The organism is Streptomyces sp. NPDC052701 (assembly GCF_040678355.1).
Classification (GTDB): domain Bacteria; phylum Actinomycetota; class Actinomycetes; order Streptomycetales; family Streptomycetaceae; genus Streptomyces.
In genome coordinates, this window is record NZ_JBFATO010000001.1 from 1 (window position 1) to 56,204 (window position 56,204).

Sequence of the window (56,204 nt, forward strand, 5' to 3'; positions counted from 1 at the left end):
TCAAACACCTCGTGAAGATCATCGAGCACGACGAGCGGGGCGGACGGCAGACTCTGCACCGCCGGACCGGGGCGGCCGTCCGGCGGGCCGGGGTGACTGTCCGCCGGACCGAGGTGGCCGTCCGGCGGGCCGCACCGCCCCGGCCGCCCGGCGCTCCTCGCGGCGGGACGGCCGCGGCACGGTGGCGCGGCCGTGCGCGGGGCGAGCCCGCGCCCCGGCCGGCGGCGTGTGAACCGCGCGGCGCCCTCGAGGGCTGCCGTGTCCGGCGGGACGCCGTCCCGCTTCCGCGAACGGCCCCCGGCCCAGGGGCGCTGGGCCGAACGGGCTACGCAAAACGGTCGTCAGGTGACGAACAGTCGTCTGTCCCGACGGGCGAACCACGGAGTGACACACGATCGTTACGCCTTGTTTTCGACCCCATCGAGCGGACCCCCGCTCATTTGGTTAGTCTGGAGCGGACGGACGGCACACGGGGTCCCACCCACACCCACGGTCCGTCATGGGACGAGCCGGTTCACAGCGGCCTGATCTCACGTGAGTTGCCGGCGCCACCGCGTCCGAACCGTCTTTTGACCCAGACTCGAGCGGACGTCAGGCGCCCGGCCGGACAACCGGGCCTCCGTCCCTAGGGTGACCGACACATAAGGAGTGCGCGGTGACACCGGAGAAGACCAATCGCGATCAGCGCCCCAAGGAAGGCACGGAGCGCGTGGGCCGAAGGCCCGGGGAACTCGGCAGCCTCGACGTGTGGGCCAGGTCGGCGCCCATCCGTCTGGCGGGCTACGAGGAGGACCTCGCCGAGCCCCACATCCTGCCCAGCGTGGACTGACGCCCTCCCGCACCCGGTCCACCGCGATCGCCGACGGCGTGGGCGTGCCAGACTCGCACCCATGCTGATCAGGGAAGCAACGGCGGACGACTGGCCGCGTATCTGGCCCATCTGGCACCGCGTCGTCGCCGCGGGCGAGACCTACACCTGGGACCCGGGCACCTCCGAGGAGGACGCCCGGGCCCTGTGGATGCATCCGGCCAAGCGCGTGTACGTCGTCGAGGACGAGGGCGGAGCCGTCGTCGCCTCCGCCTACCTCACCCCCAACTACGGCGGTCCCGCCGCGAAGATCGCCAACGCGGGCTTCATGGTCCACCCCGGCCACGCCGGCCGCGGCATCGGCCGCGCCCTCGGCGAGCACGTCCTGGACGAGGCCCGGGCCGCCGGATACCGGGGGATGGTCTTCAACGCCGTCGTGGAGACCAACCCGGCCGTGAAGCTGTGGACCTCCCTCGGCTTCACGATCCTCGGCACCGTTCCGGACGCGTACGAGCACCCCCGGCACGGGCGGGTGGGGCTGCACGTCATGTACCGGGCGCTGTGACCGGACCGTGCGGCGACGCGGGGCCGGACCGGATCAGGGTCGGGCGTAGGGCCGGGTCATGATCTCCATGTTGTGGCCGTCCGGGTCGTCGAAGTAGGCGCCGCGACCGCCGAAGAGACGGTTGATCCGGCCGGGTTCGGTGTGGTGGGGGTCGGCGTAGTAGGTGACCCCCACCGCGTCCAGGCGGGCGATCATCGTGTCGAACTGCTCGTCGGGCACCAGGAACGCGTAGTGCTGCGGCTGGATCGGCTCGTCCCGCATCTCGTAGAAGTCGAGCGTCACGCCGTTGCCCAGGTCGACGGGGAGGAAGGGGCCGAACGGCGCGCCGGGCACCAGGCCCAGGATCGTGGCGAGGAAATCGGCCGACAGCTGGCGGTCGGTGGCGTGGACGACGGTGTGGTTCAGCTGGACGGCGGTGGACTGCTGTGTCCGGGGCATGGGGAATTCGTCTCCGGGTCTGGTCAAGCGTCGGAAAGCTCCGAACGGGGGCGCTCGGAGGGGAGGACGGCGAAGGACACGGAGGACGGCGGCGGGCCCCTGGCCCGCCTCGAGGTCACGCCGAGGCCGGGCGCCTCACTCGTGCATGGCCCACGGCCGACCCGGCAGTCATGTGTTCGACTCTAGTCCGTCGGTGCCGTCCGCCGCCACGGGCTGCGCTGCTCCAACCGACCCGCCGGATACAGCAGTTCCGCCTCCGTCCCCGGCCGGCCCGCGAGCCGTACGGGGCAGGGCCCGCCGGAGGGCAGGCCGCCGCGCGGCTCCTCGGCCGCGGTGGGCGCACCGGCGGATCCGCAGGAGGACCGTGCCCGGCGGAACGGCCCCGCGTCGAGATCCCCGACCGCGCGGCGGCCGTGGCCGGGGATCTCGACGCGGGCCCCGGCGTGGGTACCGGTCGGAGAAGGCCGCCGCGGCGTCCCTCGAGGCCGGCCGCCGCGGGCCGGACGTGCGGCCCTCGCCGCCGGCGCAGCAGGTCGCGGCGACCGGCAGCAGCCCGGCGGCGGCACCGGCGACGCCCCGAAGCCGCGTACGGTCCCTCGTCCCTCCAGCCGGGTCCCGGGGAGGCACGGGACGGCACGCACGCTTGTCCGCCGTTGCGGTCCGGCATTACCGTGCCGCGGTGGATCTCTTCTCACACTCGTGGACAGCGCTGCGCGCGACGGTCGCCGGCCTCCGGGACGAGGACTTCGAGCGGCCGTCCGGCTGTACCGGCTGGCTCGTGCGGGACCTGGTGTGCCACCTGGTCCTCGACGCCCAGGACGTCCTGATCACCCTGGCCACGCCCGCCGACGCCGAGCCGACCGTGGACGCGGTCACCTACTGGCACCTCGTCGCACCCCCGACCGGCCAGGACCCGCTCGACGCGCTGATCCCCCGGCTGGCCGCCGCGTACGGCGAGCCGTGGCTGCTCAAGTTCCACCTGGACGACGTCGGTTCCGCCGCGGGCCGCGCCGCCGGACTCGCCGATCCCGCCGCCCGGGTCGGCACCCGCGACGAGGTGCTGACCGCCGGCGACTACCTGCGCGCGTACGTGCTCGAATGGACCCTGCACCACCTCGACCTGGTCGCGCACCTGCCGTCGGCCCCCCGGCCGCCCGCCGAGACCCTGGCCGCGGCCCGCGCGGCGCTGGAGAAGATCGCCGGGACCGCGTTCCCCGCCGCGTTCTCCGACACGGACGCACTGCTGACCGGCACCGGACGCCGTACCCCGACCGACGCGCAGAAGGCCGTGCTGGGCGATGTCGCCGCGAAGCTGCCGTTCGTCCTCGGCTGAGCGGTCCGGCGCGGACGGTCCCGGCGGGCGACGCGGGCCGGGTGACCCCGCCCGCACCACCTCCCCGGGCCGGCTCGGCCACGACGACGAGCTCGCCCGGCTCGCCTCCCGGGCGGTGGCCCAGGGCCCGCGGACGCGTCCGGCGGTGGCCCGGTGAACCGGCTCGGCCGCAGCGGCGTCGAGGTCAGCGCCCTGGCCTTCGGCGCGGCCGGGATCGGCAACCTGTACAGCGAGGTCGGCGAGGAACAGGCGTACGCGGCCGTCGACGCCGCCTGGCAGCGGGGCGTGCGCACCTTCGACACCGCCCCGCACTACGGCCTCGGCCTGTCCGAGCGCCGCCTGGGCGCGGCCCTGCGCGAGCGCCCCCGCGCCGCGTACACGATCTCCACCAAGGTGGGCCGGCGGCTGGAACCGCGGGACGGCGCGGGCGACGACCTCGCCCACGGCTTCGCGGTGCCCGCCACGCACCGCCGCGTGTGGGACTTCAGCGCCGACGGCGTACGCCGCAGCCTGGAGGCCAGCCTGGAACGGCTCGGGCTCGACCGGGCCGACGTCGTCTACCTCCACGACCCCGACGACCACGCCGAACAGGCCTTCCGGGAGGGCTACCCGGCCCTGGAGAGGCTGCGCTCCGAGGGGGTGGTCGGTGCGATCGGAGCCGGCATGAACCAGGCGGAGATGCTCACCCGCTTCGTCCGCGACACCGACGTCGACGTGGTGCTGTGCGCCGGCCGCTACACGCTGCTCGACCAGAGCGCGCTCGCCGAACTGCTGCCCGCCGCCCACGAACGCGGCACCTCGGTCGTCGTCGGCGGCGTCTTCAACTCCGGCCTGCTGGCCGACCCGAGGCCCGGAGCGACGTACGACTACGCCACCGCCCCCGCCGCGCTGCTCGAGCGGGCCCTGCGTCTGAAGGAGAGCGCCGAGCGCCACGGCACCACCCTGCGCGCCGCCGCCCTGGCCTTCGGCGCCGCCCACCCGGCCGTCGCGAGCGTCCTCGTCGGCGCCCGATCGGCCCGCGAAGTGCACGACTGCGCCGACCAGTTCGAGGCACGCGTGCCCGCCGCCCTCTGGCGGGAGCTGCGGGAGACCGGCCTGCTGCCCGCCGACGCCCCCGTGCCCGGGGAAGGGGCCGCGTGACCGTCGCCGCCCCGCACCACCACGTGCGGGACCCGGCCGCACCGTCCTCGCCCAGACCGTCACCGTGCCCGGGGAGCCCCCGGAACCGCCGGCCCTGGCCGCCCCGCGTCTACGACCTGTGAGCCGCGCCCGCCAGCCGGGTCGGCGGCAGGTACTCCCGTACATACGTGCGCTCCCAGCACGCGCCGGTCTCCCGCCACTCGCGCCAGGTCGTGTAGCGGTAGCGGAACAGGCGGGCGCGGACGTGGCGCGGGGGCTCGTCCGGCGGGAACGGCGAGCGGCGCAGCAGCTTCAGCGTGTCGCGGTCGTTCTCCAGCAGCCGCTCCACCAGCGCGCCGAACCACGGATCGGCGTACGCGGGGGAGAGGGCCGCGAACCACATCAGCCAGTCCAGCCGCAGGTGGTAGGGGGCGTACTGGCGCGGCCAGCGGCGGGGGTCGCCGGGCTTGCCCTTGAACTCGTACTCCCGCCACTCCGAGTCCTCGCGCGGCACCTCGTCCGCGGTGCCCTCGACGACCACCTCGTACCGGACCCGGCTGACGCTGCCGAACGCGCCGTAGGTGTTGACCAGGTGGAGCGGGTCGAAGGAGCGGTTCATCACCTGGCGGCGGGAGAGCATGTTGCGGACGGGCCGGTGGCTCAGGCCCACGAGCAGCGCGGCGACCGCGAGGACCACCACCACGTACCACAGCGGCGCGCCGGGAGCGTCCGGAGGATCGGCCGGGAACCGCACCGCCGGGACGGCCAGCACGATGGTGATCCAGTTCAGCCAGGAGAAGTTGCCCGACAGCACCAGCCACAGCTGGGTGACGATCATCAGCGAGGCGGCGGCCGTGGCGACGGGCTGCGGGGCGAACAGCAGGAACGGCACCACGAGTTGGGTGACGTGGTTGGCGGCCGCCTCGACGCGGTGCAGGGGTTTGGGCAGATGGTGGAAGAACCAGCTCAGCGGGCCCGGCATCGGCTGGGTCTCGTGGTGGTGGTCCAGGCACGTCAGCTTCCGCCAGCACTCGTCGCCGCGCATCTTGATCAGCCCCGCGCCGAACTCGACGCGGAACAGGATCCACCGCAGCAGGAACAGCACGACCAGGGGCGGGGCCACCTCGTCGTTGCCGAGGAGGACGGCGAGGAAGCCGGCCTCCAGCAGCAGGGACTCCCAGCCGAACGAGTACCAGGTCTGCCCGACGTTGACGATCGACAGGTACAGCACCCACGGCACCAGCCACAGCAGCATGCCGCCCCACAGGGGCAGCAGCGAGTCCGCCCCCGCCGCCAGCGCCGCCGACACCGCGCACCCCGTCCAGGCGCAGGCCGCGAAGAAACGGTCGGAGTAGTGCAGCTGGAACAGGCTCGGCGCCCGCTTGAACGGCACCCGCTCGACGAACCGGGGCACCGGCAGCATGCCGCGCTCCCCGATCAGCGCCCGGAACTGCAGCGCCGCCGTCAGGAACGCGACCAGGTACAGCACGGCCAGGCCCCGCTGGAAGACCAGCCGGGTCAGCCAGTAGTCGGGCGCGGCGAACCAGTCCACGGTCTGGCGCTCCTCCCTCCTGCGTCGTGCCGGACCCCGCCGTCGCGCCCCGCCGGTCGCCACCGCGGTTGCGCGACCCGGGCGGGCGAAGCGGACGGGGGCGGCGGATCGCCCGGGGCGAGGCGGGAGGACGGGGTGCGGACACCCGCCGCACCGCCGTCGCGCTCCCGGTGCCGGCGGCGCGGACTTCGCAGGAGGACTCCCTCCAGCCGGTCGCGCCCCGGGGGCCGGACCCCTTCACGGACTCCACGGCCACCTCCCCGGCTACCCCGTCCCCCGTCTCCCGAACGTCGCCGTCCCCCGCGCGGACCGCGCCGCCGGTGCCAGGGCCCGCCCCCTCGCCCGGCACCACCGGTGAGGCCGGCCCCGAGCGCGTGCCGGGCGGCTCCGGCGCGTCCGGCGGCGGACGGACTTCCGGTGCCCCGGCCACCGAGCGCATCTTCGGCGGCCCCATCGGCGTCCTCCACGGGTGAGGGGCGGCTCACACCGCCGCCCAGCAGTCGAAGAATCAAACGAATCCTGGCAAGGTGGGCGCATGGCTGATCGGGGAGCGAGAGCCCCGTCTCTCCCGGACGACTGGCCCGCCCACCCGGATCCGGTCCTGGCGCTCAACCGCATGGGCCGCTTCGACTGGGACCTGGACTCCGGCCTGATGCGGATGGACGCCCAGGCCCACGAGGTCTTCGAGCTGCGGCCCGACGAGTACGACGGCCACCCCGAGACCCTGGCCGGACGCGTCCCGCCGGGCGAGGCCCGGCGGCTGGACGCCGTGGTCGCCCGGGCACTGAAGGACGGCAGCGAGAACTACGGCGCCTACTTCCGCATGCGCCGCCGCGAGGGCACCCTGCGCTGGACCCACACCCAGGGCTACATCAGCCGCGACGAGACCGGCCGGCCCCGCCGCATCATCGGCATCGTCCGGGACGCCACCCAGGAGCTCGGCGAGAGCGCGGTCCGCCACGAGCAGGCCGTACGGGACGAGCTCCGCCGGCAGCAGACCGACGTCGTCGAGCTGGCCACGGCCGCCCTGGCCCACGCCCGCACGGTCGACGACGTCATCGACGTCCTCAAGGACATCCACGGCTTCACCCTCCTGGGCGCCACCAGCCTCGTGATGGGACTGGTCGAGGCCGGCCGCATCCGGCTGGTCGCCGAGGGCCCCAGCGGCAGCTTCGTCCCCGGCACCCGCGTCACCGGGATCGACGAGCCCTACCCGATGAGCGAGGTCGTACGGACCCTCCGGCCGCGCTTCATCGAGTCCCCGCAGGAGTTCGCGGAGCGCTACCCGCTCCTGTGGCCGCACATCACCGGCCTGAACATCGGCTCCGCCGCCTACATGCCGCTGATCGCCCAGGCCAGGCCCATCGGCGCGCTCGGGCTGCTCTACAGCGACCGGCGCGGTTTCTCGCCGGAGGACCGCAACGTCCTGCTCGCCCTCGGCAGCAGCATCGCGCAGAGCCTGCAACGGGCCGTGCTCTACGAACAGGAGAGCGACCTGGCGCAGAGCCTGCAGCAGGCCATGCTGCCGCGCACCATCCCCAGCGTGCCCGGTGCCGACGTCGCCGTCCGCTACCGCTCCGCCACCATGGGCGGCTCCCCCGGCCGGGACATCGGCGGCGACTGGTACGACCTGATCCCGCTGCCCGGCGGCCGGGTCGGCGCCGTCATCGGCGACGTCCAGGGCCACGACACGCACGCCGCCGCCGTCATGGGCCAGCTGCGCATCGTGCTGCGCGCCTACGCCGCCGAGGGCCACTCCCCGGCCACCGTGATGGCCCGTGCCTCCGTCTTCCTCCACGAACTCGACACCGACCGCTTCGCGACCTGCCTGTACGCCGAGGCCGACCTGTCCACCGGAGTGGTCCAGGTGGTCCGGGCCGGGCACATCGACCCGCTGCTGCGGCGGACCGACGGCTCCTGCCGCCGCATCCCCGCCGAGGGCGGGCTGCCGCTCGGCCTGTCCGCCGAGTTCGGGCGCCTCGACTACCCGGTCGGCACCGTCGAGCTCGACCCCGGCACCACCCTGCTGCTGTGCACCGACGGCCTGGTCGAGCAGCCCGGCGCCGACCTCGACGACGGCATGCGGGCCCTCGCCGCGCTGGTCGCGACGGGCCCCGACGACGTCCGGGACCTCGCCGACCGGCTCATCGAGGTGGCCGAGGAGCGCGGCGGCGACGACGACGCGGCCCTGCTCCTGCTGCACCGCCGCATGCCGGACACCCCGCAGTCCGGCGGCCGGCTCCGGCAGTACGTGGCGCCCGGTGACCCCGAGGCCCTCGCCGGGGCCCGGCACATGATCCGCGCCGCGGTCGCCGCCTGGGGCGCCCCGGACCGCGCCGACGACGTCGAACTGGTCGCCGGCGAGCTGATCACCAACGCCCTGATGCACACCGAGGGCTCCGCGGTCGTCACGCTCCGGGTGCCGGCCGGGGCCGAGCGCCGGCTGCGCGTGGAGGTGGAGGACTCATCCAGCGCCCTGCCGCGCCGCCGCGAGGCGGGCGAGTCGGGCGTCTCGGGGCGGGGTCTGCTCCTGGTCGAGCTGCTCGCGGACGTGTGGGGCGTGGAGGCCCGGGGCGGCGGCAAGTGCGTGTGGTCCGAGTTCGCGGTGGCGGAGCCGGGCTGAGTCGAGCCGGGTCGAGCCCGGCTGAGCCGAGCCGGGCGCTCCGACCCCGAGCGGCACTCCCGGGCGTACGCCTGAACCCCGGGACCGAGGCGCTCAGGGCCTTCCCCGCCGAGCGCCTCGCCGGCCACCGGACCGCCCGGGTGGCGCGACACCGCGGAGATCCGTGGAAGGGCCCTAACGCGGCCGGAGCGTCACCAGGTGTTCCCCGTCCTCCGAGCGGACCTCGTAGCGGACGATCTCGTGGAGGTGCAGGGCGGAGCCGCCCATCATGGTGTTGGGGCGGGCGTCGTGGCGGGGCGCGCTCCAGCTCGTCACCGTCTCCTCGGAGCCGTCCCGGCCGACGGCGACCAGATGGCAGGAGCGGGGACCCGCGCCGTCCTTGACCTCCAGCCTCACCTGGCTGCCGTAGGCCTCGTCCTCGGTCGTGACCTGCGCCCACACGCCCGACCGCGCGTCGGTCGCCGCGATCCGCACGGGCCGGGGGCCGCCGTCGCCCGCCATCACCGCGACCCCGGGAGCGGCCACCGCGAACACCACCGAGGCGGCCACGGCGAACAGCAGCCGCCGCCGTCCGGCCCGGCGCCGGGCCGCCACCTCGGACAGCAGCCGGTCCAGCATCCGCGGACCGGGCTTCGCCACCGGGTGCACGAAGCGCGGCGTGGCCCGCCGGTAGAGCATCAACTGGCGTGCGGTGACGCCGAGTTCGGTCACCTCTGCCGCGCACCGCGGGCACTCCATGAGGTGGTCCTCGAAGCGGAAGGCCTCCACCTCGTCCAGCACGCCGAGCGCGTAGGCGCCGACGTCACGATGCCTCTCCAGGGACCTCATGCCGAATCCTCGTGCCGTTGGGTGCGGGTGGGGTGACTCCTTGCTCCCATCGGTACGTACCAGTGGGCCGAATCACTCAAGGCACGCGCAGAATCGCAACCGAAGCATTCGGAGCGCTCGGGCCCGCGGATTGGTCCGGATCCGAAAAAAATTCCGGGCTAGAAGAGATGGATGGCGAGATGCCCGAGCGGCAGCCCGAGCTGCCAGGCCGGCGTCCACACCTTCGGTCCCTCGTCCTCGCCGGTCACCGGGCCGCCGCCCGGCACCGCGTTCAGGTCCGGCGCGAGCAGCTCGGTGTCCTGGAGCCACCGCCACGCCGCCTCGGCCAGCGCCAGGTCCGGCGCGGGCCGGCCGGAGGCCGCCGCGTCCGCGGCGAGCTCCGCCAGCCGCTCGCCCACCCACTCCTGCCACGGCTGGTCGTACGCCGTCAGCGACAGCCAGGTCTCCAGCTGGGTGACGACCCGGATGCCGGAGAGTTCCCCGTCCGTGTCGGAGAGGAAGATCGTCAGCGCCAGGGCATCCCGTCCGGCGCGGAACTCGAAGGACGTGGGCGGCATCAGGTCGCCGCTCCGCAGCAGCTCGTCGGCGATGTACTCGGCGTACAACCACGCCATGGGAACGATCAGTCCACCACCGGTTCCGTCCGTGCCCTCGTGACCTCTGTGCAGCATTCCTTCCCGCCTTCCTCCGGTACCTGCGCGTCACCCGACCCCGGGCCCGGCCCCCTCGTCCGGAACACGGATGAGGACAGCCGATTACTCAACCGGGGTCCGCGGCAAGGCGCTTTACGGAGGCTTGACCCGACCGTCGGTTTCACCCCAGGTCGCAGGCGTATCCCGGCAGGACCCGGCGCAGGGCGCGCAGCGCGTAGTACGCGCGGGACTTCACGGTACCGGGCGGGATCCCGAGGGTTGCCGCAGCTTCCGCCACACTCGCCCCCTGGAAATACACGAGCACCAGGACTTCACGGTGTTCCGGAGTGAGTGTCTTCACAGCCTCGCGGACGTCCAGCGCCGCCGCGGCCCGCTCGGCGTGGTCGGAGATCACCCGCGCGTTCTCCAGCACCGCGTCCCCGACCTCGGCCGGACGTGCCTGCCGGGCCCGCCGCGCGTCGATCGCCAGCCGCCGCCCGACGGTCATCAGCCACGGTCGCACGGAGTCGAAGTCGTCGGCGCGCAGGGCCTCGGGGTGCTGCCAGGCGCGCACCAGGGTCTCCTGGACCAGGTCCTCCGCGCGCTGCCGGTCGCCGTCGCAGAGCCGGAGCAGCAGCGCGAAGAGGGGCCGGCCGTGCTCGCGCTGCAGTGCGGCGAGCTCGTGCTCGGCGGTCGTCCCGTTCATGAGAGTGGTTCCGGCCGTCATGGCCGTATGGCACCGCAGGGCGCGGCTGCGGCACAGGGCGCGCGCACGGGTCTGCGACGGACGGTCGATCGCGTCGGCGAACGGTTCGACGAACGGTCGGCGCGGCCCGTCCGCGGTCATCGGACGGGCTAATGGGCGTGTCGGAACCGCGTGTGACCGAGCAAGGCTTCTTACCTGTTTGTGTGTAAATACGACTACAACGGGGTGAACGGATGATCGCACGCAGTCGACAGGTGGCCCTGGCCCTGACCGTCGTCCTCGCCGCGGGCGCGGCCTGCCAGGCCCGCAACCACCAGCCCTCCGCCCCCGGGCGCCCCGCGCCCTCGGCCCCGGGCACCGGAGGCTTCACCCTGGTCGCCGCCGGCGACGTCCTGCCGCACGCTTCGGTCGTCGACCGGGCGCTCTTCGACGGGGGCGGCGTCGCCCACGACTTCCGTCCGATGCTCTCCGGCGTCCGCTCCGTCGTCTCGGCCGCCGACCTGGCCCTGTGCCACACGGGGACCGTGTACGGCGAGAACGGGGACCACACCGACCACCCCGTCCTCACGTCCCCGCCCGAGATCGCCCCGGCCCTGGCCGAGACCGGCTACGACAGCTGCGCCACCGCCTCCGAGCACACCCTGGACGACGGCGCCGACGGCATCCACCGCACCCTGGACGCCCTCGACCGCGCGGGCGTGCGGCACGCGGGCTCGGCGCGCACCGAGCAGGAGGCGCGCACCGCCACGATCCTGCACGCCGGCCCCGCCGAGGTCGCCCACCTCTCCTACACCCACGCCCCCGACGGCTTCCCGCTCCCGCCCGGCCGGCCCTGGGCCGTCGGCCTCATCGACGAGGCGGCGATCCTCGCGGACGCCAGGGCCGCCCGGCGGGCGGGCGCGGACGTGGTCGTCGTCTCCGTGCACTGGGGCACCGAGTGGCAGGACGCGCCCGACGACCGGCAACTGGCCCTGGCCGCCCGGCTGACCGCCGCCCGCACCGGGGGCCGCCCCGACATCGACCTGATCCTCGGCACCCACGCCCACGTCCCGCAGGCGTACGAGAAGGTCAACGGGACCTGGGTGGTGTACGGCATGGGCAACCAGGCCGCCGGCGTGACGGAGAACCACCAGGGCGTCCAGGACCCCCGCGGCAACCAGTCGACGCTCGGCCGCTTCACCTTCGCCCCGCCCGCCCGGCCGGGCGGGCGCTGGGAGGTGACGAGGGCCGAGTTCGTCCCGCAGTGGTTCGACGTCGACGCCGGCCGGGTGGTGAACCTCAACCAGGCGCTCGCGCAGGGCGCCGACCTGCACGCCGTGCGCGACCGCGTCCGGGACGTGGTGCTCAGCCGCGGTGCGGGCAAGGACGGGCTGGTGATGGGGCAGTAGCGGCGCACGCGGGACGGGGGAGACGTCCGCCCCCCCGGCATCGCGGGGCAGGCGGGAGTGCGACGACAGGCCCTAGCGGCGCGCCAGGACCGACTTCCGGTACGAGTACCCGAAGTAGATCACGAGCCCGAGCGCGAACCACGCGGCGAACCGCAGCCAGGTCTGCCACTGCAGGAACGTGATCAGCCAGATCGAGAAGAGGACGCCCACCGCCGGCACGAACGGCATCCACGGTGTGCGGAAGGTGCGCGGCAGCTCCGGCTGCCGGTACCGCAGCACGATCACCGCCGTGCACACCACCACGAACGCCAGCAGGATGCCGATGTTGGTCAGTTCGGCCGCCTCGCCGATCGGCAGGAACCCGGCGATGGCGGCCGAGGCGAATCCGACGATCCAGGTGACACGCGTGGGGACGTGCCGCGTCGGGTGCGTCTTGGCGAACCAGGTGGGCAGCAGCCCGTCGCGCGACATGGCGAACCAGACCCGGGTGACGCCCAGCATGAAGGTGAACATCACGGTCAGGATGCCGATGATGGCGCCCACCGCGATCACGTTGGCGAGCCCGCCCAGCCCCACCGACTGGAACGCCGTCGAGAAGCCGCTCTCCCTGTCGATGTCCTTGTAGTTCTGCATGCCCGTGAGCACCAGGCACGCCGCCACGTACAGCACCATCGAGATCGCCAGCGAGTACAGGATCGCCTTCGGCATGTGCCGCTGCGCGTCCTTGGACTCCTCGGCCGCCGTCGACATGGCGTCGTAGCCGAACACCGCGAAGAACACCGTCGCCGCGCCGGTGAACGCCCCGCTGACCCCGTAGGGGAAGAACGGGTTGTAGTTCGCCGTGTCGATGTGGAAGACGCCGACCGCGATCACCAGCAGCACCACCAGGACCTTCAGCACCACCACCGCGGTCTCGAAGCGGGCCGCGTTCCTGATGCCGAGGGTCAGCAGGTACGCGATGAGCAGGCACAGCAGCGCGGCGAACAGGTCGACGCGGTGCCCCTCGCCGGTGCCGGGCGCGCCCAGCATCCAGGCCGGCAGGTCCGCGCCCATCTCGTTGACCAGGAAGCCGAAGTACCCGGAGATGCCGATGGCCACCACCGCCACGATCGCCGTGTACTCCAGCAGCAGGTCCCAGCCGATGAACCAGCCCGCGAGCTCGCCGAGCACCGCGTACCCGTACGTGTAGGCCGAGCCCGCCTTCGGGATGAGCCCCGCGAACTCGGCGTACGACAGCGCCGCCGCGGCGCTCGCGACACCCGCGACGAGGAAGGAGACCAGCACCGCGGGCCCCGCCGTGCCGTTGGCCACCGCCCCGGCGAGGGTGAAGATGCCGGCGCCGATGATGCCGCCCACGCCGATCGCGGTGAGCTGCCACAGGCCGAGCGACCGTTCCAGCCGCGTGCCCTCGCCGACTTCCGTCTCCTCGATGTGCTCGATGGGTTTGCGACGGAGAATCCCCTCGCCCATGCGGAGCCCGGCCATGCGCCTCACCTCTTCGCGATCGGCAAACGGACGATGGCGGATCATGCTGACGCAACCACGGTACCGGCGGAAGCCGGAGCGCACACGCGCGGAGTTTCCGGGCGGCCCGCGACCCCGGGCGGCGGCACCCGGGCGCGTTCCCGCGAACCCCGTCCGGCGGGCCCCGCCGGGGCCCGTGCGATCCCGGTGCGCGCGGTGCCGCCGCCGGCTACGGCACCACCGTCACCGGCCACCGGCCCGCCTTCACCAGGCGGATCGCGACGGACCCGACGATCCGGTGGCCCGCCTGCTCGGACGCGCCCACCACCACCGCGTCCGCCTTGAGTTCGTCGGCCGCCCTGACCAGGCCGGTGTAGGGGTCGCCGCGGAACGTGTGGAACTCCCAGCGCACGTCGAATATCCCCTTGACCCGTTCGGCCGCGTCCCGGATCTGGGCGATGAGGTCCTCGGCGATCTCGTCGGTCGTCTCGGCGACCGGTGCCCCGAAGGCGGCCCCGGCCGCCAGCACCGGCTGCACGTACACGACGGCGAGCAGCGCCCGCTGGCGCCGGGCCAGACCGCCGGCGTAGGCCGCCGCCCGGAGGGAGGAGTCGGAGCCGTCCACCCCGACCAGGATGACCTTCGGCCCGTCCGTGCCCCGTTCGAACTGGTGGGAGTGGTGTTCCGTCACGCCCGTGAGGCTATCGGAACGCGCCGTACCGCCCGCCGGGCCGGTCGCCCACCCGGCCGCGGGCCGTCCGGTGGCGCCGCGCGGGGAGAGGGGCGGCCTCGGCCCCGTCCCCTCCGGCGAGGCCGAGCGCCGCCAGCGAGGGCAGACCCGCGGCGGCCGCGGGACACTGCCCGCCGTCCGGGTGCCCCGTTCGCCGGGCCTGGTGCACCGACGGCACGAAGACCTCCCGGGCGTGAGTTCCCCCCGGCGCACCGCCGTTGACCCGGACGACTGGGCCGCGCGGGTGGAATCATGCCGCCGGACCGGTGCAGCCCAGGTGCGTCGGCCTTCCGCCGGGCGACTGATGAGTCATGCACAAGGATCAGTTGCTCACACGGCGCCGCGCGTTGCTCGCCGGTGCCGTCGCTGCGGGTACGGCCGGTACGGCCGGTGTGCTGACGAGGGGCGCGGGGGAGCGGCCGGCACGGCCGGCCGGCCCCGTGGCGGGCGCTCCGGCACGCCCCGCGCTCGCGCCCTCCGCCTACCGCCTCCAGCCCTTGACCGGTTACGGCCCACCACGTGCCGCACCAGGCCGGACCCCGGTCCGGCGCACCCCCCTGCTCCGGGTGTCCGGCCGCGGCCGGACCATGGTGCTGACCTTCGACGACGGGCCCGACCCCCGCTACACCCCCGACATCCTGGACACACTGGCGCGGTACGAGGTGCGCGCCATGTTCTTCGTGTGCGGGGGGATGGCCGCCGAGAACAAGGACCTGCTGGCCCGGATGGCCGACGAGGGCCACGTCGTCGGCAACCACACCTGGTCCCACCCCCTCCTGACCGACCTCACGCGCGGCCGGATCCGCACCGAGATGGAACGCACCTGCGACGTCATCGAGGACGCGTACGGCGAACGCCCCGAGTGGTTCCGCGCGCCCTACGGGGCCTGGAACCGCGCCGCCTTCCAACTCGGCGCCGAACTCGGCATGGAACCGCTGGCCTGGACGGTCGACACGCTCGACTGGACCACCCCCGGCACCCGCACCATCGTCGACCGGGTCGAGGAGGGCGCCGCCCCCGGCGTCGTGGTGCTCTCGCACGACGCCGGGGGCGACCGCTCCCAGAGCGTCCAGGCCCTGCGCAGCTACCTGCCGCAGCTGCTGGACTCCGGCTACCACGTCACGGTCCCCAGACGGCAGTACGTGTGACGGCCCGTGCCCGCCCGGCCGGGGACGCTCAGCGGACCTCGACCAGGCGGGCGAAGGCGACGACGTTCCCCTGGTAGCCGTTCTGCTGGGAGAAACTGCCCCCGCAGGTGATGACCCGCAGTTCCGGCGCGCCCTTGGAGCCGTACACCCGGTCGCCGGGGAAGTCGTTCTTGTCGAAGACCTCGATGCCGTAGACCTCGAACACGGCCGTCTTCCCGTCCGCGCGCGAGACCTCGACGCGGTTGCCCTTCTTCAGGGCCCCGAGACCGTAGAACACGGCGGGGCCCTGTGTGTTGTCGACATGGCCGACGAGGACCGCGGTGCCCTTCTCGCCGGGGGTGACGGCGCCGGTGAACCAGCCCGCCAGGTTCGGGTCCTCCGCGGGCGGCGCGCTGACCCAGCCGTCGGGGTCCAGACCCACCGGGACGACCGGCGCGTCCACCCGGATCACCGGGATCCTCACCCGGTCCGGAACGGCGTACGGCAGCGGCTGCGCGACCCCGGCGAACGTGGCCTCGGGCACCCGGCTGTCCGCCGCGGCCGTCGCGGGCTGCGGCGGACCCACGTCGAACTCCCCCGAACCGTTGCGGATGAGCGCGAGGCCGCTCAGCAGAACAAGCGCTACCACGCCCCACGGGGCGCGCTTCCTCGGCCGCGCCTCCTCTTCGGCCAGGGCCAGCTCGGACGCAGACATTCGCCATCCCCTCTCGACGCGACCGTCGCCGCGTCAATCGCGCATATCAGAACGCTAAGCGCGGCGCGCGCGACCGGCGACGGGGCGAGGGCGAACGGGTGGCACCGGCCTTTTCCGGTGCGCCATCCGAGTTGCCGCCACCAGGAATTTTCTGACGGTCCGTGACCTGCGGTGATATCCGATTGTGCGGTTTTCGCGGGGCGTGTTCTCTCACCAGGACGGACCATTCCCGAAATGCGGCTTCGTGCACGGCAACTGAGGGTCTATCTGGGAGGCGCTTTCTCGCCGATCGACCGGGGACGGGACCCGGGGCGTCTTCCGCGGAGGATCTCATGCGTAACTCTCGTGCCCTGGCGGCCGCCGGCGTCGCGGTCGCCGTCCTCGGTCTCGCCGCTCCCACGGCCGTCTCCTGGGACGGTGTCCCCGGCGCAACCTCGGGCAACGACGGCCCCGGTTTCGCCCCGAACGACAACGGCGGCTTCGGCGGTTTCGGCGGTTTCGGCGGTGGCAACGGCGGCGGTTTCGGCGGAAACGGCAACAACAACGGTGGCGGGTTCGGCGGCAACGGCGGTCACGGCGGTCACGGCGGTCACGGCGGTGGCTTCGGCGGCAACGGGAACGACAACGACGGCAACGGCGGAAACGGCGGCAATGGGGGCAATGGGGGCAACGGGGGTGAGGGCGGAAACGGCAACAACAACGGTGGGGGCAACGGCGGTAACAACAACGCGGGCGGCAACGGCAACCACGGAGGCGGAAACGGCAACAACAACGGCAACAACGGTGAGGGCAACGGCGGCCGCGGCAACAACAACGTCGGCGGTGACAACGGCGGCCGCGGCAACAACAACGCGGGCGGCAACGGCGGCAACAACAATGCGGGCGGCAACGGCGGCCACGGGAACAACAACATCGGCGGCGGCAACGGTGGCAACAACAACGCGGGCGGCAACGGCGGCCGGGGAGACGGCGCCGGGGGCAACGGCGGCCACGGGAACCACGCCGGTCCCAGCAACATCGTCGCCCTGCCCAACGTCATCGCCCGCGGCGGCCGGCTGACCATCACGGTCGACGGCTGCCGGCAGGGCGGCACCGCGTCGTCCAACGCGTTCCGGACGACGACTCTGACGCCGGTCCGCGGCGCCAACGACACGGCCAAGGGCACCGCCAGCGTCAACGCCGACGCCCGTCCGGGGACGTACGACATCACCGTCCACTGCGCCGGCAGGACACTGACCCGCCCGTCCGCCTTCACCGTCCTCGGTGGCGTCCGCGGCGGCCTGGGCGGCAGCACCTCCACCGGGGCGACGCCGACCGACGTGGCCATCGGCGGCGGCCTGGTGACCGCGGCGGTCGTCGGCGGCGGTGTGTTCTGGATGCGGCGCCGGGCCGAGAAGCGCATCTGAACGCCGGGGACGACCGACGCGCCGTCGGCCGTCCCCGGTCGTCCGTCACCCCCCGACGTGCGGGAACAGATGCAGGAACGGGTCCGCCGTCGCGGCGATGCCCCGGCTGTAGGGCGCGTCGAAGTCCCAGATCAGGAAGAGCAGGAAGGCGATCAGCGCGGAGAAGATCCCCGCGAGGACCAGCTCGCGCGCCGTGCGCCGGATCTGCAGCGCGAAGAGCATGCCGACGGTGACGACGGCTCCGGTGATCAGCCCGAACCACACCACGCCCGGCATGGTCGGGGCGGTCGACTCCGCCCGGGCGCTGCGCGCCTGGTCCGCCGCGGTCACCTGGTCGACGAGCGGCTGGTAGGCCTGGGCCTCGAAGTCCGTCTTCGGCCGGTAGTCGGTGACGTCCTGGCGGACGCGGTCGAGCAGCTCGGCACCGCGCCCGGTGACACGGCCCTCGTCGGCCATGGTCCGCCACTCGGTGGTGACGACGTGCGCGACGTAGGCGTCGACGTCCTCGCGGATGCGGTCACGTACCTCGGCCGGGTAGACCCGCACCCGCTCCGAGACCTCGTGCAGGGCGGCGGCCTCCGCCCGTACGTGCTCCTGGGCCGCGCTGCGCGCCTCCCAGACACCGGCGATGGCCAGCCCCAGGACGATGGCGTACAGCACGCCGATCCACATGGTGATGTACTCGATGACGTCCGGGGTCTCGCTGGGATCCTCGTCCTCGGCCGCCGTGCGGTCCCGTACGAGGGTGATGACGACCACCACGACACAGGCGGCCAGCATCGCGAAGGTGAGAACAAGCCATTCCGGCAAGAGGTGCCTCCAAGACTTCGGTGGGTCAGCGCGGGCGCAACGCGGCGGCGGCGACCACCGCGGGCGTGGTGATCAGCAGGACGAAGACGAGCGGTGACGGCGCGCTGCCCGACGGCCGGTGGTGCCGTGCGGCGCGGTACGGCGGATAGCGCACGGGCTTCGCTGCCGGCGCCGGCGCCGGTTCGGCCGACGGCTCGGGCCTCGGCCTCGGCTTCGGAGACGGGGCCGGTGCCGGGGCGGGAGGGGGAGCGGGCACCGGCCGGGGCGGGGGTGCCGCCGGTCGCGGCGCGGGCGGAGGCGGTGCGGGCGGTGGCTCGGGTCTCGGCGTGGGCTCCGGTTCCGGGGGCGGCGGCGAGGGCGGGGGCGGCGGCGGTGTGGGGGGCGGTGGCGGTACGGGGGGCGGCTCGGGCGGCGGGGGCGGCGGCGGAGTCGGGCTCGGCGGCGGTGTGGGGGTCGGCGTGGGCTTCTGGCACGGCGGGGGCGTGGGCCAGGTGAGGGAGCCGGCGACCGCCACCGCCCGGATGCCGTCCGGCCCGGTCGAGGCGTACGCGCAGGCGTCGGCCACCGCCGCGTCGGCCGGTGCGCCCACCAGCGCCCAGGCCAGTGCCGTCACGGCCAACGCCCTTGTGAAACGGCCGGATTGGGTCGGTAGGGGTCCTTGCACGACGAAGATCATGTGCCCTGGTGCGCGGGGGCGCGCCGGAGTCGCGGGGGATACCCCCGAAGGAGGTACGGCCGCCGGTCGCAGGTCGCCCGCCTGCTCCTCGGGCGGACGCGTGTGCGGTCGGGAGGGGGTGCCGTCCGGGGCCGGAGAGAAAAAAATCGCCGGACCGTTGAACACACCCCGGGTCCCCGTGCGTACCCAGTGTCGTGCGGCGGCGCAGCAGGGCGCTGCAACACCCTTGGGATCATGGGGAGTTGACGATGAAGACCTCCTGGCGGAGCGCCTCACTCGTGGCGAGCGCTGCTGCGGTACTGGCGCTGACGACGGCGTGCGGTCAGGACGGGACCCCATCGGCGAGCAGCCAGAACGTGGGGGCCACGGCCGTGCCCGGGGACTACGGGAACATCGGCACGGGGGCCGACGGAGCCGGCGCGGGCGGTCAGCAGAGTTCCGCGAGTCCGTCCGGTTCGGCCGCCCCTGCCGGAAAGCTGGCCGTGTCCACCAACGCCAAGATCGGCAAGGTGGTCACCGACAACCTGGGCCTGACCCTGTACCGCTTCGATCAGGACACCGCCGAACCGCCCAGGTCCAGCTGTGACGGCGACTGCGCCAAGACCTGGCCCCCGGTGCCCGCGGACGACGCCACGGCCGGCGAGGGCATCGACAAGGCGCTGCTCGGCTCGGTCACCCGCGCCGACGGCACCAAGCAGCTGACCGTCGGCGGCTGGCCGGCGTACCGCTACGTCAAGGACGTCAACGCCGGGGACGTCAAGGGCCAGGGCGTGGGCGGCAAGTGGTACGCGCTGGCACCCGACGGCAAGAAGGCGCAGGGGGCGGCCGAGGAACGGCCCGGGCTGTCGACCCGCAACGACCCCGAACTCGGTGAGATCGTCGTCGACGGGAAGGGCATGACGGTCTACCGGTTCATGAAGGACGAGGCCTGGCCGAAGCCGGTCTCCGCCTGCACCGGCGCCTGCCTGGAGAAGTGGCCGGTCGTGTCCCCCGTCGACTTCGAGGACACCAAGGGCATCCAGAAGAAGGGCTACATGACCTTCACCCGGCCCGACGGCGCCGAGCAGCAGACCATCAACTGCTGGCCGATCTACACCTTCGCCGGTGACAAGGCCCCCGGCGACACCAACGGTCAGGGCGTGGGCGGCACGTGGTACGCCGTGCGGCCCGACGGAAAGCCGGTCGGCGCGTCGGAGAAGTAGAGAGACCTCCCCAGGGTCGGTCAGTTCGTCCGTCCGGCGCGTCGGCCACGGTCCGCCCCTCCGCTTCCCGGCGGAGGGGCGGACCGGTTTGCCGTGATGCGTCCGGACCTGTCGTGTCGCGGCACTTTTCCCCTCGTGCCGGTTCTCGCCGTATCCAGCCGAATGTCCTCCCGTGTCGTCGATTCTCGGCGGATTGCGGGGGATCTCGGCAGAACCTACAGAACCCACCGGAAATCACCGGAACCCGCCGGAATTCGACGGGCCTCGGCGGGTCCCGCTGGAGTGCAGTACGTGCTTCCGCGGCCCGCGCGAGGGGTATCAAATCGGCACGTGCCGCAGGCAGTGACCGGGAACGGATGGTCAATTTCCGTTTCGGGTCGCTCCGTTGGCGAGCGATCAGTAGCCTCTGCTCGAACACCGGATCGCCTACGCCTGGAGAGATAGATGGAGCGTCCCGCCTGGGCCCCACGGAGCATCGACATCACGGTGCCGAGCGTTTCCCGGATGTACGACTACTACCTGGGCGGTTCGCACAACTTCGAGGTGGACCGGGAAGCGGCCCGCAAGGCGCTGGAGTTCATGCCGGGACTCCCCAAGGTCATGCAGGCGAACAGGGCGTTCATGCGCCGGGCGGTGCGCTTCGCGGTCGGGGAGGGCGTCACCCAGTTCCTGGACATCGGCTCCGGCATACCGACCTTCGGCAACGTGCACGAGGTCGCCCGGGCGGCCGGTTCCGGCGCACGCGTCGTCTACGTCGACCACGACCCGGTGGCCGTGGCGCACAGCCAGGCCGTCCTCGCGGACGACGAGGACGCCGACATCGCGGCCGCCGACCTCCGCAAGCCGCAGGAGATTCTCGGCAGCCCTCAGGTGGAGCGGCTGATCGACCTGAATCGGCCAGTGGCGCTGCTGCTCGTTGCCATACTGCACTTCGTGGAAGACGCGGACGACCCGTACGGGGCGGTGGCCGAGCTGCGCGACGCGCTCGCGCCCGGCAGCATGCTCGTCCTCACCCATGCCTCGTACGAGGGAATTCCGCTGCCGCAGGAGCGGGCCGAGGGCGCGGTGGACGTGTACAAGGACATCCGCAGCCCGCTGATCATGCGCTCGCGCGAGGAGATCGCGCGGTTCTTCGAGGGGTACGACATGGTGGAACCCGGACTGGTGCCGATGCCGCACTGGCGGCCCGACACCGCACCGGAGGACGAGGATCCGTGGGCCTTCTCCGGTTTCGCGGGCGTGGGGCGTACGGCGTGACCGCGGAACCGGACGGGCCGGAGGACAGACTGCGCCGGTTCGCGACGATCTGGAGCCGGGCGGTGTTCCCGGTCACCTCGACCTCGTCGACCCGGCCGGAGTTCGAGGAGCAACTGCTGCCGCTGGCGCGGAGGCTGAGCCGGGCGCTGCGGGCGAGGATCTTCGACGCCGACGAGGGCAAGGCGGTGGGCGCCGCCCTGGTGGCCGCGCACTGCACCGACCCGGAGGCGCTGAGCCGGACGCTGGACTGCGTCGACGCCTACCTGGTGCTGTACTGCGGCGAGGACGGCGACCGCGAGGACCTGCGGGCGCGCAGCGCACGGCTGCAGCACGCCATGGCCGCCGGCTACGCGCAGGCGCTGCGGGAGCGGACGCTGGCCGAGCAGGAGTCCATCGCACAGGCCGCCCTGCTCGCGCAGGGCGTGGTGGCCCAGGCGCTGCACGCCAGCGAGGCCCGTTTCCGCGCGGTCTTCGAAGGCGCGGCCATAGGGATCGGCATCGCCGACCTGGACGGCAACATCCTGCAGGTCAACGGCGCGCTGCTACGCATGTTCGGCCTGTCCGAACACCACCTGCGCGGCCGCAACGTCCGGGACTGGACCCACCCCGACGACGCCCCGCAGACCTGGCGGCTCTACGACGAACTGGTCCAGGGCGAACGCGAGCACTACCACCTGGAGAAGGCCTTCTACCGCCCTGACGGAACGGTCCTGTGGACCAACCTGACGGTCTCCCTGCTGCGCGACGCCCAGGGCGACCCGCAGTACCAGCTCGCCCTCATGGAGGACACCACCGAGCGGCGGCTGCTCAACCTGCGGCTGCGCTACGAGGCCACGCACGACGCGCTGACCGGCCTGCCCAACCGCACGTTCTTCTTCGAACGCCTGGAGAAGGCCCTGAGCGCCGGCGAGGGCCAGCGCTTCGGCCTGTGCTACCTCGATCTCGACGGCTTCAAGACCGTCAACGACAGCCTCGGGCACGCGGCCGGCGACCGGCTGCTCGTCGAGGTCGCCGACCGCCTGCAGTCGTGCGCGACGGCGCCCGGCGAGATGGTCGCCCGGCTCGGCGGCGACGAGTTCGTCGCGCTGACCACCGGCCCCGACACCCAGCGGGGCGTCGACGAGCTGGCCGCCCGCATCATGAACGCCCTGCTCGCGCCGATCAGCATCGACGGCCGGGAGCTGACCGTGCGCGGCAGCATCGGGATCGTCGAGGGCCCGGCCGGGGAGCGCAGCCCCGCGGAGGTGCTGCGCAGCGCCGACATCACCATGTACCGGGCCAAGTCGGCGGGCGGGAACCGCTTCGAGCTGGCCGATCCGGAGGCCGACGCCCGCGTCATCACCCGGCACGGGCTGACCACCGCGCTGCCCACCGCGCTGGAGCGCGGCGAGTTCTTCATCGAGTACCAGCCGCTGATCCACCTCGGCGACGGCAGTGTCCGCGGCGCCGAGGCCCTGGTGCGCTGGCTGCACCCGCAGCACGGCGTGCTCGGCCCGGACCGGTTCATCCCGCTCGCCGAGCACACGGGGCTCATCGTGCCGCTGGGCCGCTGGGTCCTGGAGGAGTCGGTGCGGCAGGCCCGCGAGTGGCGGGCGCTGCACGGGGGCCCGGGCGCGTTCGGCCCGCTGCGCATCAACGTCAACCTCTCGCCCTGCCAGCTCACCCATCCCGGCCTGGTCCAGGACACCGTCGACATCCTGGAGCGCGCGGGCGTCGCACCCGACGCACTGTGCCTGGAGGTGACCGAGTCCGCGCTGATCGGCGCCGACGACGACCTGCTCAAGCCGCTGCGCCGGCTGGCGGAGATGGGCGTCGAGATCGCCCTGGACGACTTCGGCACCGGCTACTCCAACCTCGCCAACCTGCGCCGGCTGCCGGTGAGCATCCTCAAGCTGGACCGCTCCTTCACCCAGAGCATGCAGCAGTTCCCGGCCGACCCCGTCGACCTGAAGATCGTCGAGGGGATCGTCTCCCTGGCCCACAGCCTGGACCTCGCGGTGACGGTCGAGGGCGTGGAGACGGGCGCACAGGCCGAACAGCTCCGCATACTGGGCTGCGACACCGCCCAGGGCTGGTACTACGCCCGTCCCGGCCCGCCGGAGCGGCTGCACGAGCTGGCGCTGGTGGACGCGACGGGCTGAGTGCCGGGACGGCGCCCCGCCCAGGGGCCCCCGGTCCGGCGCCCCGGCCAAGGGTCCCCCGGCCGCCGCGCCGTCCCCCGGGCCGGTCCGCGGCACAGGCCCGGCCGCCGCCGGCACCCCCGCGCCGCCCCGGCCCCCGCCCGCCGCGCACTGTGCGGGGGCGCGTGCCGGGCGTTCCCGGCCCCGGCGGACGTCCCGCGCCGCGCGGACGGCTCACCGCTCCAGCAGCATCCGCTGCAGCTCCCTGGCGGCGCGCGGCGGAGCCACGTCGCTGCGGTGGGCCAGGGCGATGGTCCGGTGCAGCCCCGGCCGGGCCAGCGGGGTGACCCGCAGGCCGCGCCCGGACCGCGCGGCCACCATCCGGGGGACGACCGCGACGCCCAGCCCGGCCCGCACGAACCCGAGTACGGCGTCCATTTCCCCGCCCTCCACCGCGAAGTCCGGCTCGAACCCCTCGGCACGGCACGCGGCCACGGTCAGTTCGCGCAGGTCGTAGCCGTGCCGGAACATCACCAGGCGCTCGCCCTCCAGATCGGCGATCCGCACGGTGCGCCGGCCTCCGCCGGGGCGCGGGGCGTCCGGGGAGGAGACCACGACCAGGTCCTCGCGCAGCAGCTCGACCGTCGTCAGCGCCGGGGACGGCGTCGGCAGCGGGAGGACGACGAGAGCCAGGTCCAGGGCGCCGCGGGCCAGTTCCCGGACCAGGTCGTGGGAGCCGCCCTCCTCGATCAGCAGCCGGATGCCGGGGTAGCGGTCGTGGAAGGCACGCAGGACGTCCGGCAGCAGGCCCGTGCACAAGCTCGGGGTCGCCCCCAGCCGGACCCGGCCGCCGCGCAGCTGCACCAGCTCCTGCACCTCGTGCCGGGCTGTGTCCGCGTCGGCCAGGATGCGCCGGGCCAGCGGGAGCAGGGCCTCGCCCGCGTCGGTCAGCGTGATGTTGCCGCGCGCCCGCAGGAACAGGTCGGCGCCGAGCTCCCGCTCCAGCGCCTTGATCTGCTGCGACAGCGACGGCTGGGCGACGTGGACCCGATCGGCGGCCCGGGTGAAGTGCCGGGTTTCGGCGACCGCCACGAAGTACTGGAGCTGGTGGAACTGCACCCTCCCACGATAGCCGCAACCTATGGAAACGAGCCGGACCATGTCTTGGACCGATGGGGTGGACACCGCCTAGCGTTCTGTCACATGGCTCTGGCAACGCGGACGGACCGACGGCCCTCCCTGGCGCGCACCGTGTGGGGCTCGACCGTCGGCAAGAAGGCAGTGATGGCGGTCAGCGGCCTGATCATGCTGCTGTACCTGGTCGTCCACATGATCGGCAACCTGAAGATCTTCTTCGGGGCCGGCGAGTTCAACCACTACGCGCACTGGCTGCGCACCGTCGGCGAGCCCTTCATGCACTACGAGTGGACGCTGTGGGCGGTCCGCGTCGTGCTGGTCCTCGCCGTCGTCGCCCACGCCGTCTCCGCCTACCAGCTCAGCCGCCGCGACATCAAGGCGCGCCCGGACAAGTACGTCCACAAGAAGCCGCGGGCCTCCTACGCGACGCGCACCATGCGCTGGGGCGGGATCATCCTCGGCCTGTTCATCGTCTGGCACGTCCTGGACCTGACCACCGGGACCGTGCACTCCGGCGGCTTCCAGGAGGGCCGCCCGTACCAGAACGTCGTGGACACCTTCTCCACCTGGTACGGCAACGTCGTCTACATCGTCGCGATGCTCGCGGTCGGCCTGCACGTCCGGCACGGCTTCTGGAGCGCCGCCCAGACCCTCGGCGTCGGCAGCCGCACCCGCGACCGGGCCCTGAAGACCGCTGCCGACGTCCTCGCACTGCTGCTCACAGCCGGTTTCATCGCCGTGCCCGTGGGCGTCATGACCGGAGTGGTGAGCTGACATGACCGACTACGCGAACTACACGACGGGCGAGCCGCTCGCCGACACCAAGGCCCCGTCCGGCCCGATCCACGAGCGCTGGGACAAGCGCCGCTTCGAGGCGAAGCTGGTCAACCCGGCCAACCGGCGCAAGCACACGGTCATCGTCGTCGGCACCGGCCTGGCCGGCGGCTCCGCCGGCGCCACCCTCGCCGAACAGGGCTACAAGGTCATCCAGTTCTGCTACCAGGACTCCCCGCGCCGCGCCCACTCCATCGCCGCGCAAGGCGGCATCAACGCCGCGAAGAACTACCGCAACGACGGCGATTCCATCCACCGGCTGTTCTACGACACCGTCAAGGGCGGCGACTTCCGGGCCCGCGAGTCCAACGTGCACCGGCTCGCGCAGATCTCCGTCGAGATCATCGACCAGTGCGTGGCGCAGGGCGTGCCCTTCGCCCGCGAGTACGGCGGCCTGCTCGACACCCGCTCCTTCGGCGGCGTGCAGGTGTCCCGTACCTTCTACGCCCGCGGCCAGACGGGCCAGCAGCTCCTGCTCGGCGCCTACCAGGCGCTGTCGCGGCAGATCGCGGCCGGGAACGTCGAGATGCACCCGCGCACCGAGATGCTCGACCTGATCGTCGTCGACGGGCGGGCGCGCGGCATCGTCGCCCGGGACCTGGTCACCGGGAGGATCTCCCCGTACTTCGCGGACGCGGTGGTACTGGCCTCCGGCGGCTACGGCAACGTCTTCTACCTGTCGACGAACGCCATGAACTCCAACGCGACCGCCGTCTGGCGGGCGCACCGGCGCGGCGCCTACTTCGCCAACCCCTGCTTCACCCAGATCCACCCGACCTGCATCCCGCGCACCGGCGACCACCAGTCGAAGCTGACGCTGATGAGCGAGTCGCTGCGCAACGACGGCCGGATCTGGGTGCCCAGGGCCAGGAACGACACCCGGCCGCCGCACGAGATCCCCGAGGACGAGCGCGACTACTACCTGGAGCGCATCTACCCGTCCTTCGGCAACCTCGTGCCCCGCGACATCGCCTCCCGCGCCGCTAAGAACGTCTGCGACGAGGGCCGGGGAGTCGGTCCCGGCGGACAGGGCGTGTACCTCGACTTCGCGGACGCGATCCGGCGGATGGGCCGCAGGAAGGTCGAGGAGAAGTACGGCAACCTCTTCGAGATGTACGAGCGGATCACCGCGGAGAACCCGTACGAGGTCCCCATGCGGATCTACCCCGCCGTGCACTACACCATGGGCGGCCTGTGGGTCGACTACGACCTGCAGACCACCGTCCCCGGCCTGTTCGCCATCGGCGAGGCCAACTTCTCCGACCACGGCGCCAACCGCCTCGGCGCCTCCGCGCTGATGCAGGGCCTGGCCGACGGCTACTTCGTCCTCCCGGCCACCATCGGCGACTACCTGGCCCGCAACCCCCACAAGGACGAGATCACCCCCGGCCACCCGGTGGTGCGGGAGGTGCTGGCCGGGACCGAGGACCGCGTCGGCCTCCTGCTGTCCGTCGACGGCGACCGCACCCCCGACTCCTTCCACCGCGAACTGGGCGAACTGATGTGGGAGTTCTGCGGCATGGCCCGCAGCGACTCCGGCCTGCGCAAGGCCCTGGAGCGCATCCCGCAGATCCGCGAGGAGTTCTGGCGGCGCATCAAGGTCCCCGGCACCGGCGAGGAGTTCAACCAGTCGCTGGAGAAGGCCAACCGCATCGTCGACTACCTGGAGCTCGCCGAGCTGATGTGCCTCGACGCGCTGCACCGCACCGAGTCCTGCGGCGGGCACTTCCGCGAGGAGTCCCAGACCCCGGACGGTGAGGCGGCCCGCAAGGACGACGAGTTCTCCTACGCCGCCGCCTGGGAGTTCACCGGTACCGGCGAAGCGCCCGTCCTGCACAGGGAAGACCTGGTCTTCGAGTACGTCCACCCCACCCAGCGGAGCTACGCATGAAGCTCACCCTGCGCGTCTGGCGGCAGAAGAACGCCGACACCGACGGCACGATGTCCACGTACGAGGTGGACGGCATCTCACCCGACATGTCGTTCCTGGAGATGCTCGACACCCTCAACGAGGAGCTCATCCTCAAGGGCGAGGACCCGGTCGCCTTCGACCACGACTGCCGCGAGGGCATCTGCGGCGCGTGCAGCCTGGTCATCAACGGCGAGGCGCACGGACCCGAGCGCACCACCGCCTGCCAGCTGCACATGCGGTCCTTCGAGGACGGCGACACCATCGACATCGAGCCGTGGCGGGCCTCGGCGTTCCCGGTGATCAAGGACCTGGTCGTGGACCGCTCGGCCCTCGACCGGATCATCCAGGCCGGCGGCTACATCACCGTCCCGACCGGCTCCGCGCCCGAGGCCCACGCCACCCCCGTGCCCAAGCCGGACGCCGACTTCGCCTTCGAGCACGCCGAGTGCATCGGGTGCGGGGCGTGCGTGGCGGCGTGTCCCAACGGGGCGGCGATGCTGTTCACCTCCGCCAAGGTCAACCATCTGAACGTGCTGCCGCAGGGGGCGCCCGAGCGGGAGACGCGGGTGCTGGACATGGTGGCGCAGATGGACGAGGAGGGCTTCGGCGGCTGCACGCTGGCCGGCGAGTGCGCCACCGCCTGCCCGAAGGGCATCCCGCTGACGTCCATCACCAGCATGAACAAGGAGTGGCTGCGGGCCACCCGCAAGGCCGCCAAGCGGTAGGCGTCCCACGAACGTTCGCCGGAAGGGTGCGGACGGGCGGGGCCGGGTGTGGTGCTCATCTCCCGGCCCCGCCAGGCACCCCGGCCCCGCCGGGCACCCCGCCGCGGGCGGACCGCCCGGCCGTCGTGGGGTGCGCGCCGCGGAAGGGCGGCATCGGCGGCACCTTCCGGCCGCACACCCCGCTCGCCGGCGCCCCCGTCGGCGGCGTCCGGCCGCTGGTCCCCGGTCCGCCGCCCCGAGAGCGCGGCCGGCCCGCGGGCCGGTTCCTCCCCGGCACGGCGGCCGGCCCGCTACCGGAAGGCGCCCTCGGCCCCCAGGGGAGCCGACGCCGGTCCGCCCGGTGCGCACCGCCGGAGTGAACGGCTGCCCCCGGCGCGGGCCGGCGCCCGGCCCGCGCCGTTCAGCAACCCCACATCCACGCTCCCGGCACTGGTCACGCGCCGGTCAGCCGGCGTCGGAAGAACTGGGGCGGCGGACCGCACCACCGCGGTCCGCCGCGCCCCGCCGACCCGGCCCGCGACCAGGAGAAGCCATGACCGGCGTACTGACCGTCGACCGTCCCCCGCAGCCCCCGGCACCCACCCGCTACACCGTCGGTCTCGCCCGTGACGAGGAGGACGTGCGCGCCGCGCAGCGGCTGCGGCACGACGTCTTCGCCGAAGAGATGGGCGCCCTGCTGACCACCCCGCAGCCGGGGTACGACATCGACGCCTTCGACGCGTACTGCGACCACCTGCTGGTGCGCGAGGAGGTGTCCGGCCAGGTCGTCGGCACCTACCGGCTGCTGCCGCCGGACCGTGCCGCGGTCGCCGGCCGCCTGTACTCGCAGGGCGAGTTCGACCTGAGCCCCCTCGACGCGATCCGGCCGGACCTGGTCGAGGTCGGCCGCTCCTGCGTGCACCCCGATCACCGCGACGGCGCCGTCATCGGGCTGATCTGGGCCGGCATCGCGCGCTACATGACCGACCGCGGCCACGAGTGGCTCGCCGGCTGCTGCTCCCTCCCGCTCGCCGACGGCGGCGCCCTGGCGTCGGCGGCCTGGGACCGGGTGCGGACCAGGCACCTGGCGCCCGAGGAGTACCGCGTACGGCCCCTGCTGCCCTGGGTCCCCGGCAGCGCGGCCCCCGCCGGCCCCGGCGGCCTGCCCGCCCTCCTGCGCGGCTACCTGCGCCTGGGCGCCTGGGTGTGCGGGGAGCCCGCGCACGACCCGGACTTCGGGGTCGCCGACCTGTACGTGCTGCTGTCGATGCGCCGGGTCGACCCGCGCTACCTGCGGCACTTCCTGTCCCTGGTGCCGGCCTGATGAGCACCGCCGGCACCGCGGCGTTCCGCCCCGCCGCCGGCGGCGTGCCGTCCGCGCGTCCGGCGGCACGGGAGAGCGCCTGGCTGCCCACCGCGCCCTGCACCCCGCTCGCCTGCGTGGAGCCGGCCGGCCCGGCCGTCACCGCGGCACCGCGCGCGCTGCTGCGGCTCACGGCGGTCGCCGTCCTCGTCCTCACCGGGATCGCCCTGTCCCCGCTCGGCGGGCGGATCCCCGCCGGGCTGATCGCGCGGTGGTGCCGGTGGATCGTGCGGGCCGCCGGGCTCCGGGTCCGCGTCACCGGCGCCGCCCCGCCCGCCGGCGGACTCCTGCTGGTCGCCCCGCACGTCTCCTGGCTGGACATCCCCCTGCTGGCCGCCGTACGGCCGGCCCGGATGCTCGCCAAGACCGAGGTCCGCCGGTGGCCGGTGGCCGGCCCGCTGGCCGCCCTGGGCGGCACCCTGTTCATCGACCGCGACCTGCTGCGGACCCTGCCGGACACGGTGGCCCGCATCGCCGGGGCCCTGCGCGAGGGGCAGGCCGTCGCGGTGTTCCCGGAGGGCAGCACCTGGTGCGGCCGGGCCCGGGGCCCGTTCCGCCGGGCCGTCTTCCAGGCCGCCCTCGACGCGGGCGTGCCCGTCCAGCCCGTCCGCATCCGCTACCGCCGTACCGACGGGTCCGCCAGCACCGTTCCCGCGTTCGTCGGGGACGACACCCTGGTCGCCTCCCTGTGGCGGGTGGCCTCCTCCCGCCACCTGGTGGCCGAGGTCGAGGTGCCCGGCCCGATCCCCCCGGGCCGCCACCCGGACCGCCGCCGCCTGGCCCGGGCCGCCGAACGGGCCGCACTGCCGCAGCCGCACGGGCTCCAGGTCCGCGCCCCGGACCTGAGGCACCGCCCCGTGCCCGGCCCGGCGGACCACCGCCGCCACCCGGGCGGGGAGCCCGCGCCGCCCGGACACGTCACCGCCCGCCGTGCCGCGGTCCACGGCCCGCGGGAGGGCGCCGGTGTCCCGGCCCGGCAGCGGGTGGCGGACCGGTTCCCGGCGTGGGCACCCGGTGCCGGGCGGGACGGGCCGGGGACAGGCCCCGCGAGCCCGGCATGATCCGAACGAGAGGCCCTATGACGTGAAGATCCGCGCCAGCCGCCGGTAGGAGTCCAGCAGGGCGTCACGGTCGTAGGTGCTGGTGGTGACCAGCACCTCCTGCGCCCCCGTCTCCTTCAGCACCGTCTCCAGTTCGTGCGCCACCTGCTCCTCGGTGCCGGCGACGTGCCCCGTGAGCCCGGCCTCGTACAGGCCCCGCTCCTTCTGCGTCATCGGCCTCGCCTCGACCCGCTCGGCCGGCTCCAGCGGCGGGAAGGTGCCGTGCGTGCGGGAGTACGCCATCGACCAGGCCTCCGGGACCAGCAGCCGCCGGGCCTCCTGCGGCGTGGCGGCCACCGCCACCGTCCCGGAGATCACGACGTAGGGCTCGCTCGCCCAGGGGGACGGCCGGAAGCGGGCGCGGTAGTGGTCGATGCCGCGCTGCATCCGCTCCCGGTTCCGGAGGTCGCCGATGACCATGGGCAGGCCCGCCCGGGCCGCGATGTCCGCGCCCTCGCCCATGGCCAGCACGAACGGCGGCACGGTCAGGCCCTCGGCGGGCCGGGCGTGCACCCCGGTGGGGGAGGTGCCGCGGAACCAGCCGAGCAGTTCCCGCAGCTGCTCGGCGAAGTCCTCGGCGTCGCCCTTGTCCCGGCCCAGTGCCCTGCGCACCCCGTCGGTGAAGCCGACCGACCGGCCCAGCCCCATGTCGATCCGTCCCGGGAAGAGCGACTCCAGCACCCCGAACTGCTCGGCGACCACCAGCGGCCGGTGGTTGGGCAGCATCACCCCGCCGGTGCCGACCCGGATGGTGCGCGTCGCGGCGGCCACGGCGGCGGCCAGCACGGTCGGCGCGGATCCCGCGACGCCGGGCACGCCGTGGTGCTCCGAGACCCAGAACCGGTGGTAGCCGAGCGGCTCCAGCTCCTGCGCCAGCCGCACGGTGTCGCGCAGCGCCTCGCCGGGCGGCCGGCCCGCGCGGGTGCGGGAGCGGTCGAGGACGGAGAAACGGGTCGAGGCGGTCACGGAGCTCATACGGGGTTCAACACCGCCGGGCGCGCAGGATTCCGCACGGCGTGACGCACCGGTCCGGCCGGCCCGGGCCGGTGCGCCCCTCGACGTGGGCCGGCGGCGGGCCGGCCCGGCGGGCCGGGATCAGGGGACGGGTTCCGGCGGCGCGGCGGCGTGCTCGTGCGCGCAGGCGTCGTCGACGCCGTACGCGTCCCAGGCGGGGAACGGGTCGGCCGCCGGGACGTCCTCGCCGGGCCGCGTCAGGCAGCCGGACAGGGCGGTGCGCAGGGCGTCCCCGTCGAGCCGCGTTCCGATGAACACCAGCTCCTGGGCCCAGGGCGCCGTGTGGTCCCGGACGGCGGACGGCTCGAACCGGGCCACCGAACCGGCCTGCGACCACAGTCCCGTCACCCGCGGCCGGCTGGCCAGGGTGAAGAACCCCTTGGAGCGCAGGACCCGCCCGTAGGCGCCGCCGTCGAGCCCTTCGGTCACGAAGCTCCACAGCCGGTCCGGGTGGAAGAGCCGTGCGGAGCGGAAGACGGTCGAGGAGATGCCGTACTCCTCCGTCTCCGGGACGTGGTCGCCGTTCAGCTCGCGGACCCAGCCCGGCGCCTGCTGCGCGCGGTCCAGGTCGAACAGGCGGGTGCCGAGGACCTGGTGGAGGGGGACCCGGCCGTGCACGGCCGGGACGATCCGGGCGGCCGGGTTGAGGCGGGCCAGCGTCGCCCGCAGCCGTGCCGCCGACCCCTCGTCGACGAGGTCCAGCTTGTTCAGCACGAGCACGTCGGCGAACTCGACCTGATCGATCAGCAGGTCGCTCACCGTGCGCTCGTCGTCCTCGTACGGCGCGAGGCCGCGCTCGGCCAGGTCGTCGCCGCGGTCCAGCTCGGTCAGGAAGTTCGCGGCGTCCACGACCGTGACCATGGTGTCCAGCAGGGCCACGTCCCCGAGGGTGGCGCCGTCGTCGCGGGCGAAGGCGAAGGTGGCGGCCACCGGCATGGGCTCGGAGATGCCGGAGCTCTCGATGAGCAGGTGGTCGAAGCGCCCCTCCCGGGCCAGCCGGTCGACCTCCTGGAGCAGGTCGTCGCGCAGGGTGCAGCAGATGCAGCCGTTGGTCATCTCGACCAGGCGTTCCTCGGTCCGCGACAGGGCGGCCTCGCCGCCGCGCACCAGCGCGGCGTCGATGTTGACCTCGCTCATGTCGTTGACGATGACCGCGACCCGCAGGCCCTCGCGGTTGCTCAGGACGTGGTTGAGCAGCGTGGTCTTGCCCGCCCCGAGGAATCCGGAGAGGACGGTGACGGGCAGTCGCTCGTTCGCCATCCGGCTCAGCCCTCGGGGCGCAGCAGCCCGCGCTCGTACGCCTTGACCAGGTGCTGCGGCACCAGGTGCCGGACACCGTCGATCGTGACCGGCACCAGCGCCGGGGTGGCCGCCTTCCACTGGGCGCGGCGGTGGCGGGTGTTGCTGCGGGACATCTTCCGCTTGGGTACGGCCATGGTGGTTCCTCCTCGGTCGGACGGCACCGAGGACGCTATATGAAAATGGTTCCCATGAGCAATTCGTGGGTCCGGTCCGCCGGCTCAGCGGCGGGCGCGGGTCCGCCCGCCGCGCGGCGGCCGGATGAACTGCAACTCCAGCGCCGGGGGCGGCCCGGCGACGCCCGGGCCGCCCCCGGCCGCCCAGCGCACGAGGTCGTCCGTGCAGTCCTCGTCCATGGCGAAACCGACCCAGGCGGCCCGTCCGCCGGCCCGGCGCCCGGCGGACGAGGGGGTGACGACGACCACGTTGGCCTGGTCGCAGGGGCCGAGGCAGTCGGTCGTACGGACCCGGAAGCCGTGCTCGGCCGCGGCGGCCCGCAGCCGCGCCACCTGCTCCGCGTGGTCCGTGCCGGGGTGCTTGCGCGGGTTGCCGCAACAGCAGCCCCGGCAGACGACGAGGGTGCAGGGAAGGTCCCGGGCGGTCCCGGGCGTGAACGTGCGAGGAGACATGACAGAAGCATGCGGGGTGCGGGACCGCCGCGGACGGGCGGGTACGGTGAGCGGTGGCCCGCTCCTCGGCGCCCGTTCCCCGGACTCCTCCAACTCCTTCGCGGTGAGCTCCTCCTGACGCCGGCTCGGCACCCCCCGGGCCGGCCGAGGAGGAAGCCGGCCGGACGGGGGCGGTGCCGGGGTTCCGCCGGCGGAACGGGGGTGTGCCACCGGCTCGTACGCGCTCCCGGTGATCCGCGGGCCGCGCGGTGCCGCGCGGCCCGCGGGAAGGGATCCGCCGGTGAGGAGCACGGGTCTTCCTTCCGGGTGCCGGCCCTCGTACCGGATGTACCCGGAGCTGCGCCCGGTGCGGCGAGAGTGCGTGCAGGGCGTCGCGGGGCAGGCGGGAGTTCGACGACAGACCCTAGGCTGGACGCCGTGACCGACAGCAGCAGGCCGCCCCTCGCCGTCTTCGACCTGGACAACACCCTCGCCGGCACTGCGCACCGGCAGCGGTTCCTGGAGCGCAGGCCGCGGGACTGGGACGCGTTCTTCGCGGCGGCCCCGCAGGACCCGCCGCTCCCGGAGGGCGTCGCGCTGGTGCGGGAGAGCGCGCGGGAGTGCGAGGTCGTCTACCTGACCGGGCGGCCCGAGCGCTGCCGGCGCGACACGCTCGACTGGCTCGCCGCCCATCGGCTGCCCGAGGGACGCGTGTACATGCGGCGGGACACCGACCGCAGGCCCGCCCGCCTCACCAAGCTGCAGGTCCTGCGCCGCCTCGCCCGCACGCGGGAGATCCGCGTCCTGGTGGACGACGACGAGCTGGTGTGCGCGGACGCCGAACGGGCGGGCTTCACCGTGGTGCGGGCGCGCTGGGCGCCGCCCTCCGCCGCCCTGGAGGCGGCGCAGGAGCGGGAGGGGCGCACCTGAGGGGAGGCGGTCGCCCTACCGGAGGGTCATTCCGGCTCCTCGAGCCGGAAGCCGACCTTCAGGCCCACCTGCCAGTGCGCGATCCGTCCCTCGTCGAGCTGGCCCCGCACCTGGGTGACCTCGAACCAGTCGAGGTTGCGGAGCGTCTGCGAGGCCCGCTCGATCCCGTTGCGGATGGCCTGGTCGACGCCGTCGGGCGAGGTGCCGTAGATCTCCGTGACCCGGTAGGTGTGGTTCGACATGCGAGTGCTCCTCTGCGTGCCGGGTGTGACGCCCGCCCGTGACGGGTGTGTCACGCGTCACTCCACCGTGCCGCAAGCTGCGGCGGAGCGCGAGACGTCCGGCCGGAGCGTCCGGCGCCCTTGACCGCCGCATTGGTCCATACCAAAATCCGGCACACCCGTACGAGCCCAGCGCTCACCCCCCACGTCGGGCTTCCGTCCCCTGTCCGCGGACGGAATCAGACAGCTCAGACAGCCCAGACAGCTTCCGACAGAAACGGGGCCCTTCGTGAGACGTCGTCGTCTGCTCGCCCTCGTGTGCGTGTCCGCAGCCCTGCTCGGCGGCTGCGGCCTGGTGCCCCACAGCGGCGGGAGCGAGCGGCGCACGGTCACCGTGTGGCTGATGAAGGGCAGCGCCTCACGGGACTACCTGGACCGCTTCACCGCGGACTTCGAACGCGCCCACCCGGACCTCGCCCTCGACATCCGCATCCAGCAGTGGACCGGCATCGGCCCGAAGGTGGAGGCCGCGCTGGAGGCGGACGGCCACGACGGGCCCGACGTCATCGAGGTCGGCAACACCCAGGTCTCCCAGTACGCGGAGGGCGACGGGCTGCTCCAGCTGACCCTGGAGTCGATGCGGGACTGGGGCATGCGCGACTGGCTGCCCGGCCTCGCCGAACCGGGGCAGTGGATGTCCCACCAGTACGGCATCCCCTGGTACGCGGCCAACCGCGTCGTCATCTACCGCAAGGACCTCTTCGCCCGCGCCGGCGTCACCGGGCCGCCGAAGACCCGCGAGGAGTGGATCACCGCGACCGAGCGACTCGACTCCGGCGGCGACCAGGGCATCTACCTCGCCGGACAGGACTGGTACACCCTGGCCGGCTTCGTCTGGGACGAGGGCGGCGAGCTGGCGGTGGAACGCGACGGCGTGTGGCGGGGCGCGCTCGACACCCCGGCCGCCCTGCGCGGCATGGACTTCTACCGGCGGCTGCAGGCACTCGGCGACGGCCCGGCCGACGCCGACGAGGAGCACCCGCCGCAGGCCGAGGTGTTCGCCCGGGGACGGGTCGCGCAGATCGTGGCGGTGCCGGGACTCGCGCGGGCCGTGCTGGAGCGGAACCCCGGCCTCGAGGGCAAGCTGGGCTTCTTCCCCGTCCCCGGCCGGACGGCCGACCGGCCCGGGGCCGTCTTCACCGGCGGCTCCGACCTCGTCGTCCCGGCGAACACCGACGAACGCGAGGGCGCCATCGCGGTCGTCGAGGCGCTCGCCGGGGCGAAGTGGAACACCGAGCTGGCCCGCACCATGAACTACGTCCCCAACAAGACGACGCTCGCGAAGGCCGTCGCGGGCCGGGAGGGGGTCGCGGCCATGGCGGCCGGAGCCGCGCAGGGCCGGGCGACCCCCTCGACGCCCCGGTGGGGCGCGGTCGAGGCGGACAATCCCATCAAGCGGTACATGACGAGGGTGCTGACGGGGGCGGACCCGGCCACGGAGGCCCGCCGCGCCTCCCGCCGGATCACCGAGGCGCTCGATCTGGACCCGCGGTGAGATTGGTGGCGCGTGCCGCCGGGGCGACCCGGCGCCTCCCGCCGGATCGGCGGGACACCCGCCCCGGGTCCACGCCGGGTCCCGCCCCGGGTTCACACCGGGTCGCGCCCCGGGTTCACGCCTGGGTCCCGCCCCGGGTCCACGCCGGGCCCGGGGCGGGACCCGTCTCAGCGGGCCACGCTCAGCGACAGGGCGAAACGGCCCTCCCGGTCCGTCCACCAGCGGACCGGCTCCAGGCCCGCCGTGCGCAGTTCGGCCCGTACCCCCTCCTCGCGGAACTTCGCCGAGACCTCGGTGCGCAGTTCCTCGCCCGCCGCGAAGTCGACGGCGAGGTCGAGCGCGGGCACCTTCACCGTCTGCGCGCCGCGGGAGCGCAGCCGCATCTCGATCCACTCGTGCCCCGCGTCCCACAGCGCGACGTGGTCGAAGGCGGCGGGGTCGAAGTCGGCACCCAGCTCCCGGTTGACGACGGCCAGGACGTTCCTGTTGAACGCGGCCGTCACCCCGGCCGCGTCGTCGTAGGCCCGGACCAGCACCCGCTCGTCCTTGACCAGGTCCGTGCCGAGCAGCAGGGCGTCGCCCGGGGAGAGCAGGGCGCGCACGGAGGCCAGGAACGCGGCGCGCTCGGCGGGCAGCAGGTTGCCGATCGTGCCGCCGAGGAACGCCACCAGCCGGGGACCCGGCGTGTCCGGCAGGGTCAGCTCCGCCGTGAAGTCGGCGATCAGGGCGTGCACCTCCAGTCCCGGCCGTTGCGCGGCGAGCGCCCGCCCCGCCCGGGTGAGGGCGCTCTCGCTGACGTCGACGGGGACGTAGGTGCGCAGGCCGGTGAGGGCGTCGAGCAGGTGCCGCGTCTTCTCGGACGAGCCTGAGCCCAGTTCCACCAGGGTGCGGGCGCCGGTGGCCGCGGCGATCTCGCCGGAGCGCGTGAGGAGGATCTCGCGCTCGGCGCGCGTCGGGTAGTACTCGGGCAGCTCGGTGATCCTCTCGAAGAGCTCGCTGCCGTGCGCGTCGTAGAACCACTTCGGCGGCAGCGTCTTGGGCGTGCGCGTCAGGCCCTGGAGGACGTCGGCGCGCAGGGCGGCGCCCGTGGCGTCCTCGGGCAGCGTGCGGGTGAGACGGAACGGACTCACGTGCGGGGCTCCTTCGCGGGTGCGGGTGCGAGGGCGTCGCCGGACGCCGTGCCGGGCGCGGGCTTCCCGGCCGGGAAACCCCCGAGCGGGGGCTCCCCGGCCGTGCGCCCTTCGTCCGGCGGCTCCTTGAGCGGTGTGAGCAGCACGTCCGTGCGGCTCGCCGCGAGCAGGGTCCGGTCGGGGACCTCCCGCCAGTGCGGGTCGTCGTCGTACGGCTCGGAGGCCACGACGGTGCCGCCGCCGGGCCGGGCGAGGTACCACAGGGTGTCGCCCCAGGCGGTCGCGGTGACGGTCTCGCCGTCGGTGAGGAGCAGGTTGAGCCGGGATCCGGGGGCCGCCGCGGCGACCTCCAGCACCGTGTCGGCGAGCGCCTGCCCCTGCTCGTCGCCGCCGCGCAGCCGGGCCAGCACCAGCGCCCACACGAGCGCGGAGTCGTTGCGGGCCTCCAGCGACAGCAGGTCCTCGGGCGGCAGGCCCCGGGCCACCGGGGCCAGCGAGCCGGGCCAGCCCGCGACCGCCCCGTTGTGGCTGAACAGCCAGGGCCCCGCGGCGAACGGCGCCGCCGCGGCCTCCGCGTCGGCACCCGCCAGCGTCGCGTCGCGCACCGCGGCGAGCAGCGCGGTGGTCCGCACGACCCGGGCGAGATCGGCGAAGGACAGGTCCGCCCAGACCGGCCCGGCCCGCCGGTAGCGGGCCGGCGCCGGGTCGCCCTGCGCGTACCAGCCCACCCCGAAACCGTCGGCGTTGACCGTCCCGTACCGCTGCCGCCGTGGCGCCCACGACTGCCGGTACAGGCCGTGCGGCGGCTCCACGAGGAGCCGGCCCAGCGGCTCCCCGGGGCCCACGTACGCCACGTGCCGGCACATCAGACGTCCCCCGAGCGGGCGGTGCGGAACCCGGAGAAGATCTGCCGCCGGACCGGGTGGTCCCAGTTGCGGAAGGTGCCCCGGCAGGCCACCGGGTCCACGGCGAACGAACCGCCGCGCAGCACCTTGTACCCGGAACCGAAGAACACCTCCGAGTACTCCCGGTACGGGAACGCGCGAAAGCCCGGGTACGGCAGGAAGTCGCTCGCCGTCCACTCCCACACGTCGCCGATCAACTGCCGTACGCCCAAGGGCGACTCACCGGCCGGATAGCTCCCCGCGGGCGCCGGGCGCAGGTGCCGCTGGCCGAGGTTGGCGTGCTCGGGCGCCGGGTCGGCGTCCCCCCAGGGGTAGCGCATCGAGCGGTCGGCGGACGGGTCGTACCGGGCAGCCTTCTCCCACTCCGCCTCGGTGGGCAGCCGCCGCCCGTCCCAGCGGGCGTAGGCGTCGGCCTCGTACCAGCACACGTGCAGCACCGGCTCGTCGGGCGGCACCACCTCGGTGACGCCGAAGCGGCGCCGCAGCCACTGCCCGCCGTCGCGGTGCCAGAACAGCGGTGCGGTGAGGGAGTGCCTGCGGATGTGCGCCCAGCCCCGCGGCGTCCACCAGCGCGGGTCGTCGTAGCCGCCGTCCTCGATGAACGCCTGGTAGGCGGCGTTCGTCACCGGCGTGGTGTCGATGTAGAAGGGCGGCACCTCGCGCCGGTGCGCGGGGCGTTCGTTGTCCAGGGCCCACGGCTCGTCCGAGGTGCCCATCGTGAACGGGCCGCCGGGGACCAGGACTTCGGACGGGCCGGTGAACAGGGGCACCGGGTCCGGGTCCGGGGCGGTCAGCGCCTGCGGGCCCGTGCGGAGCTGATGGGTGATCAGCATCGTCTCGTCGTGCTGCTGTTCGTGCTGGGCGATCATCCCGAAGGCGAAACCGGCCCGCGTCAGCCGCGTCCCGTCGAACGCGGTGCCCTCCAGCACCTCCAGCGCCCGCTCGCGGACGTCGGCCGCGTACCGGCGTGCCTCGTCCGGCGGGAGCAGCGGCAGCCTGGGGCGTTCGGCGCGCGGGTGCTCGAAGGCGTCGTACAGGCTGTCGATCTCGGGCCGTATCGCCTCCTGCCCGGCGACCGCCCGCAGCAGCCACTGCTCCTCCTGGTTGCCGATGTGGGCGAGGTCCCACACCAGGGGCGACATCAGCGGCGAGTGCTGTGCGGTCAGGTCCGGGTCGTCCACGCAGGAGGTCAGCAGCGTGGTGCGGTCGCGGGCGGTGGTCAGCGAGGCGACCGCGCGCTCGCGCAGGGCGGCGGCGTCCGCGGCGCCGGGCGCGGCGCCGGTGCCGGGCGCCGGGCGGGTGTCCCGGGCGGGGCCGGGGTCCGGGGCGGGACCGGTCATGGGTGGATGTCCTTCCCGTGCGAGGGCTTCCCGGGGCGGTCCGTGCCGCTCAGCCGGTCGAGCAGGTCGTCCGCGGGGCAGCGTCCCCGCAGGACGTAGCGGTCCTGGTGGGCCGCGACGGCGTCCGTGACCTCGGTGGTGGCGCCGAGCCGGGGCAGGGCCGACAGCGCCGCCCGGAAACAGGCGACGGCGACCTCGCGCAGCTCGGGATCGGCCAGGCCGTACCGGGCCGCGTCCCGCCACAGCGGGTTGTGCGGCGCGGGCGCTCCCGCGGCCCGCTCGGCCAGCGGCTTCACCGCCCGGTAGGCGGTCTCGGAGGCCTCCTGGTCGTCGAACAGCGCGGCCGTCACGGCCAGCGGCACGATCCAGCCGTCGTCGCCGGGCTGCGCGTCGATCATGCGCAGTTCGAGGTGGCCGCGCGGCCTGACCGGCGGGAACAGCGTCGTGAGGTGGTAGTCCAGGTCCTCTCGGGTGGGCGGCCGGGGCGCCCGCGACCTGGTCCACTCCCGGAAGGTCAGCCCTTCGGGGACCTCCCAGGGACCGTCGTCCCGCCGTACGCACATCACCGGGGCGTCCAGCACGTGCCGGGCCCAGGCGCCGCGCGGGTCGGCGTCCAGCGGGGGGCCGCCCGCCCGGCCGGCGCCGATCTCCGCCCACCGCAGCTGCCGGGTGGACAGCCAGCCCGTGGGCCGCCGGGCGGCCATCGGCGAGTTGGCGAACGCCGCGACCAGGACCGCGCCCAGCTGGTGGGCCAGCCACCAGCGCCGTACGTGGCCGAGCGTGCCGGGCTCCTCGTACCCCGCGTCCACGCACACCTGGACCGAGGCCGAGGTGCACATCATGGCGCGGCCGGCCGGACCCGTGCGGTCGAGGCAGGCCTCCATGGCGTCGTAGCGGGGTTCGCGCAGGAAGCGGCGGGGCTCTTGCCAGGGGTCGTGGCCGATGCCGGCGAGCGCCAGGTCCTCCTCGCGCAGGACCGCGCGGACGGCGTCGAGGTCGGCGCGGACGGTGCCGACGCACTCCATCAGGGAGGCGGCGGGCGGCGAGCTCAGCTCCAGCTGGCCGCCGGGCTCGACGGTGAGCGCCGAGCCCAGGGGCACGGTCCGCAGTGCGGCGTAGGCCGCGTCGAGTCGTTCGGGGGTGACGGGGAGCTGCGGGGCGCGCAGCTCGTGGACGAGCCATTCCACCTCGACTCCGAGGCGGCGGGGCGGTCCGGTCTTGAAGCAGATGCCCCTGACCAGGGCCTCCACCTCGGCTTCGGAGATGGGGGTGGGTAGCTCCGTACAGCCGCTCGTCGATTCGGACATGTCGGGATCCTCCTGAGATTCCACCATGCCGCCGGCCCGGAATCCGGAGGAGTCCGGGCCGGCCTCACCCGTCCCACCCAAGACGCTCATGACGCTCGGCACAAGGGTGCGTCCCGGGCCTGTGATCCGCGCTCGCCGGCCGTTCCCGGCGTCTTCCCCGGGCGTCGGCCGGTTCCCGGACCACGCGTGCGCGGGGCTCCGGGAAACCCGGTTGCCCCGCAGGACCAGCATCGCCCAGGATGCGGGCATGAGCACGACGGGGGAGGCCGGGCACCGCGCGGCCGCGGCGCGTACGGGGGTCGCGCCGTGAGCGCGCGGCTGCGCGGCATCGCGCAGGAGACCGGGCGGATCGTGGCCGCGGGGGCCTACCGCGCGCCGGGCGGGCACGAGGTGCCGATCGCGGCGGCCGTCGAGGCGGCGCGCGAGGGCACGCGGACGTACGGGCCGGGACCGGTGCGGGTGGCGCCGGCCGCCGCGGGGGACACGCTCTTCGAGGTCACGGGGGAGAGCAGTCTGGAGGCAGCCCGCCGGCTCGGCGGTGACGGCGGCGGTGACGTGGCGGTGCTGAACTTCGCCTCGGCGCGCAACCCGGGCGGCGGTTACCTCAACGGCGCCCAGGCGCAGGAGGAGGCCCTGTGCCGGGCCTCCGCGCTGTACACCTGCCTGCTGCGGGCCCGCGGGTTCTACGACCACCACCGCGCCCACCGCGACCCGTTCTACACCGACCGCGTCATCCACTCACCCGCCGTGCCCGTCTTCCGCGACGACCGCGGCCGGCTGCTGGACGCGCCGTACACCGCGGGCTTCCTGACCGCCGCCGCACCGAACGCCAGCGTGGTCCTGCGGACGGCGCCGCAGCGCGCGGGCGAACTGCCGCGAGCCCTGGCGGTGCGCGCCGAGCGGGTGCTGGAGACGGCCGCCGCCCACGGCTACCGGCGGCTGGTGCTGGGCGCCTGGGGCTGCGGGGTCTTCCGCAACGACCCGGCGCAGGTCGCGGGCGCGTTCCGGACGCTGCTGGCGCCCGGCGGGCGGTTCGCCTCCGTCTTCGCGCACGTGGTGTTCGGCATCCTGGACCGCACGCCGGGCGGCGCCGTCCGGGCGGCGTTCGTCCGGGCGTTCCCGGAGCGCCGGCCCGGCCGCTGAGCCCCGGCGGACCTCAGCTCCAGCCGTACCGCTCCCGCAGCCGGTGCCGGACCGCGTCGAACCGCGTCCGGTCCAGGGCGCACGCCTCCCGGCGCATGCCGGCCTCGTGCAGCCGCAGCACCCGGTCCACGTCGACCCACGACTCCCGGCCCGACCGGTCCCACGGCCCGCTGCCGATCGGGACCCACTCCCGGTCGCCGTCGTGCCGCCTGCTGGACAGCTGCACGGCGAGGAAGGTGCCGGCGGCCTCCCGGGCGACGACGAGCACCGGGCGGTCCTTGCCCCGGCCGTCGTTCTCCTCGAACGGCACCCAGGTCCAGACGATCTCCCCGGGGTCCGGGTCGCCGTCGCGCGCGGGCGAGTACTCGGTGCGCACCCGGCCCACCCGGCGGGGGTCGGCCTCGGTGGTGGCAAAGGGCCCGTGGCGGCCGGGGGTGCCGTCGGCGGTCGTCGCGTTCACAGCCGTACCGTACGGGACGGCCGGGCGCGGACCCGCACGCGGGCGGCCGGGCCGCCTCGCCGTCCCCGGCGAGGCGGCGGGAGCGCGCCCCGGCGGCCGGAGGCGGCCGGCCCGCCCGCGACGCCCATGCCGGCCCGCCCGCGACGCCGGCACCCCGAGCGCGGTGTGCGCACGCCCGCGGCCGGCCGGGGTGCCCGCGCCGGCGCACCGGTCGCCCGCAAAGGAGGCAAAGTGTTAGAAAGGCGACATGAGTCGACGTTCCCGCCGGCCCGGGGCGAGATCCTCGCCGCCGCCCGGCGAACGGCGGTCGCCCGATCCGTCCCGTCGCCCGGGCAGGGCACGGCGTCCGCCGGGACGTCATCTCCCGGCGTCCCTGAGCATCCGCACGCTCGCCGCGCAGGTCTTCCTGCTGCAGGCCCTGATCATGCTGGTGCTCGTCGCGGCGGCGGCCGCCGCCCTGGTGGTGCAGGGGCGGTACGACGGCGAGCGCAACGCCCGCAACCGCTCCCTGGCCGCGGCGGAGGCCTTCGCGCGCGCCCCCGGCACGACGGCCGCGCTGCAGTCGCCGGACCCGACGGCACGCCTGCAGACGGCGGTGCAGAGCGTCAGACGCGGATCCGGCGTCGACTTCGTCGCCGTGCTGAACGCGGACGGGGTGCGGCTGGCCGACTCCGCCCCCGAGCTGATCGGCACCAAGGCGGAGGGCGTCGGCCGGGCCGCGGCGGGGGAGACGTTCACCGAGACCCTCCAGGCCGAGCCGGACGACGCCGTGCGCGCGGTCGCGCCCGTGCGGGACGCGGGCGGACGCGTGATCGGCATGGTCAGCGCCGGGGTCCGGTTCGAGACCCTCGGCCACGTGCTCAACGAGCAGGCGCCGATGCTGATGGTCTCGACGGCGGTGGCGCTGGCGCTCGCCACCGGGGGCACGGCCCTGGTCGGCCGGCGGCTGCTGCGGCAGACCCACGGCCTGGGCCCCGCCGAGATGACCCGGATGTACGAGCACCACCACGCCGTGCTGCACGCGGTGCGCGAGGGGGTCCTGATCGTCGGCGACGGCCGGCTGGTGCTCGCCAACGACGAGGCGCGCCGGCTGCTGGACCTCCCGGCGGACGCCGACGGGCGCCAGGTCGCCGAGCTGGGGCTGGAACCCGGCCTGACACGGCTGCTGGCCTCCGACGAGGCCGTGTCCGACGAGGTCCTCCCGGCGGGCGAGCGGCTGCTGGCGGTCAACACCCGGCTCACCGCGCCCTACGGCGGCGGACAGGGCCTGGTGGCCACCTTCCGCGACACCACCGAGCTGCAGGCCCTGTCGGGCCAGGCCGAGGTGGCGCGCGGACGGCTGACGCTGCTGTACGAGGCGGGTGTGCGGATCGGCACCACGCTCGACGTGCGGCGTACCGCGGAGGAGCTCGCCGACGTGGCGGTCCCGCGCATGGCCGACTTCGTCACCGTGGAGCTGCTCGACTCCGTGCTGCGGGGCGAGGAACCCACCGGCGCCGTGCAGCGGATGCGGCGCACCGCTCTGCGCGGGGCCCGGGCCGGGCACCCGTTGCAGCCGGTGGGGGACCTGATCCAGTTCGTGGTGGCCGACACGCCGATGGTGTCCGCGCTGCAGCGCGGCAAGGCCGTGCTCGTGCCGGACCTGTACACCGCGCGGGACTGGCGGGCCCAGGACCCCGAGGGGGCGCGCCAGGCGCTGGACTACGGCATCCACTCCCTGATCACGGTGCCCCTGCGGGCCCGGGGGGTGGTCCTCGGCATGGTCAACTTCTGGCGGGGCGCCGGCTCGCCGCGGTTCGAGGAGGAGGACATCGCCGTCGCCGAGGAGCTGGTGGCCCGGGCGGCCGTCGCGATCGACAACGCGCGCCGGTACTCCCGCGAGCACGCCATGGCGGTGACCCTGCAGCGCAGCCTGCTGCCCCGGGACCTTCCCGACCAGGACGCGCTGGAGATCGCCTGGCGCTACCTGCCGGCGCGGTCCGGGGTGGGCGGCGACTGGTTCGACGTCATCCCCCTGTCCGGCTTCCGGGTGGCGCTCGTCGTCGGCGACATCGTGGGGCACGGGCTGCACGCCGCCGTGACCATGGGCCGCCTGCGGACCGCCGTGCTGAACTTCTCCTCCCTGGACCTGTCGCCGGACGAACTGCTCGGCCACCTCGACGAGATGGTGACGAACCTGGACGCGCAGACGGCGACCGCCGACGGCGACCGCGCACCGCTGACCGGCGCCACCTGCCTGTACGCGATCTACGACCCGGTCGGCGGGCGCTGCACCCTCTCCCGCGCCGGGCACGTCGCGCCGGCCGTGGTGGACCCGCGGGGCGGGGTCACCTTCCCCGACCTCCCGCTGTCACCGCCCCTGGGCGTGGGCGGCCACCCCTTCGAGGCCGGCGAGCTGGACCTGCCCGAGGGCAGCCGGCTCGTCCTGTTCACGGACGGCCTGGTCGAGCACCGCGGACAGGACATCGACGACGGCCTGGAGAGGCTGCGCGCCGCCGTGGCCCGTCCGGACCGGAGCGCGGAGGAGACCTGCCGCGTCCTCGTGGAGAGGATGCTGCCCGAGCGCCCGGGCGACGACGTGGTGCTGCTGGTCGCCCGGACACGGGTGCTCGACCCGTCGCGGGTCGCGGCCTGGGACGTGCCGTCCGACGTGCGGGCCGTCTCCCGGGTCCGCACGGACGTGAGCCGCCGGCTGGCCGACTGGGGCCTGGAGGAGACGGCGTTCGCCACCGAACTGATCCTCAGCGAGCTCCTCACCAACGCGATCCGGTACGGCGCGCCGCCCGTCCGCGTCAGGATGCTGCTGGGGCGCACGCTGATCTGCGAGGTGTCGGACGGCAGCAACACCTCCCCCCGGCTGCGGCGGGCGGCCACCACCGACGAGGGGGGCCGCGGCCTGTTCCTGGTCTCCCAGTTCGCCGACCGGTGGGGCACCCGCTACGTGGCGAAGGGGAAGGTGATCTGGGCCGAACAGACCCTGGGCCGCGCCCCGTACCCGGACGCGACCGCGCTGATCGACGAGATGGCCTGGTGACCCGGGCCGGGCCCGTGGGGCGGGCCGGTGGCGCGGGCACGGCCGGGGGCATCGACGCGGACGGCCTCGCGTCGTGACTTTGAGTGATGTCTCGGATACATTTGACGACTCGTCTCCGCGGTCGAAAGTGGTGGACATGATGGTGGACGTGGCGGTGGTGGACATGGCGGCGGGCACGGCGGTGGCGCACGAGGCGGCGGGCACGGCGGTGCTGGACGGCCCCGGTCCGGCGGCGGCCGGCGGCGGGGCCGGTGCGCGGACCGCGGGGGACGGCTCCTGATGGCGGCGCCCGCGGTCGCGGCCGACAGCGCGGCGGACCCCCTCGTCTCGCCGGTCAACTCGCACAACGAGTGGGATCCGCTGGAGGAGATCATCGTCGGGCGCCTCGACGGCGCGACGATCCCCTCCAGGCATCCGGTCGTCGCCTGCAACATGCCGCCCTGGGCGGCGCGCCTGCAGGGGCTCGCGGCCGGCGTCCGGTATCCGCGCCCGCTCGTCGAGCGGGCGCAGGAGGAGCTCGACGGGTTCGTCGCCCTGCTGGAGTCCCTCGGCGTCACGGTCAGGCGCCCGGACCCGGTCGACCACAGGCGCCGCTTCGGCACCCCCGACTGGTCCTCGCGCGGCTTCTGCAACACCTGTCCGCGGGACAGCATGCTCGTGATCGGCGACGAGATCATCGAGACCCCGATGGCGTGGCCGTGCCGCTATTTCGAGACACACTCCTACCGCGCGGTCCTCAAGGACTACTTCCGGCGCGGCGCCCGCTGGACGGCGGCCCCCAGGCCGCAGCTCACCGACGAACTCTTCGACGCCGGCTTCCGCGTCCCCGGGGCCGGCGAGCCCATGCGCTACATCCTCACCGAGTTCGAGCCGGTCTTCGACGCGGCCGACTTCGTGCGGGCGGGACGCGACCTGTTCGTGACGCGGAGCAACGTCACCAACCGGATGGGCATCGACTGGCTGCGCCGCCACCTCGGACCCGGCTACCGCATCCACGAGGTGGAGAGCCGCTGCCGCACGCCCATGCACATCGACACCACCTTCGTCCTGCTCGCGCCCGGCAAGGTGCTGGTCAACCCCGAGTACGTCGACGTGGACCGGCTGCCGGACGTCCTGGGGTCCTGGGACGTCCTGGTCGCCCCCGAGCCCGACCCGATCGAGGACCGCCTGCTGAGGGTCACCTCGATGTGCGGCAGGTGGCTCAGCATGAACGTCCTGATGATCGACGAGAAGCGGGTGATCGCGGAGCGGCACCACACCGGCATGCTGCGCGCGCTGGAGAAGTGGGGGTTCGAGCCGATCCCGTGCGACCTGCTGCACTACGCGCCGTTCGGCGGCTCGTTCCACTGCGCGACGCTCGACGTCCGGCGACGCGGCACGCTCGCCTCGTACGTCGACTGACCGCCCGATCGCCCGATCGCCCGACTGCCCGGCGCTCAATCGCCCGGCTGCCCGGCCGATGCGCCGGCCGGCCGGGGCCTCACCGGCCGACGGGGTCGCCCTCCGCGCCGTCGTCCGGGGTGCGCAGCATCGCGTGACCGCCGTGCTGCAAGGGCGTGCCCGGCCGCAGGCGGGCGGCCTCCTCGCCCGTGCGGGCGTCGAAGACGTGGACCTCGCCGTGGCCGCCGCGGGTGACGGCGACCCAGTCGGCGGCCGGTGACGCGGCCACCGCGCGGCGCTGGACGCCCTCCCAGGGGGTGCCGCCGCGGCGCGGGGCGCCGTCCATGGCGGGAAGGGGGACGCGGCGGAGGCTCCCGCCGGTGTCCAGCAGGAGCAGTTCGTCGCCGTCCGGGTGGACGCGGGTGAACGCGGTGCGGTCCCTGGCGAGGGCCAGCCGGAACACCAGGCCGGTGCCGAGCTCCGTCCGGGTCGTGCGGTCCCCGTCCAGGTCGTGGCGCCAGGCGTGGTTGGTCCACTCCGGCCAGCGCAGGGGGTCGGCGGGGCCGCCCCGCAGCGTCGACCACAGGGTCCGCCGCAGCGGATCGAGGCGCAGGTACCAGCCGCGGGCGGGCGAGCCCCACGGGATCACCCCGTCCGGGGCGAGGGTGCCGCCCTCCCGCCGCGCCCGGTGCACTCCCTCGCCCGTCGCCGCGAACACCCGGCCGCAGTGCGGCGCCTGGGCGTCCCCGTGGCCGTCGTCCGGCAGCGGCAGCCGCGCGTGCGGCGTGACCGGCGGGCAGCCGGGCGGCGCGGCGAGCAGGTCGGCGAACCGGTGGACGGCCAGTGCCCCGGGCTCCCGGTGCCGCAGGACGACGAGGGGATCGCCGCCGCCGAGCACCGTCACGCCCGGCTCGCCCACGCGCACGCGCACCCGCGCCGCGTCCCCGGTGACGAGGTCGGCGACCGTCAGCAGGTCCGACCACGGCTCCCCGTTCCTGCCGAGGCCCGTGGTGACGGCCACCCACCGGCCGGACGGGTCGCAGGCCAGGTGCTCGGCCGGCACGGCGACCGGGAGCGCGGCGACCACCGGCTCGGCTCCGAACGGGTCGAGCACCAGCAGTTCGCCCCTGCGGTCGTCGACGCAGGCCACCCGGCCGCCCGGCAGGGCCAGGAACCCGGCGTGCTCGGAGAGGTGACGGCCGCTGAGGCGGTGCGCCTCGACGCCGTCCGGCACGGTCAGCACGTGGACGGACCCCGCCACGTGGTCGGAGAGGAGCAGGCGCGGGCCGGCGGTCATGGCGAACCTCCAGGAACGGAAGCAGATTATGAAAATGATTATCATGTATCTTCAAGGGGTTCCGAGACCCTGAGAAGAATCGAGGGCATCGATGCTCCGCTCACCGTCGACACTCGTCCGAGCCTGGATCGCCGCCGCGCTGGCCGGTTCGGTCCTGGCCGGATGCGGCACCTCCACCGAACCCGCGGGTCAGAAGGCCGCGGCGGCCGGCCCCAGGACGGACGTCGCCGTGGAACCCATCAAGGCGACACGGGAGTTGACCGACGCGAACGGCGTGAAGATCTCCCTCCGCGAGGAACCGCGGCGCATCGTCTGCCTGTTCGCGCTGTGCGACGACATCCTGACCGAACTGGGCATCGTGCCCACGGCCACCAACAGCGCCCTCCTCGCCCACCCCGGCTTCCTGGGCGAGAAGAAGGCGAAGGAGGTCGAGGTGATTCCCGGCGGGTTCATCGCCCCCGAGGTGGAGGCGATCCTCTCCCACAAGCCCGACCTCGTGATCGGCCTGCAGGACACGCACGGCAAGCTCGCCCCGGCCCTGAAGGACGCCACCACCTTCTGGCCCATGCAGCCCGAGACCTGGCAGGACAGCGTGGGCTACCTGCGCGACGTCGCCGCCCTCACCGGCCGTACCGCCGAGGGGGAGAAGGCGGAGAAGGCCTTCCGCACCAAGCTCGCCCGGGCCGAGCGGGCCAGGAGCGACCGGACGGCGCTGATCATCTACGGCAGCGACGAGAACTTCGGCGTCGCCGCCCCCGAGGCGGACGTGGCCGCCAGCCTGTTCCCCAAGCTCGCCGACTACCCCTGGAAGTCCCGCGGCGTGGAGGGGAGTTACAGCCTGGAGGAGATCCTCGCCCGCGACGTCGACGTGCTGTTCGTCGAGACGATGAGCTTCGGCGAGGCGGACGGCAAGCTGTCGCAGAAGCTGGCGAAGAACCCCCTGTGGAAGAAGATCCCGGCGGTCAGGAACGGCGCCGTCCACGAAGTGGACTCCGAGGTGTGGGCGAAGGGCCGCGGCACCCGCTCGCTCGGCATCGTCCTCGACGAGGCCACGGCCGCACTGCGGTGAGCGCCCCCGCCACCACGCGGACGCCGCCGGGGGACGCCGCACCGGGAAAGGCGCGGTCCGCACGCCGTCCGCGGCCCGGCGCACGAGGGCGGCTCCCCGTCCTGGCCGGGCTGCTGCTGGCCGCCTCCGTCTGCGCGCTGAGCCTGGGAACGCCCGCCGTGCCGCCGCACCGGCTGCCCGCGGCCCTGCTGGAGGGGGACACCACCCTCGCCGGCGTCGTCGTCACCGAACTGCGCGTGCCGCGCCTGCTGCTGGCGCTGGTCGCCGGGGCCTGCCTGGGCGCGGCCGGGCTCGTCCTGCAGGAGGCGCTGCGCAACCCCCTGGCCGTTCCCGAGATGCTCGGCGTGTCCTCCGGGGCGGCCCTGGGGGTGGCCGCGCCGCTGGTGCTGGCGGTGTCCATCCCGGCCGCCGTCCAGCCGCTGCTGGCCATCGGCGGTGCGGCGCTCGGCGGCGGGCTCACCCTGCTCGCCGCCGGACTGGGGCGCAGCCCGTCCGCCGTGCTGCTCACCGGGGCGGCGGTCGCCGCCGCCCTGCAGGCCGCGCTGCTCGTGCTGATGGTGCTGGCCGACCAGCTCGACCTCCAGCTGATCTACCGCTACCTGCTCGGCTCGCTGTCCGCCCGCACCTGGGAGGACGTGACCGGCCTGGGGCCCTGGCTGCTCGTCGCGGTGCCCGCGCTCGTGCTGTGCGCGCCGGTGCTCTCGGTGCTGCGGCTGGGGGACGAGGACGCCGAGGCGCTCGGCGTGCGCGTCCGGCGGGCCCGCTCGGCCGCGCTGGCCATCGCCGTCCTGCTGATCGCACCCGTGACGGCCGTGTGCGGGCCGGTGGCGTGGGTCGGGTTCCTCGCGCCGCACCTGGCGCGGCGCCTCGCCCCGGGCGACGGCGCGGTGCGCTGGCTGCCCTGGTCGGCGGCGTGGGGTGCCGTCGTGGTGGCGGTGGCCGACGTCCCGGCCCGGCTGGCGCTGGCGCCCGTGGAGACCCCGGCCGGCGCCTGGACGGCTCTGCTCGGCGTCCCCGCCGGAGCCGCCCTGCTCCGGTCCGGGGGACGGCGCGGGCGCGGGGGCGGCGCGTCGCGCGCGGCGGGGCCCCGGTCCGGCGGCCGGGGGCGCGCCGCGGCGAGAGGCGTGGGGCTCCTGCTCGGCGGCCGGTGGCGTGCCGGGGCACCAACGGCGGTGCCCCGGCCCGGCGGTCCGGGGCGCGCCGCGCCGCCGGGGGCGGCGGGGGCCGGGGCGGCCGAGGGTGCGGAGGTGGCTCCGTGAAACGGCGTTTCGGGATGCTCGCCGTGCTCGTCGCCGTGTGCGCCGGTGCCGAACTGGTGGCCGGGCGGGGCATGTCCCCGGCCGTGGTCTGGGACGTCCTCGGCGGGGGAGGCGACGCGACGGAACGGCACATCCTGTTCCAGCTCCGCCTGCCCCGCCTGCTGGTGGCCCTCGGCGCGGGGGCGTGTCTCGGCGCCGCCGGGCTGGTCCTGCAGTCGGCCCTGCGCAATCCGCTCGCCGGGCCCGAGGTCACGGGTGTCACACCGGGGGCGGTGCTGGGTGCCGTCGCCGCGACCGGTCTCGGACTCGCGGGGTGGGAATCGCCCCTGGCCGTGGTCGTCGCCGCGTGCGCGGGCGGTCTGGCCGGGGCCGGGCTGCTGTGGCTGCTCGCCGGGCCCGGCCGCGGCGACCCGGAGCGGACCGCCGTGCACGGGGTGCTCGTGTCGGCGGTGCTCGGCGGGCTCACCGCCATGGTGCTCCTCGTCGCCCCGGGCGAACTCGGCAGCGTCGTCCAGTGGCTCGTCGGCACGACCGAGGGCCGGGTGTGGGAGCACTGGCACCTGCTGTGGCCGTGGGCGCTGGTCTGGGGGATCGCGGCCTGGCTGCTGGCGGGCCCGCTGACCCTGCTGCGCTGCGGGGACGACATCGCCACCGCCGCCGGCCTGGCCGCCGGGCGGGCCCGCGGGCTGGCCCTGCTGTGCGCGGTGGCGCTGACCGCGGGGGCGGTGGCCGCCGTCGGGGCGCTGGGGTTCGTCGGGCTGCTCGTGCCGCACCTGGCGACCGCCGTGTACGGCGCGGACCTGCGGGTGGCCCTGCCCGGCGCCGCCCTCGTGGGAGCGGCCGTGGTGGGCGGGGCGGACGCGGCCTCCCAGCTCGCCTCGCGGCTGCTGGCGCTCGCGCTGGACACCGGGCGGCTGACGCTGCCGGTCGGGGCGCTCACCACCTGCCTCGGGGCCGCGCTGCTGCTGGTCGTCGTGCGGCGTGCGCCGAACCGGACGTTCTGATGTCGACGAAGGACAGAGCATGACCGAACCCCTGGGGATCCACGTCGAGGGAGTCCACTTCGGCTACCCGGACCGCCCCGTGCTGCGCGGCGTCGACCTGAGTGTCGGCCCCGGCGAGCTGACCGCCCTCATCGGCCTCAACGGCTGCGGGAAATCGACCCTGTTGCGGCTGGCCGCCGGGCTGCTGCGGCCCGAGCGGGGACTCGTCCGGCTCGGCGGGGACGACCTGGCCCGGCTCTCCCGGCGCGCCACCGCCCGGCGGGTGGCGCTGCTGCACCAGTCCGCGCCGGCCGTCCCCGGCATGACGGTGCGCCAACTGGTCCGGCAGGGGCGGTACGCGGCCCGCGGCCCGCTCGGCATGCTGCGCGAGGGCGACGACCCCGTCGTGCGGCGCGCGCTGCGCGACGTCGGGGTGCAGGAGTGGGCCGAACGCCCCGTGGACGCGTTGTCCGGGGGCGAGCGGCAACGGGTCCGGCTCGCGATGGCGCTCGCCCAGGACACCCGCGTCCTGCTGCTCGACGAGCCGACCACCTACCTGGACCTGCACCACCAGCTCGACGTGCTGCAGACCGTGGTGCGGCTGCGCGAGGAGCGCCGGCTGACCGTCGTGATGGTGCTGCACGACCTGGCCCACGCGGCCCGGTTCGCCGAGCGGATCGTCGCGCTGCGGGACGGCCGTGTGGTGGCCGACGGGACGCCGCAGGAGGTCGTCACGCCGGGGCTGCTGGCCGACGTGCTGAAGGTGGCGGGCCGGGTGGGGCGGGACCCCGAGGGCGGCTGGCCGGTGTGTTACCCGGATCACCCCCTCACAGGGGTAGCGAAATGAAAATCATATTCATTAGAGTGGTGCATGGCGCTCAACAGAACGCCGTACCTCCCTTGTGAAGAAGGAGAATTCCATGGACAACGAGCAGGTCTTCGCCCCCATCGCCGACCCGGGCCAGCTGGCCCACGACTCGGCCTCCCACTCCAACGCCCTCGTCGAGAACCCCTTCGAGGACACCGAGGAGTAAGCGAGGACCGGACACCCCCCACCGTGGGCCCGCCCGCTGCCTTCCGGGCGGGCCCACCCCGGCCCTTCCCCACCGCCCCGTGACCGCCCCTTCCCGCACAGGAGAACCGACGTGTCCCCCAGCCAGCTCGCACCCGGTGTCGAGGTCGTCGCCGTACCCGGACGCGGGCTCGCCGTCCGCACGGCCGACGGGGAGTTCCTCGGCGTGCGGACCGGCGACGCGGACCAGGACGCCCTGCTCGCCCGGCTCACCGGCCGGGCGACGGACCGGCCGGACGCCGGACTCGACCGCCTCGTCAAGGCCTTCGAGGACGCCGGATACCTGGCGGAGGCCCCGCGGCACACCCCGTGGCCCGCCGGGCGCCGGGACGTCCGGCTGCTGGGCGATCCCGTGCTGACCGAGCCGCTGGCCGCCCTCCTGCGGGCCGCCGGAGCCGAACCCCGGGCCGCCGCCTCGTTCGACGAGGCGGCCGACGGCCGGCCCGCGGCCGTCGCGTGGTGCCTCGACGGCCCCGTCCCCGCGGGGCTGTGGGACGCCGCCGACCGGCTGCCCGAGCGGGGCGTCGCCTGGCTGCGCTGCCACCGCGAGGGCTGGCAGGCCTGGCTCGAACCCCTGGCCGCGGCGCCCGGGGACGTCACCTCGGCCCAGCTGCGCGCCCGCCGGCTCGCCGCCACCCCCGCCCACCGCGAACTGGGCGCCTACTGGAGCGGGCCGCGCACCTGCGGCGCGCCCGTCCGCCTCACCGTTCCCGCGGCCGCCCTGCTCGCCGCCCTGCTCGCCGACGACCTCACCCGGTGGGCCACCGGCGAACCCGGCACCGGCGAACCCGGCACCGGTACCTCCCGCACCGGCGGGCCGCCGGCCCGGCGTCGGCTGCGCCGCGTCGACCTGCGCACGCTCACCGTCACCGAGCACCCCGTCCTGCCCGTCCCCGCCGTCGCCCCGATACCGGGAAGCGCCGGATGACGCCGTACACCACGGCCGTCGCGGGACTCGCCACCGACGTCCGCCTCCCCGACGGCGCCGGCCCCTTCCCGGCCGTCCTCGTCCGTACCCCCTACGACCGGCTGCGGCACCGCGCCGAACTGGACGGCTGGACCCGGCACGGCTTCGCCGCGGTCGTCCAGGACGTCCGCGGCCGGCACGCCTCGGCGGGGGAGTGGCGGCCGTACGCGCACGAGGCCGCCGACGGGGCGGCCACCGCCCGCTGGATCCGCCGGCAGCCCTGGAGCGACGGGAGACTGGTCGCGGCGGGCGGCTCCTACGCCGCCCACTGCGCCCTCGCGCTCGCCCTCGACGCGCCCCGGGAGGCCCGGCCGGACGCCGTCATCGCTGCCGTGCCCGCGCTCGGCGCGGCCGAGACCGCCCGCGAACCGTCGGGCGTGGAACGCCTGGCGGCCCGCGCCGGGTGGTGGGCCGCCCACGGCGACCGCCCGGACTCCGACGAGGGCGCCCTGGCCGCGGCCCGTGCCGCCGATCCCGGCCTGTTCACCCACCTGCCGCTGAGCGACCTCCCCCGGCGGCTCGGCCGGAGCCTGCCGTCCTGGCCGGGTCTGTGGCGGCACCGCGAACGGAACGGGCCCGGCGCACGGGCCGGACGCGCCGGGATGCCGCTGCTCGCGGTCGGCGGTCACCACGACCACTTCACCGAGGACACCGTCGCGCTGTGGCGCGCCTGGGGCGGGCCCTCGGCGCGACTGCTGCTCGGCCCCTGGGGACACGGCCTCGTCGCCGAGCCCGGGCCCGGCGCCCTCCCGGCGCACCGGGTGAGCCTCGGCGCGCTGTACGCGCGCTGGGCCCGCCGCGCCCTGGCCGGGGAACTGCGGGCCGGGCACCGGGCCGCGGTCGCGCTGGGCGGCGCCCCCCTGTGGCTGCCCGCCGGCACGGAGGGCGAGCCGCGCCCCCACCGCCTGCGGCTCCTGCGCGGCGCCTCCTTCACGGCCGACCCCGGACATCCCGTCTCCTCCGAGGAGCTGACGGTTCCGGAGAAGGGCGCACCCGACCGGTGCCTGCTCGTCACCGCGCCGCTGCCCCGCCCCCTGGACGTCGTCGGACCGGTCGGGGTACGGCTGCGGGCCACCGCCGACACCCCGTCCGCCGACTGGGCCGCCCGGCTCGTCGCGATCGCCCCCGGGGGGACGGCCGAACGGCTCGCCGTCGGCGTCGTCCGGCGCGCGGACCCCCCGGGGCGCCCCGCCGAGTTCACCGTGGACCTCGGCCTGCTCGCCCGGCGGCTGCCCGCGGGTACCCGGCTCCGCCTGGAGATCGCCGGGCACCACTTCCCGGCCCACGCCCGCAACCCCCACACCGGCGAGGACCCCCTCACGGCCACCCGGCTGCTCGCCTCCCGGCGCCACGTCGACCCCGGCGGCGTGGCGCTCCGGATCCCCGCCCTCCCCTCCCGTCCCGTACCCGTCGACCCCGCACAGGAGATCCCGCGATGACGGCGCTGCCGCTGGAAGCCCTCGTCGACCCCGTCTGCGGCATCGTCCGCAAGGTCAAACCCGTCGAGCACCCCGCGGGCGCGCCGCCCCGCTACACCGCGCTCACCGCCGAGATCGCCGACGCGCGCAAGCTCGGCCTGTGGCCCGCCGACCGGGTGTCCCTCGGCACCACCTTCGGCGACCCCGAGGGCGCCCGGACCGCCGCGATAGCCGAGGGGGTCGAGCGGTACTGCGGCAACCGCGTGCCGCCGCCCGGCCACCCCGGCGCACCGCTGCGCGCGACGGCCGCCGAGCTCGCCGGCCAGGGGCTGCGGCTGTACGGGCCGGACGAGCTGCCCGCGTACGCCGCCTGGCAGTACGCCCGCGAGAAGTTCCCCTACCGCCCCCTCACCCCCGACACCCCGGCCCTGTGGACGCGGGGCCGGGAACGGCTGCCCGGCGGCGCGACCGCCGAGGTCTGGGCACCCGTCGCCCTCACCCACCTCAACTGGCGCCAGGGCGACCTGCGCGCGCTGCCCCGCACCCACCACCTCAACTACGCCGGGATCGCCACCGGGCAGGGCTTCGACGACGCCGTCGAACGCGGCCTGCTGGAGATCGTCGAACGCGACGCGCTGGAGCTGTGGTGGCACCTCGACGGCCCGGCCCGGGGCATCGACCCGGCCACCGTGCCCGGCCTCGCCGACGATCTCGCCGGATCCGCGCTCGACGTCCGCCTCGTCGAGATGCCCTCCGAGTTCGCCCCCTGCGTGGCGGCCCTCGTCCACGATCCGCGGCTCGGCCTGTACGCGGCCGGGTTCGCCTGCAAGTACGACCCGGCCGAGGCCGCCCGCAAGGCCGTGCTGGAGGCCGTCCACACCTGGGTCTTCACCCAGGGCCTGACCGGCCCCGACGGCTGGGTGTTCCAGGCCGTCGAGGCGGGCCTGCTCGCCCGCGGCCTCTACCTCGACCACCGCGCGGACCGCCGCTACCTCGACGCCTGCGGTGAACAGTTCGAGCACGTCCGGGACCTGGGCGCGCACGTACAGGTCTGGCTGGACGAACGGATGGCGGCCGAGGCCCGGCGCTTCACCGAGCCCGCGCTCGGGACCGTGTCCCTCGACGCGGTCCGGCCCGGCAGCCGGGAGCGGCTGGAGCGCGCCCTCCACGAGCGCGGCCACCGCGTCATGACGTTCGACCTCACCACCGAGGACGTGGCCGAGACACCGCTGCGCGTCGCCCGCGTCCTGGTCTCCGGGCTCCT

General features: G+C 74.7%; 51 protein-coding genes and 3 pseudogenes (1 of these 54 running past the window's edge). 30 read left to right on the forward strand and 24 right to left on the reverse strand.

Annotated features, from left to right (window positions below):
• Positions 1 to 655 precede the first annotated feature (655 nt).
• Both AB0L29_RS00005 and AB0L29_RS00010 read left to right on the forward strand, forming a co-directional pair.
• On the forward strand, positions 656 to 829 hold the full coding sequence (locus tag AB0L29_RS00005) for a hypothetical protein (protein WP_365821590.1): 174 nt from the start codon (positions 656 to 658) through the stop codon (positions 827 to 829).
• Between the two features lie 61 nt (positions 830 to 890).
• Positions 891 to 1,373, forward strand: a complete 483-nt coding sequence (locus AB0L29_RS00010) for a GNAT family N-acetyltransferase (RefSeq protein ID WP_365821592.1) — start codon at positions 891 to 893, stop codon at positions 1,371 to 1,373.
• 33 nt (positions 1,374 to 1,406) lie between these two features.
• Here the strand turns inward: AB0L29_RS00010 and AB0L29_RS00015 are convergent, their stop codons facing one another.
• Complete coding sequence (locus AB0L29_RS00015; protein ID WP_365821594.1) at positions 1,407 to 1,811, reverse strand: VOC family protein; 405 nt, start codon at positions 1,809 to 1,811, stop codon at positions 1,407 to 1,409.
• A 182-nt stretch (positions 1,812 to 1,993) separates the two neighbouring features.
• Positions 1,994 to 2,131: pseudogene (locus tag AB0L29_RS00020) on the reverse strand (amidase); the annotation flags it as partial.
• A gap of 359 nt (positions 2,132 to 2,490) precedes the next feature.
• Between AB0L29_RS00020 and AB0L29_RS00025 the strand changes: the two are divergent.
• Positions 2,491 to 3,144 (forward strand): maleylpyruvate isomerase N-terminal domain-containing protein, encoded by a 654-nt coding sequence (locus tag AB0L29_RS00025; RefSeq protein WP_365821596.1) that lies wholly within the window; start codon positions 2,491 to 2,493, stop codon positions 3,142 to 3,144.
• A 153-nt stretch (positions 3,145 to 3,297) separates the two neighbouring features.
• Positions 3,298 to 4,284, forward strand: a complete 987-nt coding sequence (locus tag AB0L29_RS00030; protein ID WP_365821598.1) for an aldo/keto reductase — start codon at positions 3,298 to 3,300, stop codon at positions 4,282 to 4,284.
• Between the two features lie 109 nt (positions 4,285 to 4,393).
• Here the strand turns inward: AB0L29_RS00030 and AB0L29_RS00035 are convergent, their stop codons facing one another.
• Positions 4,394 to 5,815: a lipase maturation factor family protein gene (locus AB0L29_RS00035; RefSeq protein WP_365821600.1), complete on the reverse strand. Its 1,422-nt coding sequence runs from the start codon at positions 5,813 to 5,815 to the stop codon at positions 4,394 to 4,396.
• Between the two features lie 535 nt (positions 5,816 to 6,350).
• Here AB0L29_RS00035 and AB0L29_RS00040 point away from each other — a divergent pair.
• Positions 6,351 to 8,438: a SpoIIE family protein phosphatase gene (locus tag AB0L29_RS00040; RefSeq protein WP_365821602.1), complete on the forward strand. Its 2,088-nt coding sequence runs from the start codon at positions 6,351 to 6,353 to the stop codon at positions 8,436 to 8,438.
• Between the two features lie 174 nt (positions 8,439 to 8,612).
• On the opposite strand, the gene AB0L29_RS00045 is transcribed toward AB0L29_RS00040, so the two are convergent.
• The 3 genes from AB0L29_RS00045 to AB0L29_RS00055 all read right to left on the reverse strand — a co-directional run bounded on the left by AB0L29_RS00045 (position 8,613) and on the right by AB0L29_RS00055 (position 10,625).
• Positions 8,613 to 9,266 (reverse strand): zf-HC2 domain-containing protein, encoded by a 654-nt coding sequence (locus AB0L29_RS00045; protein ID WP_365821604.1) that lies wholly within the window; start codon positions 9,264 to 9,266, stop codon positions 8,613 to 8,615.
• A gap of 158 nt (positions 9,267 to 9,424) precedes the next feature.
• Positions 9,425 to 9,937 carry a hypothetical protein gene (locus AB0L29_RS00050; RefSeq protein WP_365821606.1) on the reverse strand — a complete coding sequence of 171 codons (513 nt, stop codon included), beginning with the start codon at positions 9,935 to 9,937 and terminating at the stop codon, positions 9,425 to 9,427.
• Between the two features lie 142 nt (positions 9,938 to 10,079).
• Complete coding sequence (locus AB0L29_RS00055) at positions 10,080 to 10,625, reverse strand: sigma-70 family RNA polymerase sigma factor (RefSeq protein WP_365821608.1); 546 nt, start codon at positions 10,623 to 10,625, stop codon at positions 10,080 to 10,082.
• 212 nt (positions 10,626 to 10,837) lie between these two features.
• Here AB0L29_RS00055 and AB0L29_RS00060 point away from each other — a divergent pair, with 212 nt between their 5' ends.
• Positions 10,838 to 11,992, forward strand: a complete 1,155-nt coding sequence (locus AB0L29_RS00060; protein WP_365821610.1) for a CapA family protein — start codon at positions 10,838 to 10,840, stop codon at positions 11,990 to 11,992.
• A 72-nt stretch (positions 11,993 to 12,064) separates the two neighbouring features.
• Here AB0L29_RS00060 and AB0L29_RS00065 read toward each other — a convergent pair whose 3' ends face one another.
• Complete coding sequence (locus AB0L29_RS00065; protein ID WP_365821612.1) at positions 12,065 to 13,477, reverse strand: amino acid permease; 1,413 nt, start codon at positions 13,475 to 13,477, stop codon at positions 12,065 to 12,067.
• A 208-nt stretch (positions 13,478 to 13,685) separates the two neighbouring features.
• A complete protein-coding gene (locus AB0L29_RS00070) occupies positions 13,686 to 14,147 on the reverse strand; it encodes a universal stress protein (RefSeq protein ID WP_365821614.1) in 462 nt (153 codons plus the stop codon).
• Positions 14,148 to 14,497: 350 nt separating this feature from the next.
• On the opposite strand from AB0L29_RS00070, the gene AB0L29_RS00075 reads away from it, so the two are divergent.
• Complete coding sequence (locus AB0L29_RS00075; protein WP_365821616.1) at positions 14,498 to 15,334, forward strand: polysaccharide deacetylase family protein; 837 nt, start codon at positions 14,498 to 14,500, stop codon at positions 15,332 to 15,334.
• Between the two features lie 28 nt (positions 15,335 to 15,362).
• On the opposite strand, the gene AB0L29_RS00080 is transcribed toward AB0L29_RS00075, so the two are convergent.
• A complete protein-coding gene (locus tag AB0L29_RS00080; protein WP_365821618.1) occupies positions 15,363 to 16,028 on the reverse strand; it encodes a class F sortase in 666 nt (221 codons plus the stop codon).
• 263 nt (positions 16,029 to 16,291) lie between these two features.
• Positions 16,292 to 16,927 (reverse strand): hypothetical protein, encoded by a 636-nt coding sequence (locus AB0L29_RS00085; protein ID WP_365821620.1) that lies wholly within the window; start codon positions 16,925 to 16,927, stop codon positions 16,292 to 16,294.
• Between AB0L29_RS00085 and AB0L29_RS00090 the strand changes: the two are divergent.
• A pseudogene (locus tag AB0L29_RS00090) lies at positions 16,905 to 17,434 on the forward strand (hypothetical protein). The gene AB0L29_RS00085 and the pseudogene AB0L29_RS00090 overlap by 23 nt on opposite strands.
• A 45-nt stretch (positions 17,435 to 17,479) precedes the next feature.
• Here AB0L29_RS00090 and AB0L29_RS00095 read toward each other — a convergent pair.
• Together AB0L29_RS00095 and AB0L29_RS00100 are read right to left on the reverse strand one after the other, a co-directional pair.
• Positions 17,480 to 18,244 (reverse strand): DUF4239 domain-containing protein, encoded by a 765-nt coding sequence (locus AB0L29_RS00095; protein WP_365821622.1) that lies wholly within the window; start codon positions 18,242 to 18,244, stop codon positions 17,480 to 17,482.
• 25 nt (positions 18,245 to 18,269) lie between these two features.
• Positions 18,270 to 18,398 (reverse strand): hypothetical protein, encoded by a 129-nt coding sequence (locus AB0L29_RS00100; protein WP_365821624.1) that lies wholly within the window; start codon positions 18,396 to 18,398, stop codon positions 18,270 to 18,272.
• 770 nt (positions 18,399 to 19,168) lie between these two features.
• Between AB0L29_RS00100 and AB0L29_RS00105 the strand changes: the two genes are divergently transcribed.
• From AB0L29_RS00105 to AB0L29_RS00115, 3 genes are all read left to right on the forward strand, one after another.
• Positions 19,169 to 20,122, forward strand: a complete 954-nt coding sequence (locus AB0L29_RS00105) for an SCO0930 family lipoprotein (protein WP_365822645.1) — start codon at positions 19,169 to 19,171, stop codon at positions 20,120 to 20,122.
• Positions 20,123 to 20,566: 444 nt separating this feature from the next.
• The gene (locus AB0L29_RS00110; protein ID WP_365821626.1) at positions 20,567 to 21,379 is read left to right on the forward strand and encodes an SAM-dependent methyltransferase; all 813 of its coding nucleotides are present in this window, start codon (positions 20,567 to 20,569) and stop codon (positions 21,377 to 21,379) included.
• Positions 21,376 to 23,520, forward strand: a complete 2,145-nt coding sequence (locus AB0L29_RS00115; RefSeq protein WP_365821628.1) for an EAL domain-containing protein — start codon at positions 21,376 to 21,378, stop codon at positions 23,518 to 23,520. The genes AB0L29_RS00110 and AB0L29_RS00115 overlap by 4 nt, the downstream gene beginning before the upstream one ends.
• 213 nt (positions 23,521 to 23,733) lie before the next feature.
• Here AB0L29_RS00115 and AB0L29_RS00120 read toward each other — a convergent pair whose 3' ends face one another.
• Entirely contained in the window at positions 23,734 to 24,618 is an 885-nt protein-coding gene (locus tag AB0L29_RS00120; RefSeq protein WP_365821630.1) for a LysR substrate-binding domain-containing protein, read from the reverse strand.
• A 120-nt stretch (positions 24,619 to 24,738) separates the two neighbouring features.
• Here AB0L29_RS00120 and AB0L29_RS00125 point away from each other — a divergent pair, with 120 nt between their 5' ends.
• The 5 genes from AB0L29_RS00125 (at position 24,739) to AB0L29_RS00145 (ending at position 30,510) form a co-directional block, all read left to right on the forward strand.
• On the forward strand, positions 24,739 to 25,410 hold the full coding sequence (locus AB0L29_RS00125; protein WP_365822647.1) for a succinate dehydrogenase: 672 nt from the start codon (positions 24,739 to 24,741) through the stop codon (positions 25,408 to 25,410).
• Position 25,411: 1 nt separating this feature from the next.
• The gene (locus AB0L29_RS00130) at positions 25,412 to 27,361 is read left to right on the forward strand and encodes a fumarate reductase/succinate dehydrogenase flavoprotein subunit (RefSeq protein WP_365821632.1); all 1,950 of its coding nucleotides are present in this window, start codon (positions 25,412 to 25,414) and stop codon (positions 27,359 to 27,361) included.
• Positions 27,358 to 28,107, forward strand: a complete 750-nt coding sequence (locus AB0L29_RS00135) for a succinate dehydrogenase/fumarate reductase iron-sulfur subunit (RefSeq protein WP_365821634.1) — start codon at positions 27,358 to 27,360, stop codon at positions 28,105 to 28,107. The genes AB0L29_RS00130 and AB0L29_RS00135 overlap by 4 nt, the downstream gene beginning before the upstream one ends.
• 532 nt (positions 28,108 to 28,639) lie before the next feature.
• Positions 28,640 to 29,410: a GNAT family N-acyltransferase gene (locus AB0L29_RS00140; protein ID WP_365821636.1), complete on the forward strand. Its 771-nt coding sequence runs from the start codon at positions 28,640 to 28,642 to the stop codon at positions 29,408 to 29,410.
• Positions 29,410 to 30,510, forward strand: coding sequence for a lysophospholipid acyltransferase family protein (locus tag AB0L29_RS00145; protein WP_365821638.1), 1,101 nt, complete (start codon positions 29,410 to 29,412; stop codon positions 30,508 to 30,510). Before AB0L29_RS00140 ends, AB0L29_RS00145 begins: the two co-directional genes overlap by 1 nt.
• Before the next feature lie 15 nt (positions 30,511 to 30,525).
• On the opposite strand, the gene AB0L29_RS00150 is transcribed toward AB0L29_RS00145, so the two are convergent.
• The 4 genes from AB0L29_RS00150 to AB0L29_RS00165 form a co-directional block, all read right to left on the reverse strand.
• Positions 30,526 to 31,524 carry an LLM class flavin-dependent oxidoreductase gene (locus AB0L29_RS00150; RefSeq protein WP_365821640.1) on the reverse strand — a complete coding sequence of 333 codons (999 nt, stop codon included), beginning with the start codon at positions 31,522 to 31,524 and terminating at the stop codon, positions 30,526 to 30,528.
• Between the two features lie 120 nt (positions 31,525 to 31,644).
• Positions 31,645 to 32,823 (reverse strand): GTP-binding protein, encoded by a 1,179-nt coding sequence (locus AB0L29_RS00155; RefSeq protein ID WP_365821642.1) that lies wholly within the window; start codon positions 32,821 to 32,823, stop codon positions 31,645 to 31,647.
• A gap of 5 nt (positions 32,824 to 32,828) precedes the next feature.
• A complete protein-coding gene (gene rpmF, locus AB0L29_RS00160; protein WP_351333280.1) occupies positions 32,829 to 32,999 on the reverse strand; it encodes a 50S ribosomal protein L32 in 171 nt (56 codons plus the stop codon).
• 84 nt (positions 33,000 to 33,083) lie between these two features.
• Positions 33,084 to 33,491, reverse strand: a complete 408-nt coding sequence (locus tag AB0L29_RS00165) for a (2Fe-2S) ferredoxin domain-containing protein (protein ID WP_365821644.1) — start codon at positions 33,489 to 33,491, stop codon at positions 33,084 to 33,086.
• A 417-nt stretch (positions 33,492 to 33,908) separates the two neighbouring features.
• Here AB0L29_RS00165 and AB0L29_RS00170 point away from each other — a divergent pair, with 417 nt between their 5' ends.
• Complete coding sequence (locus tag AB0L29_RS00170; protein ID WP_365821646.1) at positions 33,909 to 34,400, forward strand: hypothetical protein; 492 nt, start codon at positions 33,909 to 33,911, stop codon at positions 34,398 to 34,400.
• Positions 34,401 to 34,426: 26 nt separating this feature from the next.
• On the opposite strand, the gene AB0L29_RS00175 is transcribed toward AB0L29_RS00170, so the two are convergent.
• A complete protein-coding gene (locus AB0L29_RS00175; RefSeq protein ID WP_365821648.1) occupies positions 34,427 to 34,642 on the reverse strand; it encodes a dodecin in 216 nt (71 codons plus the stop codon).
• 268 nt (positions 34,643 to 34,910) lie between these two features.
• Here AB0L29_RS00175 and AB0L29_RS00180 point away from each other — a divergent pair, with 268 nt between their 5' ends.
• Positions 34,911 to 36,176, forward strand: a complete 1,266-nt coding sequence (locus AB0L29_RS00180) for an extracellular solute-binding protein (RefSeq protein WP_365821650.1) — start codon at positions 34,911 to 34,913, stop codon at positions 36,174 to 36,176.
• Positions 36,177 to 36,343: 167 nt separating this feature from the next.
• Here AB0L29_RS00180 and egtD read toward each other — a convergent pair whose 3' ends face one another.
• The 4 genes from egtD to egtA are packed head-to-tail and all read right to left on the reverse strand — an operon-like array spanning position 36,344 to position 40,858.
• On the reverse strand, positions 36,344 to 37,306 hold the full coding sequence (gene egtD / locus AB0L29_RS00185; RefSeq protein ID WP_365821652.1) for an L-histidine N(alpha)-methyltransferase: 963 nt from the start codon (positions 37,304 to 37,306) through the stop codon (positions 36,344 to 36,346).
• A complete protein-coding gene (egtC, locus tag AB0L29_RS00190; protein ID WP_365821654.1) occupies positions 37,303 to 38,172 on the reverse strand; it encodes an ergothioneine biosynthesis protein EgtC in 870 nt (289 codons plus the stop codon). The genes egtD and egtC overlap by 4 nt, the downstream gene beginning before the upstream one ends.
• A complete protein-coding gene (gene egtB, locus AB0L29_RS00195; RefSeq protein WP_365821656.1) occupies positions 38,172 to 39,551 on the reverse strand; it encodes an ergothioneine biosynthesis protein EgtB in 1,380 nt (459 codons plus the stop codon). The genes egtC and egtB overlap by 1 nt, the downstream gene beginning before the upstream one ends.
• Positions 39,548 to 40,858, reverse strand: coding sequence for an ergothioneine biosynthesis glutamate--cysteine ligase EgtA (egtA, locus tag AB0L29_RS00200; protein ID WP_365821658.1), 1,311 nt, complete (start codon positions 40,856 to 40,858; stop codon positions 39,548 to 39,550). Before egtA ends, egtB begins: the two co-directional genes overlap by 4 nt.
• A 306-nt stretch (positions 40,859 to 41,164) precedes the next feature.
• Here egtA and AB0L29_RS00205 point away from each other — a divergent pair, with 306 nt between their 5' ends.
• Positions 41,165 to 42,001 (forward strand): TIGR02452 family protein, encoded by an 837-nt coding sequence (locus AB0L29_RS00205; protein ID WP_365821660.1) that lies wholly within the window; start codon positions 41,165 to 41,167, stop codon positions 41,999 to 42,001.
• Positions 42,002 to 42,014: 13 nt separating this feature from the next.
• Here the strand turns inward: AB0L29_RS00205 and AB0L29_RS00210 are convergent, their stop codons facing one another.
• Entirely contained in the window at positions 42,015 to 42,461 is a 447-nt protein-coding gene (locus AB0L29_RS00210; protein ID WP_365821662.1) for a type II toxin-antitoxin system PemK/MazF family toxin, read from the reverse strand.
• A 247-nt stretch (positions 42,462 to 42,708) separates the two neighbouring features.
• Between AB0L29_RS00210 and AB0L29_RS00215 the strand changes: the two genes are divergently transcribed.
• The 3 genes from AB0L29_RS00215 to AB0L29_RS00225 all read left to right on the forward strand — a co-directional run bounded on the left by AB0L29_RS00215 (position 42,709) and on the right by AB0L29_RS00225 (position 46,896).
• Positions 42,709 to 45,495, forward strand: a complete 2,787-nt coding sequence (locus AB0L29_RS00215; protein WP_365821664.1) for a SpoIIE family protein phosphatase — start codon at positions 42,709 to 42,711, stop codon at positions 45,493 to 45,495.
• Positions 45,496 to 45,631: 136 nt separating this feature from the next.
• Complete coding sequence (locus AB0L29_RS00220; RefSeq protein WP_365821666.1) at positions 45,632 to 45,775, forward strand: hypothetical protein; 144 nt, start codon at positions 45,632 to 45,634, stop codon at positions 45,773 to 45,775.
• Positions 45,775 to 46,896 carry an amidinotransferase gene (locus AB0L29_RS00225; protein ID WP_365821668.1) on the forward strand — a complete coding sequence of 374 codons (1,122 nt, stop codon included), beginning with the start codon at positions 45,775 to 45,777 and terminating at the stop codon, positions 46,894 to 46,896. The genes AB0L29_RS00220 and AB0L29_RS00225 overlap by 1 nt, the downstream gene beginning before the upstream one ends.
• A 79-nt stretch (positions 46,897 to 46,975) precedes the next feature.
• On the opposite strand, the gene AB0L29_RS00230 is transcribed toward AB0L29_RS00225, so the two are convergent.
• Entirely contained in the window at positions 46,976 to 48,172 is a 1,197-nt protein-coding gene (locus AB0L29_RS00230) for a hypothetical protein (protein ID WP_365821670.1), read from the reverse strand.
• A gap of 91 nt (positions 48,173 to 48,263) precedes the next feature.
• Between AB0L29_RS00230 and AB0L29_RS00235 the strand changes: the two genes are divergently transcribed.
• From AB0L29_RS00235 to AB0L29_RS00270, 8 genes and pseudogenes are all read left to right on the forward strand, one after another.
• Positions 48,264 to 49,241, forward strand: coding sequence for an ABC transporter substrate-binding protein (locus AB0L29_RS00235; protein WP_365821672.1), 978 nt, complete (start codon positions 48,264 to 48,266; stop codon positions 49,239 to 49,241).
• Between the two features lie 113 nt (positions 49,242 to 49,354).
• Positions 49,355 to 50,500, forward strand: a complete 1,146-nt coding sequence (locus tag AB0L29_RS00240; RefSeq protein WP_365822649.1) for an iron ABC transporter permease — start codon at positions 49,355 to 49,357, stop codon at positions 50,498 to 50,500.
• Between the two features lie 14 nt (positions 50,501 to 50,514).
• Entirely contained in the window at positions 50,515 to 51,504 is a 990-nt protein-coding gene (locus AB0L29_RS00245; protein WP_365822651.1) for an iron chelate uptake ABC transporter family permease subunit, read from the forward strand.
• Positions 51,505 to 51,523: 19 nt separating this feature from the next.
• A pseudogene (locus AB0L29_RS00250) lies at positions 51,524 to 52,346 on the forward strand (ABC transporter ATP-binding protein).
• A gap of 57 nt (positions 52,347 to 52,403) precedes the next feature.
• Complete coding sequence (amiA, locus tag AB0L29_RS00255) at positions 52,404 to 52,517, forward strand: streptamidine family RiPP (RefSeq protein ID WP_241270818.1); 114 nt, start codon at positions 52,404 to 52,406, stop codon at positions 52,515 to 52,517.
• Positions 52,518 to 52,628: 111 nt separating this feature from the next.
• On the forward strand, positions 52,629 to 53,483 hold the full coding sequence (locus tag AB0L29_RS00260; RefSeq protein ID WP_365821674.1) for a hypothetical protein: 855 nt from the start codon (positions 52,629 to 52,631) through the stop codon (positions 53,481 to 53,483).
• On the forward strand, positions 53,480 to 54,961 hold the full coding sequence (locus tag AB0L29_RS00265; RefSeq protein ID WP_365821676.1) for a CocE/NonD family hydrolase: 1,482 nt from the start codon (positions 53,480 to 53,482) through the stop codon (positions 54,959 to 54,961). Before AB0L29_RS00260 ends, AB0L29_RS00265 begins: the two co-directional genes overlap by 4 nt.
• Positions 54,958 to 56,204, forward strand: the 5' portion of a protein-coding gene (locus AB0L29_RS00270) for a YcaO-like family protein (protein ID WP_365821678.1). It continues 133 nt past the right edge of the window; 1,247 of the gene's 1,380 nt are visible here — the first part of the coding sequence; its start codon is at positions 54,958 to 54,960; its stop codon lies beyond the right edge, outside the window. The genes AB0L29_RS00265 and AB0L29_RS00270 overlap by 4 nt, the downstream gene beginning before the upstream one ends.

Bases quoted from the DNA above. Each gene is read 5' to 3' on its own strand.
- AB0L29_RS00245 (WP_365822651.1), top strand. From the start codon at position 50,515: ATGCTCGCCGTGCTCGTCGCCGTGTGCGCCGGTGCCGAACTGGTGGCC.
- AB0L29_RS00075 (WP_365821616.1), top strand. From the start codon at position 14,498: ATGCACAAGGATCAGTTGCTCACACGGCGCCGCGCGTTGCTCGCCGGT.
- egtC (WP_365821654.1), bottom strand. From the start codon at position 38,172: ATGTGCCGGCACGTGGCGTACGTGGGCCCCGGGGAGCCGCTGGGCCGG.
- AB0L29_RS00165 (WP_365821644.1), bottom strand. From the start codon at position 33,491: ATGTCTCCTCGCACGTTCACGCCCGGGACCGCCCGGGACCTTCCCTGC.
- AB0L29_RS00215 (WP_365821664.1), top strand. From the start codon at position 42,709: ATGAGTCGACGTTCCCGCCGGCCCGGGGCGAGATCCTCGCCGCCGCCC.
- AB0L29_RS00055 (WP_365821608.1), bottom strand. From the start codon at position 10,625: ATGACGGCCGGAACCACTCTCATGAACGGGACGACCGCCGAGCACGAG.
- AB0L29_RS00145 (WP_365821638.1), top strand. From the start codon at position 29,410: ATGAGCACCGCCGGCACCGCGGCGTTCCGCCCCGCCGCCGGCGGCGTG.
- AB0L29_RS00080 (WP_365821618.1), bottom strand. From the start codon at position 16,028: ATGTCTGCGTCCGAGCTGGCCCTGGCCGAAGAGGAGGCGCGGCCGAGG.
- AB0L29_RS00060 (WP_365821610.1), top strand. From the start codon at position 10,838: ATGATCGCACGCAGTCGACAGGTGGCCCTGGCCCTGACCGTCGTCCTC.
- AB0L29_RS00040 (WP_365821602.1), top strand. From the start codon at position 6,351: ATGGCTGATCGGGGAGCGAGAGCCCCGTCTCTCCCGGACGACTGGCCC.
- AB0L29_RS00130 (WP_365821632.1), top strand. From the start codon at position 25,412: ATGACCGACTACGCGAACTACACGACGGGCGAGCCGCTCGCCGACACC.
- AB0L29_RS00110 (WP_365821626.1), top strand. From the start codon at position 20,567: ATGGAGCGTCCCGCCTGGGCCCCACGGAGCATCGACATCACGGTGCCG.
- egtA (WP_365821658.1), bottom strand. From the start codon at position 40,858: ATGTCCGAATCGACGAGCGGCTGTACGGAGCTACCCACCCCCATCTCC.
- AB0L29_RS00150 (WP_365821640.1), bottom strand. From the start codon at position 31,524: ATGAGCTCCGTGACCGCCTCGACCCGTTTCTCCGTCCTCGACCGCTCC.
- AB0L29_RS00045 (WP_365821604.1), bottom strand. From the start codon at position 9,266: ATGAGGTCCCTGGAGAGGCATCGTGACGTCGGCGCCTACGCGCTCGGC.
- AB0L29_RS00265 (WP_365821676.1), top strand. From the start codon at position 53,480: ATGACGCCGTACACCACGGCCGTCGCGGGACTCGCCACCGACGTCCGC.
- AB0L29_RS00015 (WP_365821594.1), bottom strand. From the start codon at position 1,811: ATGCCCCGGACACAGCAGTCCACCGCCGTCCAGCTGAACCACACCGTC.
- egtB (WP_365821656.1), bottom strand. From the start codon at position 39,551: ATGACCGGTCCCGCCCCGGACCCCGGCCCCGCCCGGGACACCCGCCCG.
- AB0L29_RS00230 (WP_365821670.1), bottom strand. From the start codon at position 48,172: ATGACCGCCGGCCCGCGCCTGCTCCTCTCCGACCACGTGGCGGGGTCC.
- AB0L29_RS00225 (WP_365821668.1), top strand. From the start codon at position 45,775: ATGGCGGCGCCCGCGGTCGCGGCCGACAGCGCGGCGGACCCCCTCGTC.
- AB0L29_RS00135 (WP_365821634.1), top strand. From the start codon at position 27,358: ATGAAGCTCACCCTGCGCGTCTGGCGGCAGAAGAACGCCGACACCGAC.
- AB0L29_RS00065 (WP_365821612.1), bottom strand. From the start codon at position 13,477: ATGGCCGGGCTCCGCATGGGCGAGGGGATTCTCCGTCGCAAACCCATC.
- AB0L29_RS00155 (WP_365821642.1), bottom strand. From the start codon at position 32,823: ATGGCGAACGAGCGACTGCCCGTCACCGTCCTCTCCGGATTCCTCGGG.
- amiA (WP_241270818.1), top strand. From the start codon at position 52,404: ATGGACAACGAGCAGGTCTTCGCCCCCATCGCCGACCCGGGCCAGCTG.
- AB0L29_RS00235 (WP_365821672.1), top strand. From the start codon at position 48,264: ATGCTCCGCTCACCGTCGACACTCGTCCGAGCCTGGATCGCCGCCGCG.
- AB0L29_RS00140 (WP_365821636.1), top strand. From the start codon at position 28,640: ATGACCGGCGTACTGACCGTCGACCGTCCCCCGCAGCCCCCGGCACCC.
- AB0L29_RS00105 (WP_365822645.1), top strand. From the start codon at position 19,169: ATGAAGACCTCCTGGCGGAGCGCCTCACTCGTGGCGAGCGCTGCTGCG.
- AB0L29_RS00010 (WP_365821592.1), top strand. From the start codon at position 891: ATGCTGATCAGGGAAGCAACGGCGGACGACTGGCCGCGTATCTGGCCC.
- AB0L29_RS00050 (WP_365821606.1), bottom strand. From the start codon at position 9,937: ATGCTGCACAGAGGTCACGAGGGCACGGACGGAACCGGTGGTGGACTG.
- AB0L29_RS00220 (WP_365821666.1), top strand. From the start codon at position 45,632: ATGATGGTGGACGTGGCGGTGGTGGACATGGCGGCGGGCACGGCGGTG.
- AB0L29_RS00175 (WP_365821648.1), bottom strand. From the start codon at position 34,642: ATGTCGAACCACACCTACCGGGTCACGGAGATCTACGGCACCTCGCCC.
- rpmF (WP_351333280.1), bottom strand. From the start codon at position 32,999: ATGGCCGTACCCAAGCGGAAGATGTCCCGCAGCAACACCCGCCACCGC.